This is a genomic window from Kaistia nematophila (assembly GCF_026343855.1).
Classification (GTDB): domain Bacteria; phylum Pseudomonadota; class Alphaproteobacteria; order Rhizobiales; family Kaistiaceae; genus Kaistia; species Kaistia nematophila.
The window spans coordinates 798,040-854,286 of the sequence record NZ_JAPKNK010000001.1 but is presented as its reverse complement, the minus strand read 5'-3'; the positions used below and the strand labels follow the sequence as shown (position 1 = coordinate 854,286).

At 67.0% G+C, this 56,247-nt stretch carries 51 protein-coding genes and 2 riboswitches (2 of these 53 cut by a window edge); of the genes, 17 read left to right on the top strand and 34 right to left on the bottom strand.

Going from position 1 to position 56,247, the window contains the following annotated elements:
• Together scpA and OSH07_RS03855 are read right to left on the bottom strand one after the other, a co-directional pair.
• On the bottom strand, window positions 1-1,752 hold the 5' portion of the coding sequence (gene scpA / locus OSH07_RS03860; protein WP_266337271.1) for a methylmalonyl-CoA mutase. Its footprint begins 414 nt before the window's first position; the window shows 1,752 of its 2,166 coding nt (coding positions 1-1,752); the start codon lies at window positions 1,750-1,752; its stop codon lies off the left edge, out of view.
• Window positions 1,749-3,644, bottom strand: coding sequence for a methylmalonyl-CoA mutase subunit beta (locus OSH07_RS03855; protein ID WP_266337270.1), 1,896 nt, complete (start codon window positions 3,642-3,644; stop codon window positions 1,749-1,751). Before OSH07_RS03855 ends, scpA begins: the two co-directional genes overlap by 4 nt.
• Window positions 3,645-4,019: 375 nt before the next feature.
• Between OSH07_RS03855 and OSH07_RS03850 the strand changes: the two genes are divergently transcribed.
• Window positions 4,020-4,631 carry a BA14K family protein gene (locus OSH07_RS03850; protein ID WP_277614110.1) on the top strand — a complete coding sequence of 204 codons (612 nt, stop codon included), beginning with the start codon at window positions 4,020-4,022 and terminating at the stop codon, window positions 4,629-4,631.
• A 102-nt stretch (window positions 4,632-4,733) separates the two neighbouring features.
• On the opposite strand, the gene dps is transcribed toward OSH07_RS03850, so the two are convergent.
• On the bottom strand, window positions 4,734-5,216 hold the full coding sequence (gene dps, locus OSH07_RS03845) for a DNA starvation/stationary phase protection protein Dps (protein ID WP_266337269.1): 483 nt from the start codon (window positions 5,214-5,216) through the stop codon (window positions 4,734-4,736).
• A gap of 293 nt (window positions 5,217-5,509) precedes the next feature.
• On the opposite strand from dps, the gene OSH07_RS03840 reads away from it, so the two are divergent.
• On the top strand, window positions 5,510-6,520 hold the full coding sequence (locus OSH07_RS03840; protein WP_266337268.1) for a zinc-binding alcohol dehydrogenase family protein: 1,011 nt from the start codon (window positions 5,510-5,512) through the stop codon (window positions 6,518-6,520).
• A 104-nt stretch (window positions 6,521-6,624) separates the two neighbouring features.
• On the top strand, window positions 6,625-7,686 hold the full coding sequence (locus OSH07_RS03835) for an aldo/keto reductase (protein ID WP_266337267.1): 1,062 nt from the start codon (window positions 6,625-6,627) through the stop codon (window positions 7,684-7,686).
• Between the two features lie 148 nt (window positions 7,687-7,834).
• On the opposite strand, the gene OSH07_RS03830 is transcribed toward OSH07_RS03835, so the two are convergent.
• The 4 genes from OSH07_RS03830 to OSH07_RS03815 all read right to left on the bottom strand — a co-directional run bounded on the left by OSH07_RS03830 (window position 7,835) and on the right by OSH07_RS03815 (window position 11,437).
• Window positions 7,835-8,473: an outer membrane protein gene (locus tag OSH07_RS03830; RefSeq protein ID WP_266337266.1), complete on the bottom strand. Its 639-nt coding sequence runs from the start codon at window positions 8,471-8,473 to the stop codon at window positions 7,835-7,837.
• Window positions 8,474-8,702: 229 nt separating this feature from the next.
• Entirely contained in the window at window positions 8,703-9,968 is a 1,266-nt protein-coding gene (locus OSH07_RS03825) for a glycerate kinase type-2 family protein (protein WP_266337265.1), read from the bottom strand.
• A gap of 51 nt (window positions 9,969-10,019) precedes the next feature.
• On the bottom strand, window positions 10,020-10,631 hold the full coding sequence (locus OSH07_RS03820; RefSeq protein ID WP_266337264.1) for a hypothetical protein: 612 nt from the start codon (window positions 10,629-10,631) through the stop codon (window positions 10,020-10,022).
• A 20-nt stretch (window positions 10,632-10,651) separates the two neighbouring features.
• Window positions 10,652-11,437, bottom strand: a complete 786-nt coding sequence (locus tag OSH07_RS03815) for an SDR family oxidoreductase (RefSeq protein WP_266337263.1) — start codon at window positions 11,435-11,437, stop codon at window positions 10,652-10,654.
• A 196-nt stretch (window positions 11,438-11,633) separates the two neighbouring features.
• On the opposite strand from OSH07_RS03815, the gene OSH07_RS03810 reads away from it, so the two are divergent.
• Window positions 11,634-12,440 (top strand): 2-keto-4-pentenoate hydratase, encoded by an 807-nt coding sequence (locus OSH07_RS03810; protein ID WP_266337262.1) that lies wholly within the window; start codon window positions 11,634-11,636, stop codon window positions 12,438-12,440.
• 214 nt (window positions 12,441-12,654) lie between these two features.
• Here the strand turns inward: OSH07_RS03810 and OSH07_RS03805 are convergent, their stop codons facing one another.
• Complete coding sequence (locus tag OSH07_RS03805) at window positions 12,655-13,740, bottom strand: 2'-deoxycytidine 5'-triphosphate deaminase (RefSeq protein ID WP_266337261.1); 1,086 nt, start codon at window positions 13,738-13,740, stop codon at window positions 12,655-12,657.
• Window positions 13,741-13,986: 246 nt separating this feature from the next.
• Window positions 13,987-14,067: riboswitch (SAM riboswitch) on the top strand.
• A gap of 60 nt (window positions 14,068-14,127) precedes the next feature.
• Between OSH07_RS03805 and OSH07_RS03800 the strand changes: the two genes are divergently transcribed.
• A complete protein-coding gene (locus OSH07_RS03800; RefSeq protein ID WP_266337260.1) occupies window positions 14,128-15,324 on the top strand; it encodes an O-succinylhomoserine sulfhydrylase in 1,197 nt (398 codons plus the stop codon).
• Window positions 15,325-15,595: 271 nt separating this feature from the next.
• Window positions 15,596-16,885 carry a 5-aminolevulinate synthase gene (gene hemA / locus OSH07_RS03795; RefSeq protein WP_266337259.1) on the top strand — a complete coding sequence of 430 codons (1,290 nt, stop codon included), beginning with the start codon at window positions 15,596-15,598 and terminating at the stop codon, window positions 16,883-16,885.
• 210 nt (window positions 16,886-17,095) lie between these two features.
• Here hemA and OSH07_RS03790 read toward each other — a convergent pair whose 3' ends face one another.
• The gene (locus tag OSH07_RS03790; RefSeq protein WP_266337258.1) at window positions 17,096-18,043 is read right to left on the bottom strand and encodes a homoserine O-succinyltransferase; all 948 of its coding nucleotides are present in this window, start codon (window positions 18,041-18,043) and stop codon (window positions 17,096-17,098) included.
• 40 nt (window positions 18,044-18,083) lie between these two features.
• A riboswitch (SAM-I-IV-variant riboswitch) is annotated at window positions 18,084-18,190 on the bottom strand.
• A 318-nt stretch (window positions 18,191-18,508) separates the two neighbouring features.
• On the opposite strand from OSH07_RS03790, the gene OSH07_RS03785 reads away from it, so the two are divergent.
• Complete coding sequence (locus OSH07_RS03785) at window positions 18,509-19,372, top strand: nucleotidyltransferase domain-containing protein (RefSeq protein ID WP_266337257.1); 864 nt, start codon at window positions 18,509-18,511, stop codon at window positions 19,370-19,372.
• A 54-nt stretch (window positions 19,373-19,426) separates the two neighbouring features.
• Here the strand turns inward: OSH07_RS03785 and OSH07_RS03780 are convergent, their stop codons facing one another.
• Both OSH07_RS03780 and mscL read right to left on the bottom strand, forming a co-directional pair.
• A complete protein-coding gene (locus OSH07_RS03780) occupies window positions 19,427-20,599 on the bottom strand; it encodes a pyridoxal phosphate-dependent aminotransferase (protein ID WP_266337256.1) in 1,173 nt (390 codons plus the stop codon).
• Between the two features lie 145 nt (window positions 20,600-20,744).
• Entirely contained in the window at window positions 20,745-21,164 is a 420-nt protein-coding gene (gene mscL, locus OSH07_RS03775; RefSeq protein WP_266337255.1) for a large conductance mechanosensitive channel protein MscL, read from the bottom strand.
• Window positions 21,165-21,383: 219 nt separating this feature from the next.
• Here mscL and apaG point away from each other — a divergent pair, with 219 nt between their 5' ends.
• A complete protein-coding gene (gene apaG / locus OSH07_RS03770) occupies window positions 21,384-21,776 on the top strand; it encodes a Co2+/Mg2+ efflux protein ApaG (RefSeq protein WP_266337254.1) in 393 nt (130 codons plus the stop codon).
• A 224-nt stretch (window positions 21,777-22,000) separates the two neighbouring features.
• Here the strand turns inward: apaG and OSH07_RS03765 are convergent, their stop codons facing one another.
• The 3 genes from OSH07_RS03765 to OSH07_RS03755 are packed head-to-tail and all read right to left on the bottom strand — an operon-like array spanning window position 22,001 to window position 25,162.
• A complete protein-coding gene (locus OSH07_RS03765) occupies window positions 22,001-22,987 on the bottom strand; it encodes an Hsp33 family molecular chaperone (RefSeq protein ID WP_266337253.1) in 987 nt (328 codons plus the stop codon).
• On the bottom strand, window positions 22,987-23,910 hold the full coding sequence (gene argF, locus OSH07_RS03760) for an ornithine carbamoyltransferase (RefSeq protein WP_266337252.1): 924 nt from the start codon (window positions 23,908-23,910) through the stop codon (window positions 22,987-22,989). Before argF ends, OSH07_RS03765 begins: the two co-directional genes overlap by 1 nt.
• A gap of 19 nt (window positions 23,911-23,929) precedes the next feature.
• Window positions 23,930-25,162 carry an aspartate aminotransferase family protein gene (locus OSH07_RS03755; RefSeq protein ID WP_266337251.1) on the bottom strand — a complete coding sequence of 411 codons (1,233 nt, stop codon included), beginning with the start codon at window positions 25,160-25,162 and terminating at the stop codon, window positions 23,930-23,932.
• Window positions 25,163-25,572: 410 nt separating this feature from the next.
• Between OSH07_RS03755 and OSH07_RS03750 the strand changes: the two genes are divergently transcribed.
• A complete protein-coding gene (locus tag OSH07_RS03750; RefSeq protein ID WP_266337250.1) occupies window positions 25,573-26,106 on the top strand; it encodes a GcrA family cell cycle regulator in 534 nt (177 codons plus the stop codon).
• A gap of 203 nt (window positions 26,107-26,309) precedes the next feature.
• On the opposite strand, the gene phoB is transcribed toward OSH07_RS03750, so the two are convergent.
• The 7 genes from phoB to OSH07_RS03715 form a co-directional block, all read right to left on the bottom strand.
• A complete protein-coding gene (gene phoB / locus OSH07_RS03745; protein WP_266337249.1) occupies window positions 26,310-27,008 on the bottom strand; it encodes a phosphate regulon transcriptional regulator PhoB in 699 nt (232 codons plus the stop codon).
• Between the two features lie 30 nt (window positions 27,009-27,038).
• The gene (gene phoU, locus OSH07_RS03740) at window positions 27,039-27,755 is read right to left on the bottom strand and encodes a phosphate signaling complex protein PhoU (protein ID WP_266337248.1); all 717 of its coding nucleotides are present in this window, start codon (window positions 27,753-27,755) and stop codon (window positions 27,039-27,041) included.
• Between the two features lie 25 nt (window positions 27,756-27,780).
• The gene (gene pstB / locus OSH07_RS03735; RefSeq protein ID WP_266337247.1) at window positions 27,781-28,566 is read right to left on the bottom strand and encodes a phosphate ABC transporter ATP-binding protein PstB; all 786 of its coding nucleotides are present in this window, start codon (window positions 28,564-28,566) and stop codon (window positions 27,781-27,783) included.
• A complete protein-coding gene (gene pstA, locus OSH07_RS03730; RefSeq protein WP_266337246.1) occupies window positions 28,563-29,462 on the bottom strand; it encodes a phosphate ABC transporter permease PstA in 900 nt (299 codons plus the stop codon). Before pstA ends, pstB begins: the two co-directional genes overlap by 4 nt.
• A gap of 11 nt (window positions 29,463-29,473) precedes the next feature.
• A complete protein-coding gene (gene pstC / locus OSH07_RS03725; RefSeq protein ID WP_420909587.1) occupies window positions 29,474-30,466 on the bottom strand; it encodes a phosphate ABC transporter permease subunit PstC in 993 nt (330 codons plus the stop codon).
• Window positions 30,467-30,553: 87 nt separating this feature from the next.
• On the bottom strand, window positions 30,554-31,603 hold the full coding sequence (gene pstS / locus OSH07_RS03720; RefSeq protein ID WP_266337245.1) for a phosphate ABC transporter substrate-binding protein PstS: 1,050 nt from the start codon (window positions 31,601-31,603) through the stop codon (window positions 30,554-30,556).
• Between the two features lie 129 nt (window positions 31,604-31,732).
• Window positions 31,733-33,076 (bottom strand): ATP-binding protein, encoded by a 1,344-nt coding sequence (locus OSH07_RS03715; protein WP_266337244.1) that lies wholly within the window; start codon window positions 33,074-33,076, stop codon window positions 31,733-31,735.
• 370 nt (window positions 33,077-33,446) lie between these two features.
• On the opposite strand from OSH07_RS03715, the gene ppk2 reads away from it, so the two are divergent.
• Together ppk2 and OSH07_RS03705 are read left to right on the top strand one after the other, a co-directional pair.
• Window positions 33,447-34,328, top strand: coding sequence for a polyphosphate kinase 2 (gene ppk2, locus OSH07_RS03710; protein ID WP_420909596.1), 882 nt, complete (start codon window positions 33,447-33,449; stop codon window positions 34,326-34,328).
• 117 nt (window positions 34,329-34,445) lie between these two features.
• On the top strand, window positions 34,446-36,194 hold the full coding sequence (locus OSH07_RS03705) for a flagellar basal body-associated FliL family protein (RefSeq protein ID WP_266337243.1): 1,749 nt from the start codon (window positions 34,446-34,448) through the stop codon (window positions 36,192-36,194).
• A gap of 352 nt (window positions 36,195-36,546) precedes the next feature.
• Here OSH07_RS03705 and cysN read toward each other — a convergent pair whose 3' ends face one another.
• From cysN to cysQ, 3 genes are all read right to left on the bottom strand, one after another.
• Window positions 36,547-38,460, bottom strand: coding sequence for a sulfate adenylyltransferase subunit CysN (gene cysN, locus OSH07_RS03700; RefSeq protein ID WP_266337242.1), 1,914 nt, complete (start codon window positions 38,458-38,460; stop codon window positions 36,547-36,549).
• Window positions 38,460-39,383 (bottom strand): sulfate adenylyltransferase subunit CysD, encoded by a 924-nt coding sequence (gene cysD / locus OSH07_RS03695; protein ID WP_266337241.1) that lies wholly within the window; start codon window positions 39,381-39,383, stop codon window positions 38,460-38,462. Before cysD ends, cysN begins: the two co-directional genes overlap by 1 nt.
• Window positions 39,384-39,543: 160 nt before the next feature.
• Entirely contained in the window at window positions 39,544-40,350 is an 807-nt protein-coding gene (gene cysQ / locus OSH07_RS03690; RefSeq protein WP_266337240.1) for a 3'(2'),5'-bisphosphate nucleotidase CysQ, read from the bottom strand.
• Between the two features lie 150 nt (window positions 40,351-40,500).
• Between cysQ and OSH07_RS03685 the strand changes: the two genes are divergently transcribed.
• Window positions 40,501-41,250 carry an ArsR/SmtB family transcription factor gene (locus OSH07_RS03685; protein WP_266337239.1) on the top strand — a complete coding sequence of 250 codons (750 nt, stop codon included), beginning with the start codon at window positions 40,501-40,503 and terminating at the stop codon, window positions 41,248-41,250.
• Window positions 41,251-41,770: 520 nt separating this feature from the next.
• Here OSH07_RS03685 and OSH07_RS03680 read toward each other — a convergent pair.
• The 3 genes from OSH07_RS03680 to OSH07_RS03670 form a co-directional block, all read right to left on the bottom strand.
• Window positions 41,771-42,769, bottom strand: coding sequence for an ABC transporter substrate-binding protein (locus OSH07_RS03680; RefSeq protein WP_266337238.1), 999 nt, complete (start codon window positions 42,767-42,769; stop codon window positions 41,771-41,773).
• 123 nt (window positions 42,770-42,892) lie between these two features.
• Complete coding sequence (locus tag OSH07_RS03675) at window positions 42,893-44,017, bottom strand: ABC transporter permease (protein WP_266337237.1); 1,125 nt, start codon at window positions 44,015-44,017, stop codon at window positions 42,893-42,895.
• Window positions 44,014-44,949, bottom strand: coding sequence for an ABC transporter permease (locus OSH07_RS03670; protein ID WP_266337236.1), 936 nt, complete (start codon window positions 44,947-44,949; stop codon window positions 44,014-44,016). The genes OSH07_RS03675 and OSH07_RS03670 overlap by 4 nt, the downstream gene beginning before the upstream one ends.
• 62 nt (window positions 44,950-45,011) lie before the next feature.
• On the opposite strand from OSH07_RS03670, the gene OSH07_RS03665 reads away from it, so the two are divergent.
• Complete coding sequence (locus tag OSH07_RS03665) at window positions 45,012-45,437, top strand: cupin domain-containing protein (RefSeq protein ID WP_266337235.1); 426 nt, start codon at window positions 45,012-45,014, stop codon at window positions 45,435-45,437.
• A gap of 67 nt (window positions 45,438-45,504) precedes the next feature.
• Here the strand turns inward: OSH07_RS03665 and OSH07_RS03660 are convergent, their stop codons facing one another.
• From OSH07_RS03660 to aptA, 5 genes are all read right to left on the bottom strand, one after another.
• Entirely contained in the window at window positions 45,505-46,344 is an 840-nt protein-coding gene (locus OSH07_RS03660) for an ABC transporter ATP-binding protein (RefSeq protein WP_266337234.1), read from the bottom strand.
• Between the two features lie 7 nt (window positions 46,345-46,351).
• On the bottom strand, window positions 46,352-47,809 hold the full coding sequence (gene hydA, locus OSH07_RS03655; RefSeq protein WP_266337233.1) for a dihydropyrimidinase: 1,458 nt from the start codon (window positions 47,807-47,809) through the stop codon (window positions 46,352-46,354).
• Between the two features lie 59 nt (window positions 47,810-47,868).
• Window positions 47,869-49,119 carry a Zn-dependent hydrolase gene (locus OSH07_RS03650; protein WP_266337232.1) on the bottom strand — a complete coding sequence of 417 codons (1,251 nt, stop codon included), beginning with the start codon at window positions 49,117-49,119 and terminating at the stop codon, window positions 47,869-47,871.
• A 158-nt stretch (window positions 49,120-49,277) separates the two neighbouring features.
• A complete protein-coding gene (locus OSH07_RS03645; RefSeq protein ID WP_277614109.1) occupies window positions 49,278-50,786 on the bottom strand; it encodes a CoA-acylating methylmalonate-semialdehyde dehydrogenase in 1,509 nt (502 codons plus the stop codon).
• 18 nt (window positions 50,787-50,804) lie between these two features.
• Window positions 50,805-52,127 carry an omega-aminotransferase AptA gene (aptA, locus tag OSH07_RS03640; protein WP_266337231.1) on the bottom strand — a complete coding sequence of 441 codons (1,323 nt, stop codon included), beginning with the start codon at window positions 52,125-52,127 and terminating at the stop codon, window positions 50,805-50,807.
• Window positions 52,128-52,249: 122 nt separating this feature from the next.
• On the opposite strand from aptA, the gene OSH07_RS03635 reads away from it, so the two are divergent.
• On the top strand, window positions 52,250-52,813 hold the full coding sequence (locus OSH07_RS03635) for a cupin domain-containing protein (RefSeq protein ID WP_266337230.1): 564 nt from the start codon (window positions 52,250-52,252) through the stop codon (window positions 52,811-52,813).
• A 123-nt stretch (window positions 52,814-52,936) separates the two neighbouring features.
• Window positions 52,937-53,587: a TetR family transcriptional regulator C-terminal domain-containing protein gene (locus tag OSH07_RS03630; protein WP_266337229.1), complete on the top strand. Its 651-nt coding sequence runs from the start codon at window positions 52,937-52,939 to the stop codon at window positions 53,585-53,587.
• Between the two features lie 10 nt (window positions 53,588-53,597).
• On the opposite strand, the gene OSH07_RS03625 is transcribed toward OSH07_RS03630, so the two are convergent.
• Complete coding sequence (locus OSH07_RS03625) at window positions 53,598-54,251, bottom strand: alpha/beta hydrolase family protein (RefSeq protein ID WP_266337228.1); 654 nt, start codon at window positions 54,249-54,251, stop codon at window positions 53,598-53,600.
• A 60-nt stretch (window positions 54,252-54,311) separates the two neighbouring features.
• A complete protein-coding gene (locus tag OSH07_RS03620) occupies window positions 54,312-54,869 on the bottom strand; it encodes an ester cyclase (protein ID WP_266337227.1) in 558 nt (185 codons plus the stop codon).
• Window positions 54,870-54,993: 124 nt separating this feature from the next.
• Between OSH07_RS03620 and OSH07_RS03615 the strand changes: the two genes are divergently transcribed.
• Both OSH07_RS03615 and glsA read left to right on the top strand, forming a co-directional pair.
• On the top strand, window positions 54,994-55,887 hold the full coding sequence (locus OSH07_RS03615) for a LysR family transcriptional regulator (protein ID WP_266337226.1): 894 nt from the start codon (window positions 54,994-54,996) through the stop codon (window positions 55,885-55,887).
• A gap of 130 nt (window positions 55,888-56,017) precedes the next feature.
• Window positions 56,018-56,247, top strand: partial view of a glutaminase A gene (glsA, locus tag OSH07_RS03610; RefSeq protein ID WP_266337225.1) — the beginning only. It continues 1,639 nt past the right edge of the window; the window shows 230 of its 1,869 coding nt (coding positions 1-230); it begins with the start codon at window positions 56,018-56,020; its stop codon lies off the right edge, out of view.

The following is a 56,247-nucleotide window of genomic DNA, read 5'->3' as shown; positions in this document are numbered from 1 at the left end:
GATGCGCGGCGGCCGGCCCTCGTCATGGGTGAACTCCGAGACCAGCGACGACAGCCGCTCGATCGGCGCGTCCTGCGCGCCGAAGCCCTCGCGATAGACGCCCGTATTGACCTTGATCACCGCCTTATGGCGCTTCCAGGCCTTTTCCAGCGCCGTCGAGATCTCGCCGACGGTCGCCTTGGCGCGGGCGGCGTCGACCGCGAGCGCCAGCAGATTGCCCTCGCCCGAGCGCGCCGAGGCGGCCAGCGCCGCGAGGCTCGCCTCGACCGCGGCCGGATCGCGCTCGGCCCGCAACTGGCGCAGCTTCTCGATCTGGCGAGCGCGGACGGCGGAATTGTCGACCTTCAGCACGTCGACCGCCGGCTCGTCGTCGAGGCGGTACTTGTTGACGCCGACCACGGTCTGCTTGCCCGAGTCGATGCGCGCCTGCGTCTTCGCCGCCGCTTCCTCGATGTGGAGTTTCGGGATGCCGGCCTCGATCGCCTTCGCCATGCCGCCGAGCTTTTCGACTTCCTCGATATGCGCCATCGCCCGCTCGGCGAGCTCTGCCGTCAGCGCCTCGACATAATAGGAGCCGCCCCAGGGATCGATGATCCGCGTCGTACCGCTCTCCTGCTGCAGGAAGAGCTGGGTGTTGCGGGCGATGCGGGCGGAGAAATCGGTCGGCAGCGCCAGCGCCTCGTCGAGCGCATTGGTGTGCAGCGACTGGGTGTGGCCCTGCGTCGCCGCCATCGCCTCGACCGTGGTGCGGACGACATTGTTGAAGACGTCCTGCGCCGCGAGCGACCAGCCGGAGGTCTGGCAATGCGTCCGGAGTGCCAGCGACTTGTCGTTCTTCGGATGGAACTCCTTCACCAGCTTCGCCCAGATCAGCCGGGCGGCGCGCATCTTGGCGACTTCCATGAAGAAGTTCATGCCGATCGCCCAGAAGAACGACAGCCGCGGCGCGAACTGGTCGATGTCGAGCCCCGCCTTCAGCCCGGCGCGGATATATTCGACGCCGTCGGCGAGCGTATAGGCGAGCTCCAGGTCCTGCGTCGCGCCCGCTTCCTGCATGTGATAGCCGGAAATCGAGATCGAATTGAACTTCGGCATGTGCTGCGACGTGTAGGCGAAGATGTCGGAGATGATCCGCATCGATGGTTCCGGCGGGTAGATATAGGTGTTGCGGACCATGAACTCCTTCAGGATGTCGTTCTGGATGGTCCCGGAGAGCTTGTCCGGGCTGACGCCCTGCTCTTCCGCCGCGACGATATAGAGCGCCAGGATCGGCAGCACCGCGCCATTCATCGTCATCGACACGCTCATCCGGTCGAGCGGGATGCCGGAGAACAGCGTGCGCATGTCGTAGATCGAGTCGATCGCCACCCCCGCCATGCCGACATCGCCGGCGACGCGCGGATGGTCGCTGTCATAGCCGCGATGGGTGGCGAGGTCGAAGGCGACCGAAAGCCCCTTCTGGCCGGCGGCGAGGTTGCGCCGGTAGAAGGCGTTCGAGTCCTCCGCCGTGGAGAACCCGGCATATTGGCGGATCGTCCAGGGCTGGTTCACATACATGGTCGGATAGGGACCGCGCAGGAATGGCGCGGTGCCCGGGAAGCTGTCGACCGCCTCCAGCCCCTCGCGGTCGGCGGCGGTGTAGACCGGCCTGACCGCGATCGCCTCCGGCGTCTGCCAGGAAGCCCCTTCCGTCGGGACCATCAGCGGCGCGTCGGCGAAGGGAACGGTCGAAAAATCGGGAATGCGGGTCATGTCATCGCCTCGATCCGGTCGAGCAGCCGCCCCGGATAGTCCAGCACATCGGCGCCGGCGTAAAGAAAAGCCTCGATGCCGGCATGGCGATAGGCCGCCTCGCGCTCGCCCGGCCGGCCGGCGAGCACGACATGCGAAAACCCGGCCTCGACCAGCCGCCGCGCCGCTTCCTCGGCCAGCGTCTCGCCCTCATAGCTCGCATGGCCGGTCTCGCACTCATAGACCTCGTCGGAAGAGCAGAGGCAGGCCGCTGCAGCCCCTGAAGCGCGCGCCGCCTCGATCATCGCGTCGAGCGAGGCGAAGCCGTCATTCATCGCCGCCACGATGCCGGACGCCTCGAACACGCCCCTGGCGAAGCCGGCGCGGGCGCTGAACGAGGCCGGCTTGCCGAGCGTCGCCAGGAAGACTGCCGGGCGGCGGCCCGTCACCTCGGCCAGGGCGTCGGCGCGGCCGCGCAATTGCTCGAATGGCTCGGCGGTGCGGTGCGCGACGAGCCGGGCCGGATCGTCGCCGCCATGCGGTGCGGCGGGGGCCGGCTGGAGCACCAGGATCGGCGCCTCGGCCAGGTCGGGGAATTCGCTGGTGCCGGTGATCGGCAGCTTGCGGCGGCGGATGTCGCGCTCGCGTTTCTCGGCGACGGCGCGGATTTCCGCCGCGACCCAGCCGGAGGCAAGGGCCGCCGCGAGGCCGCCCTCGCGCTCGATCTGCTGGAAGAGGGCCCAGGCCTTTTCGCAGAGCGCGTCGGTCAGCGCCTCGAAGCCGCCGGCGCCGGCGGCCGGGTCGAAGACATGGCCGAGGCCGGATTCCTCCAGCAGGATCGTCTGCGTGTTGCGGGCGATCCGCCGCGCGCCGGCGTCGGGCAGGCCGAGCGGCAGCGTGAAGGGCAGCACCGCGACGCTGTCGGCGCCGCCAAGCCCGGCGGAAAATGCTGCAGCCGTTCCGCGCAGCATGTTCACATAGGCGTCGTGCCGGGTCGTCATGCGGAAGCTGGTTTCGGCCGCGAGCTGGACGGGCTCCGGCGTCAGGCCACAGGCGACCTCGACCCGCGCCCAGAGCCGTCGCAGCGCGCGGAATTTCGCGATCGACAGATATTCGTCTGCATCGGCGACGAGCAGGAAGGAAATCCGCTTCCGCCCGACCTCAAGCGGCAGGCCGCGCGCATCCAGCCCACGCAGGCCGGCCAGCGCGGCGGAAATCGTCAGCGCCAATTCCTGCGCCTCGGAGGCGCCGGCATCATGGAAGACGCGGCCGTCAGCGCGGAGGACGCGGGCCTTCGCCTCGGGACCGAAGGAAACCGCCAGCGCCGCCGCCGCGTCGAGTGCCGCGTCGACCGCGCCGCCTTCCGCCGCCAGCACCGAAAACGGGTCGATGCCGAGATCGAGGCGGAGGCTGTCGAGATCGAGGCCCTGGCCGCGCGCCAGCGCCAGCACGGAGCGCGCCGCCTCGGCCGCCGAACGCCCCGCCTCGATGCGCAGCGACACAAGGTCGAGCATGACGCCGTCGAGCGCCGCCGCGACGGTGCGCTCGTCGGCGGCAGCAAGGCCGAAGCCTCGCGCGGAAACCGCATCGGAAAAGACCAGCGCCAGGCCGCTCGCGCCATTGTTCAGGTCTTCGAGCGCCTGCACGCTCGCGGCATCGGCGTCCGGAAGATCGATGCGCTGGACAACGCGCCAGTCGCCGAGCGCGGCGCGGACCGGCCGGGCATGAAGCCCCGGCGCCTTCGGATAGAGCGGCTCGATGCGAATGCCGTCGGCGGTGCGCGACACCAGCTTCGCCTCGAAATCGGCGCCCTTGATCGCCTTCACCGCCAGTTCGCGCCAGGCGGCTTCGCTCGAAGCGCGAAACGCGTGGGAAGACTGTGGCTCGGTCATTGCCGCCTTGATGCTCGCCATATCGCGTCTCGTGGTGTCGTTCCAGGTCGTGCCGGACTGCCGCACCCGACGTGGCGTCGCAAGGGGCCGCCGGCCCGCCATGGATAGGCCGTGGCGCGTCCCGGTTCAACGGGCGAAACAGAGTCGCCCGTGCCGCCATGCCGCCCTCGCCACGCCACTCTGCGCATGGAGGGATGTTGTCGCCCGGCGCGAGCGCAATCGATTTCGGTTCCCTCCGGCAATAGACGCAAGGGACGGGACGCGTTGCACTGCAACAGCACCATCGATCGACAGTTGCGATTTTTATCGGTGGTGGCTTGACCATCGATCAGCCAAGTCTAATTTTCGCTGGAGAGTTTAAGACGATCAATTGTCTCAAGAAGAGGATTCATCGCTTTGACCAAGATTCTCGGCAAACTGTGCGGTGGCGCCTTGGCCATTGCCTTCTTCGCCTCGGCATCCGCGCCGATCCAGGCGGCACCGCTGGTCGTCCCCGACCTCGGCGTGAGCGCGCAGCCCAACGAAGACCTGATCCAGGTTCGTCACGGCGGCGGCCACAAGGAAATCAAGCGCGGTCGGCGGCCGTCGGGCCACCATGGCCGTCCGCCCAACGCGGGCCACCGCCCCGGCGGACCGGGCTGGAACGGAAACCATCCCGGCTATCGTCCGGGCCACCCGGGTTATCGTCCGGGCCACCCGGGCTATCGTCCTGGCCACCCGGGCTATCGTCCTGGCTATCGCCCCGGCTATTGGAACGGCTATCACGGCTACAATTACTACCGGCCGGGATATCGCTACTATAATGGCTGGTGGTATCCGCTTGCGGCGTTCGGCGTCGGCGCGGCCGTCGGATCCGCGGTCACGCAGCCGAGCTACAACTACAGCAGCGGCGGCTACAGTTCGGCCCATTACGAGTGGTGCGCCAACCGGTATCGGTCCTATCGCGCCTCGGACAACACCTTCCAGCCGAACAGCGGCCCGCGCCGCCAGTGCGTCTCGCCCTACTAGGCCGGGACCAAAGGCTCAAGACGACAAAGCCCGCCAGCTGGCGGGCTTTGTTTTTGGGCGGCCGGCGACGGCGTGGCGAACATCGCGCGGCCGCGCCGCCGGCTAGACCTCGCGGTGCGATTCCAGGAACCAGAGCGACTTGTCGAGGCTGCGCGAGAAGGCAGTCAGGATATCTGCGGTGTCGGCGTCGCCGATATCGGCGGCCTTGTCGATGCCCTTGCGGACCTCGTTCGCGACCTGCGCATAGTGATCGATCAGCTGCGCCAGGTGATCCTTGATCGCCGAGATATCGGTCGGATAGGGCTTCAGCTTCGTTGCCGAGGCGACCGCCTGGACGGTGCCGAGCGCGAAGCCGCCGAGCTGCGCCACGCGTTCGGCCACCGTGTCGACATGGTCGTCGAGATCGGCGCGGAACGTGTCGAGCATCTCGTGAATGGCGATGAACTGCAGACCCTTCAGGTTCCAGTGCGCCTGCTTGGTCACCAGGGCGAGATCGATGCCTTCCGCCAGCACGGCATTCAGCAGCTCGATCGAGGCGGTCTTGGTGTTGGACTTCAGGTCAATCGAGGATTTCAGGGGCGCCATCGCTTTTTCCTTTTCAAATCGACGAAACTAACTTCGGACAATGCTTTCGTGTCGATATCGATCCCTCGAGCGGCCCGGCTCGCCGTCCGGCCCGGGAGATCGCGTTGCGGACGATACGCGCGAACAACGCAGGCGGGAAGCGCAGTGGTTGCAATCCCACCATTCGTTCCGGGCAAGCGGTGCAAGCGCGGAAAAATGCGGCCGGAAGCGATGCCGGCGCGTTTCCCCGTTTCCCTGCGGCCCGGAAAAGCTCTAGGACCATCGTGACTGGGGACGATGTCGAAGAGGACTTCATGAAAAGCGTGATCTGCGTGGAACCGGGGCGGCTGGAATTCGTCGAGCGGCCCGACCCGGAAGCGCCTGCCGCCGGCTGGGCCACGGTCGACATCAAGCATGTCGGCATCTGCGGCACCGACTATCACATCTTCGAAGGCAAGCACCCCTTCCTCGAATATCCGCGCGTCATGGGCCATGAGCTCTCGGGCGTCGTCTCGGCCGTCGGCCCCGGCGTCGCGCTCCAGGTCGGCACCCCGGTCGTCGTCAATCCCTACATCGCCTGCGGCCATTGCGTCGCCTGCCGCAAGGGCAAGCCGAACTGCTGCACCTCGATCCAGGTGCTCGGCGTCCACACCGATGGCGGCATGGCCGAGAAGATCGTGATGCCGGAAGGCAATCTCTACCCGGCCGAGGGCCTGTCGCTGCGCGACGCGGCGATGGTCGAGTTCCTGGCGATCGGCGCGCATGCCGTCCGCCGCTCGCAGCCGGAAGGCGGCCGCGCGCTCGTCGTCGGCGTCGGCCCGATCGGCCTCGGCGTGGCGATCTTCGCCCGCATCGCCGGGCTCGAGGTGACGCTGCTCGATTCGAGCGAGGAGCGCCTCGCCTTCGCCCGCGACACGCTCGGCTTCCCGAACACGGCGCTGACCGGCCCGGACGCGCAGAAGACCCTGATGGACGCGACCGGCGGCGACGGCTTCGACGTCGTCTACGACGCCACCGGCAACGCGCAGGCGATCGAGGCGGGCTTCGCCCTCGTCGCGCATGGCGGCGCCTACGTCCTCGTCTCGATCGTCAAGGACCGGATCTCGTTCTCGGATCCGGAGTTCCACAAGCGCGAGATGATGCTGATCGGCAGCCGCAACGCCACCAAGGTCGATTTCGAGCATGTCGTCGCCTCGATCAAGGCGGGCAAGGTGCCGCTCGACGCGCTGGCGACGCACAGCACGACGCTCGACAGGCTCGTGACCGACATGCCGGTCTGGAGCCACGACAAGCGCGGCCTGATCAAGGCGCTTATCGCCGTCTGACGCGCCGCCGCGATCGTCCTTTCCCGCTTTGACAGCGCTGTCCGAATGCAGGACGGTGCTGTCAAACTTCAGCGGAATCACCGCAACGACAATGGGAGCGGACGATGGAATATCGGCAACTCGGCAATTCGGGACTAAAGGTCTCGGTGCTCACCATGGGCACCATGACCTTCGGCGCCAAGGGTGACTTCTCCAAGGTCGGCAACATCACCGATGTCGGCGAGGCACGCCGCCAGATCGACATGGTGATCGACGCCGGCGTTAACCTGCTCGACACCGCCAATGTCTATTCGGCCGGCGATTGCGAGGCGATCATCGGCGACGCGCTCGGCGGCAAGCGCAAGAACGACGTCCTGATCGCCACCAAGGCGCGCTTCCCGACCGGCGACGGCCCCAACAATCGCGGCTTGTCGCGCTATCACCTGATCCGCGAATGCGAGGCGAGCCTCAAGCGGCTGAAGACCGACGTCATCGACCTCTACCAGGTGCACCAGTGGGACGGCGTGACGCCGCTGGAGGAGACGCTGGAAGCGCTCGACAGCCTCGTCCGCCAGGGCAAGGTGCGCTACATCGGCTGCTCCAACTATTCCGGCTGGCACATCATGAAGGCGATGGAGATCGCCCGCCGCGACAACCGCATCCCCTTCATCTCGCAGCAGATCCACTACACGCTGCAGGCGCGCGAGGCCGAGCAGGAGCTGGTGCCGATCACCATCGACCAGAAGCTCGGCATCCTGGTCTGGAGCCCGATCGCCGGCGGCCTGCTCTCGGGCAAGCATCGCCGCAACAAGGAAACCCCGAAGGACAGCCGCCTGTCGCAGGGCTGGACCGAGCCGCCGATCCACGACTGGGATCGCCTCTGGGACATCGTCGACGAGCTGGTTTCGATCGCGGACGCGCGCGGCGTCTCCGGCGCGCAGGTGGCGCTCGCCTGGCTGCTCGGCCGGCCCGGCGTCACCTCGGTGATCATCGGCGGCCGCACCGACGCGCAGTTCAAGGACAACCTCGCCGCCGCCGATCTGAAGCTTTCGGCCGAAGAGCGCGCCCGGCTCGACAAGGTCAGCCAGCTGCCGCTGAACTATCCCTACTGGCACCAGGTCGCCGCCGCCAAGGACCGCCTCGGCGCCGCCGACCTCGCCTTCCTGCAGCCCTATGTGAACGGCTGAGGCAACGGCCCGACATGACAAAGGCCCGGCATGACCGGGCCTTTTTTTCTCGCCAGAGGACCAGAAGGTGGGTTGCCAGGTGCTCACCTCTCCCAGGGGGGAGAGGTCAAGGTCAGGCCCCCCAGGCAAGCCCCGTACGGCGAACCGCCTAGAACTTGTAGTTCAGGCCCGCCTTGACCGCGTTGCTGGTCGCGCCGACCTCGGACTGGGCCGGGGTGCCTTCGAAGACCGTCTTCTTGCCGAGATCGACATAGTCATATTCGAGGCGGCCCGTCAGGTTCTTGGTGAAGCCATATTCGACGCCGGCGCCGGCCGTCCAGCCGATCGCCCACTGGCTGTCATTGCCGAGCCCGGCCTGCTTGGCCTCCAGATTGCCATAGGCGACGCCGCCCTTGCCGTAGAACAGCCACTTGTCATAGGTGAAGCCGATCCGGCCGGTGGTCGAGCCGATCCAGTTCAGGTCGAGCGCGGTGTCGCCGACACTGTCGCTGAGCCCGCTATAGGCGATATCCGTCTCGAAGCCGACCAGCCAGGGATTGCTCACCTGGTAGTTGTAGCCGGCCTGCACGCCGAACAGGCCGCCGCTCAGGCTGTCGAGGAAATCGGCGTCCTTGGTGCCGCTGCCCCAGCCATAGCCGCCATGCACGCCGGCATAGAATCCGTTCCAGTCGAAGCCGGTCGGCGCCGCGGGGGCGACCGGTGCCGGAGGCTCATAGGAGATGTCCGCGGCGAAGGCCACGCTCGAAAGCGCCAGCAGGGCAGCGCCCGCCAGGATCAGATGCCTCATCACGTACCCTCTCGACCGGAACGCCGTCGAACTGCCACCCGCGCCGAGAGTGCCGCCCAAACAAGGCGTCATCTTGGCCCAATGATGGCCCATCTCGACCAGAAATCGGTATTGGGGGCCATTCCGTCAAGACGGACGGGGGCTCCGGCTGCGAAGACTCTGCCGGGGCGGCCCGCCTGCAACACGAATTGCATCGAATTCCGAACGATCGCGGGCGGCAAAAAGGCTTTCAGCGCACCAGGATCGCGCGGAAATCATTGACGTTTGTCAGCGTCGGGCCGGTGACGACCAGCCGGCCGAGCGCCTCGAAGAAGCCATAGCCGTCATTGTCGGCGAGGCGCGCGACTGGATCGATGCCGCTTGCCTTCGCCTCGGCCAGGATGCCGGCGTCGATCCAGGCGCCGGCATTGTCCTCGGAGCCGTCGATGCCGTCGGTATCGCACGCGATCGCCGCGATGCCCTCGTGCCCGCCGAGCGCCACGGCGAGCGCCAGCAGGAACTCGGCGTTGCGGCCGCCCCTGCCATGCCCCCGCACGGTGACAGTGGTTTCGCCGCCGGAGAGGATCACGCAGGGTTTTGCCACCGGCTGGTCGTGCGCGGCCGCGTAGGTCGCGATCGCCGCCAGCACGCGGGCGACGTCGCGCGCCTCGCCTTCCAGCGCATCGCCGAGCACCAGCGGCGTCAGGCCGATGGCGCGGGCCGCTTCCGCCGCCGCGTCGAGCGCCATCTTCGGGGTCGCCAGCATCTCGACCGTCCCGCCTGCGCCGGCCTCGACCGCATTGGCGCGGATCGCCTCTTCGATGCGCGGCTCGATGGCGATGCCGTATTCGGCGAGGATCGAAAGCGCCCCCTCGGGATCGGAAGCCTCGGGGATGGTCGGGCCGGAGCCGATCGCGCCGGGATCATCGCCCGGCACGTCGGAGATGAGATAGGTCACCCTCCGCGCCTTCGCGGCGGCGGCGGCGAGACGGCCGCCCTTGATGGCGGACAGCGCCTTGCGGACGCGGTTCATGGCGCCGATCGGCGCGCCGCTCTTCAACAGCGCGCGGTTCAGCGCCTGCTTGTCTTCCAGCGTAAGCCCGGGCGCCGGCAGCGCCAGCAGCGACGAGGCGCCGCCCGACATCAGGAAGACGACGAGATCATCCGGCCCCGCCGTGCCGGCATAATCGAGAATGCGCTGCGCCGCCGCCATGCCAGCGACATCGGGAACCGGATGCGCCGCCTCGACGACCTCGACGAAGCGGGTCGGCGTGCCATGGCCATAGCGTGTGACGGCGAGCCCTTCCGGCGCCGGATTGCCGGCCGCCTCCCAGGCGTCCTCGAACGCCCGCACCATCCGCGCCGCGCCCTTGCCGGCGCCGAGCACGATCGTCCGTCCCTTTGGCGCGATGGGGAGCCTGCCCGCGAAACGGCCATCCGGCAGCGATGCCGCCAGCGCCGCGTCGAAAAGGGCGCGGAGGATGGCTTCGTCGGGCGAGGTCTTGTCGAGCGTCATGTCAAATGCCTGTCTGCCGGGGCGCCGAACGACGCCGGCGCCTCGGCCCGTTCACCGGGAACCCTCGATGCGGAGCGTCCCGACCAGCGCGTCGAACAGCGGGCGCGCCCTGTCGATCGCCGCCGCGGTGGTGGCACAGGAAAGGCTGATTCGATAGGCCGGCGTCTCGGCGATGGCGATGTACTGGCGGACATTGGCGTGATCCGGCCCAAGGTGTGGCGTCGTCACCGCCGCGACACCGCGCGCGCCGCCGCCGAAATCGACCGGCCGGATATCGACGACGCTGCCCATAAAGCCGAGCGTGGTGCGCATCGATTCCAGCGTTTCCGCGACCATCTCCGGCGAGGACAGCGCTTCCTGCGACAACGCCTGGACCTCTTCCGGCTGCGTCTTCACGCCCACGGCGCAGAGGCTCTTCGACGTGCCGGCGCGCGGCAGCGACGGATCAGATGTGTCGACCTCGATGACGAAATCATGCCCACGATGGTCGCGCTGCCCGCCAACGACGAGCGGCGGCGGGGCGGAAAAGGCGAGCCCGGTCTCCGCGTCTTGGAAATCCGCCCGGGCTGGCGGCGCAGCCGTCTCGGCCGCCCATGCGTCCGCGCCGACAAGAAGCGCCGCGGCAAGGACGGCGACATGGCTCGAAGAACTCAAGAACCGCATTCGAAGATCCACCCGCCCGCTCAGTCGCGCACGCCGACGACATAGTCCTGGATCTGGTCGACGATCGCGCCCGTCATCGGCAGCGAGGCGTCGCTCAGCAGGAACAGGGCCAGGCGGGCGACGTCGTCCGGCTTGATCAGCCGGCCCCAGGGCATCATCGCCTCGGCATCGGCCAGCCAGCCTTCCCCCTTGCCGAGCTTGACCGCCTGCATCTCGCGCTCGCCCGGCGTATCGGCCCAGCCGAGATTGATGCCGTTGACGCTGATGCGGTCGAAGCGGTGCGAGTGGGCGGCGTTCTTGGTGAGCGTCAGCAGCGCCGCCTTGGACGAGGCATAGACGCCGAGCTCCGGCGTGCCGCCATAGGCGTTGACCGAGAGGACGTTGACGATCGCGCCGGGCGCCTCGCGGCTGCGCAGGTGCTGGATCACGCCCTGCATCAGGAACATCGGCGTGCGCACATTGGTGGCGAAGACCGTATCGAAGAAGTCGATGTCGGCCTCGGCGATCGAGCCGCGATCGGTGCTGGCGGCGGCGTTGACAAGGGCGTCGATGTGATCGAAGCGATCGAGCGCCGCGTCGAGGACGATGGCCGCCGCATCGGCGGCGGCCAGATCGACCGACACGAAGCCACCGCCGACGCCGAGCGCCTCCAGCTCGGCCACGACGGCGGCGCCGCGCTGCGGATTGCGCCCGACCAGCATCACGCCTTCCGCGCCCGAACGCGCCGCCTCCAGCGCCACGGCCCGGCCCACGCCCTGCGTGCCGCCGGTCACCAGAAGGATCTTGCCGTCTACGCGCGCTTCCATCGTCTCTTCCCTGCCCGTTTCGCTGTTCGCCAGCGGATTTCGTTAAGTGCCCTTGTCCCCGGCGCCACGGCGCGGCACGTTGCCGTCGCGAGGCGGGACATGCCCTCGCGCGATCCTAGCCGGGCTCCGTTCGGCGATGCAACTCGCGCGCGACCCGACCGCCGACCTAAATGCCTGTCCCGAAAACGAGATTGTCATGCCGCCGACCACCGCCGCGCCGATCGAGGATGCCGCCGACCGGATCGTCATGGCGCGGATCGCTCTTGCGCCGCTGCCGCTTCTGCCGGAGCCGATCCGTCCAGCCGACGAGGCGGCGGCCTATGCCGTGCAGCGCAAGGTGCATGAACGGCTGGCCGGCGCCCGATACGGCCGCCGGATCGGCTGGAAGATCGGCTGCACGACGCCGGTGATGCAGACCTATCTCGGCATTCCGAACCCCTGCGGCGCCGGCCTGTTCGAAGGCACGAAGCACCGCTCCGGCGCGACGATCGCGGCGGCGGATTTCCGCCATGTCGGCATCGAGTGCGAGATCGCCGTCCGGCTCGGCCGCGACCTGCCGGCGCGCTCCGCCCCCTACCGGGCCGAAGAGGTCGCCGGCGCGGTCGAGAGCGTGATGGCGGCGATCGAGCTGGTCGACGACCGCTATGCCGACTGGCGTCAGACCGACACGCCGACGCTGATCGCCGACGATTTCTTCGCCGCCGGCTGCGTGCTCGGCGAAGCGCGGGCGATCGGCGCGGTGCCGGATCTCGCCGAACTCGTCGGGGTGACGACGATCAACGGTGTCGAAGCCGGACGCGGCCGCGGCGCCGACGTGCTCGGCCATCCGCTGAACGCGCTCGCCTGGCTCGCCAGCAGCCTCTCGGCGCGGGGCGACGGCCTGAAGGCGGGCGAGATCGTGCTGACCGGCAGCCTGGTCGAGACGCGCTGGCTCAACGCCGGCGACCGGGCCGAGATCGAGATTTCGGGCCTTGGCGCGGTGCGGGTGACGGTTTCGGAGTGAGGCCGCCCTCACCTCTCCCTGAGGGAGAGGTCGGAGCGAAGCTCCGGGTGAGGGGTTGCGATTTCTCCGGTAAGGCCTGCCCCCCTCACCCGCCGGCCTTCGGCCGTCGACCTCTCCCCATGGGAGAAGTGAAAGAGCGAGCCCGGACAACCGCCATCGCCCCCTCCCGCTCGCGGGAGAGGGTTGGGGCGAGGGTCTTTCGACCGTCCTTCGCCTACCGAAAATGCTTCGAGAGCTTCAGGCCCTGGGCCTGGTAGTTGGAGCCGAGGTCGCTGCCATAGAGCTTGGCCGGGCGCTCCGACATCCGCTCATAGACGAGGCGGCCGACGGTCTGGCCATGCTCGAGGATGAACGGCACCTCGTGGCTGCGCACCTCCAGCACGGCGCGGCTGCCGGCGCCGCCGGCGGCCTGGTGACCGAAGCCCGGATCGAAGAAGCCGGCATAATGGACGCGGAACTCGCCGACCAGCGGATCGAAGGCGACCATCTCGGCGGCGTAGTCCGGCGGCACATGCACCGCCTCGCGCGAGACGAGGATGTAGAACTGGTCGGGATCGAGGATCAGCTCGGCCTTGCCGCGCACCGGGATCGGCTCCCAGTAGTCGAGCACATCGCAGGCGGCGCGGCGGTCGACGTCGACGACGCCGGTGTGGCGCTTGGCGCGATAGCCGATGATGCCGTTCGAGCCTTCGAGATCGATCGACAGCAGCAGGCCGCCGGAGGCGCGGAACGCGCCATCGACGAGCGGCTCGCGCGCATTGAGCGCGGCGAGATCGGTATCGGAAAGCCGCGTATCGCCGCGACGAAAGCGGATCTGCGACAGGCGCGAGCCGGTGCGCGCGACGATCGGGAAGGTGCGCGGGGAGACTTCCAGATAGAGCGGGCCCTGGTAGCCGGCGGGAATGGTGTCGAAGGACTGCGCCCGGTCGGTGATGACGCGGGTGAAGATATCGAGCCGGCCGGTCGAGGATTTCGGATTGGCCGAGGCCTGCACATCGGCGGGCAACGCCAGGCCCTCGAGCAGCGGCACGATGTAGACGCAGCCGGTCTCCAGCACCGAGCCCCCCGTCAGGTCGATCTCGTGCAGGGTGAGCTCGGCGAGGCGGTCCTTCACCAGCACGTTCGGACCCGGCAGGAAGCTGGCGCGCACGCGGTAGGCGACGGTGCCGAGGCGCAGGTCGAGGCTCGCCGGCTGCACCTGGTCGACGTCGAGCGGGCGGTCGATCACGATCTGGCCGGCCGCGAGGCTCGCGCGGATCTGCTCGGCCGAGAGAATTCCGATTGCTGCCTTATCCGTCATCTCACCCGTTCCCCAACTCTCTCAGCAATCCGTATGTCTTCGCCCCTCCCGGAGAGAGATCGAAGGCGAAGCCGGCGGGTGAGGGTTTAGGAAACTCTCCGGTGAGGCCGTAAACCCTCACCGCGGCCTTCCGGCCCGACCTCTCCATGGGGAGAGGCGAACAAACCTGCGACACTCGGCTCCGAGCGGTCGCCCTCCTTATCCGAACTCACCGTTGACGCCAAGCCGCCAGAGGCATATCAGAAAACGGCCTACCGTGGTCTATTTGAGCCGACCGGCTTGCCGCCACGTTAAACAATGTCGCTAAAAGGTCGGTTGCCGGAAATCCGACATCCGATTTTTGCCCGACTTCGCGTCGGGTTTTTTCGTATCCGGGATCAGAACACAATGTCCGAAGACAAAGCCAAGCGCCCCCGCCGCCCCGCCACGGAACTCGTGCATGGCGGCACCCTCCGATCGCAGTTCGGCGAGATGTCGGAGGCGATGTTCCTGACGCAGGGCTTTGCCTATGACAGCGCCGAGGCGGCCGAAGCGCGCTTCAAGGGCGAGGATCCCGGCTTCATCTATTCGCGCTTCTCCAACCCGACCGTGTTCATGTTCGAGGAGCGCATCCGCCAGCTCGAAGGTGCCGCGGCGGCGCGCGCGACGGCGAGCGGCATGGCGGCCGTGACGGCGGCGCTGATGTGCATGCTGAAGGCGGGCGACCACGTCGTCGCCGCCAAGGCGCTGTTCTCGTCCTGTCTCTATGTCGTCGAGGACCTGCTGCCGCGCTTCGGCGTGCAGTCGACGCTGGTCGACGGCACCGACCTGAACCAGTGGCGCGACGCGGTGCGGCCGAACACCAAGGCCTTCTTCCTGGAAAGCCCGACCAATCCGACGCTCGAAGTGATCGACATCGCCGAGGTCGCCAGGATCGCGCATGAGGCCGGCGCGCTGCTCATCGTCGACAACGTGTTCGCGACGCCGATCTGGCAGCAGCCGATCAAGCTCGGCGCCGACGTCGTCGTCTATTCCGCCACCAAGCACATCGACGGCCAGGGCCGCGTGCTCGGCGGCGTCATCCTGTCGGCGGATGAAGCCTATGTGAACGACCACCTGCACAATTTCCTGCGCCAGACCGGCCCGACGCTGTCGGCCTTCAACGCCTGGGTGCTGCTGAAGGGGCTGGAGACGCTCGATATCCGCGTCCGCCGCCAGACCGAAAGCGCGGCGAAGATCGCCGACGCGATCGCCAGCCACCCGAAGATCGCCAAGCTGATCTATCCCGGCCGCCCGGACCATCCGCAGGCCGACGTGGTCAAGAAGCAGATGGGCGCCGGCTCGACGATGATGGCGTTCGAGATCGACGGCGGCAAGGACGCGGCGTTCCGCGTTGCCACCGCGCTGGAGATCATCACCATCTCCAACAATCTCGGCGACGCCAAGAGCCTGATCACCCATCCCTCGACCACGACTCACCAGCGCCTTTCCGAAGAGGCGCGGCTCGGTTTCGGCATCACGCCGGGCATGCTGCGCCTCTCGATCGGCCTCGAGGATCCCGACGACCTGATCGAGGACCTCCGACTGGCGCTCGACAAGGCCTGAGTCCTTTCGCCGCCACGAACCGCCGAAAGCCGCCGGAATGCGCCCGTTCCGGCGGCTTTTTCCTGTCCCGAGCCGCGTCACGGCGCCCGGCTGCGACGGCATGGACAGAAGATGCGCTGAATTGCGCAGTGGCGGCCCGCGCGTCGTCATGATTACTGGCGCCAAGCTGAAATCAACGGCGCGAATTTGACTTGCCGCAAGGCCAAACAGCATTGGACTCGCTAGGGTTCCTCGGCTAGTTTGGAACCCATCCAAGAAGCGGACTCTGCTGATGGACTATCAATCGTTTTTCGTGGACGCGATCGACGCTCTCCATGCCGAGAAGCGCTACCGCGTCTTCGCCGACCTCGAGCGGATCGTGGGCCGCTTCCCGCACGCGATCTGGCGCTCGGAGCGCGGCGCGCGCGAAATCACCGTCTGGTGCTCTAACGACTATCTCGGCATGGGCCAGCATCCCGACGTCGTCCGCGCCATGGTCGAGACGGCGCAGGGCATGGGAACCGGCGCCGGCGGCACGCGCAACATCTCCGGCAACAACCATCCGCTGGTCGAGCTGGAGCATGAGCTCGCCGACCTGCACGGCAAGGAAGCCGGCCTTGTCTTCTCCTCCGGCTTCGTCTCCAACGACGCGGCGCTGTCGACGCTCGGCAAGCTCCTGCCCGACTGCCTGATCCTGTCGGACGAGCTGAACCATGCCTCGATGATCGAGGGTATCCGCCGCTCGGGCGCGCAGAAGCGCATCTTCCGCCACAACGACCTCGAGCATCTCGAAGAGCTGCTCAAGGAAGCCGGCCCCGGCCGCGCCAAGCTGATCGCCTTCGAGAGCGTCTACTCGATGGATGGCGACGTCGCGCCGATCGCCGGCATCTGCGATCTCGCCGAGAAATACGGCGCCATGACCTATATCGACGAGGTCCATGCGGTCGGCATGTATGGTCCGCGCGGCGCCGGCATCGCCGAGCGCGAGGGCCTGATGCATCGCATCGACGTCATCGAGGGCACGCTCGCCAAGGCGTTCGGCACCTTCGGCGGCTACATCACCGCCAGCCGCGCCATCATCGACGCCGTCCGCTCCTATGCGCCGGGCTTCATCTTCACCACCGCGCTGCCGCCCTCGCTCGCGGCCGCCACCACGGCCTCGATCCGCCACCTGAAGACCTCGCAGGTCGAGCGCGACCTGCAGCAGCAGCACGCGCAGCGCACCAAGGAAGTGCTGATCGCCGCCGGCCTGCCGGTGATGCCGTCGGAAACCCATATCGTGCCGCTCTTCGTCGGCAATCCGGACCTCTGCAAGAAGGCCTCGGACATGCTGCTCGACGAGCACGGCATCTACATCCAGCCGATCAACTACCCGACGGTGCCGCGCGGCACCGAGCGGCTGCGCATCACGCCGACGCCCTGCCACGACGAGAAGCTGATCCTCGGCCTGCGCGACGCGCTGATCGACGTCTGGCAGCGCCTGTGGCTGCCGATGGGCCGCACCGCCCCGGCGAAGACCGCTCGCCTGGTCGCGAACGGCGGTGCCTCGCATTTCGACGTGTTCCCGCCCGCCGGCGGCTGAACGGTCCCTATGGAATGAAAAGGGCCCGCCGAGCGATCGGCGGGCCTTTTTTGTTTCAGCAAGCAAGCCCCTCACCCAACCCTCTCCCGCAAGCGGGCGAGGGTTTTTGGGCCGGCGACCTTCATCGTATTGGCGCACTGCCGGCAACGAGCACAGGCGCGCGCCTTCTCCCGCACCGGGGTGAGGGTCTTCCTCCCCCACCCCCGCAGCCTACGCCGCGACTTCCGTCGCCTCTTCCTGGCCGATCTTCGAGATGTCGAACGGCACGGTCTGGTAGATCTCGTTGATCCAGTTGCCGAACAGCAAATGGGCGTTGCCGCGCCAGCTGTTGACCGGCGGCCGGGCCGGGTCGTTCTTCTGGAAATAATCGGCCGGCAGCGCCACGTCGATCTTGGCGTTGATATCGCGGAAATACTCGTCGCCGAGCGAGTTGGTGTCGTATTCGAGATGGTTGAACATGTGCAGGGCGCGATGGCGAGTGTCGTCGAGCAGGCACAGGCCCGTCTCCTCGCTCTCGGCCAGCACGATCACGCCGCTGCCCTGCGGGATCTCGCTCTTGCGCACCTCCGACCAGCGCGACACCGGCACGGCGAACTCGTCGGCAAGGCCGCGCAGATAATGCGACGCCGAGGCGGCAGCCGGGATCTGGTGCCGGTAGATGCCGAACGCCTTGCCGGGCAGGTCGTATTTCTGCATGCCGTGGAAATGGTGCACGGCCGCCTGCGCCGCCCAGCAGATGTTGAGCGAGCGATGCACATGCGTCTGCGTCCAGTCGAAGATCCGGCGCAGCTCGTCCCAGTAGGTCACGTCCTCGAACGGCATGCGCTCGACCGGCGCGCCGGTGACGATGAAGCCGTCGAAGCGCTCGTCCTTAACCTCTTCCCAGGGCCGGTAGAAGGAGAGCATGTGCTCGGCCGGGGTGTTGCGCGGCGCATGGTCGGTGATCTGCACCAGCGACAGCTCGATCTGCAGCGGCGTCGCGCCGAGCAGCCGCGCGATCTGCGTCTCGGTGGTGATCTTGTTCGGCATCAGGTTGAGCAGGCCGATCCGGAGCGGGCGAATGTCCTGACGCACGGCGTCGGCCGCGCGCATGACCACGACGCCTTCCGCTTCGAGCTTGCGGCGGGCAGGCAGGTCATCGGGGATCTTGATCGGCATGGCGGCGTCGTCCTGTACTGGAAGAACCGACGCTGTGTGACTGGGTCCGTTTGGTTGCCGGATCGGCCACATCCTCCCTGAGGGAGTGCCACCTTGCCCGGAAAGGCAGGTTGGCGTCGGGCGTCGGCCCAACTCTTGATGTATGGGCATGATCTACCCGAGCCAAGGACCGTTGGCAATAGAATCTGCGGGCGTGGACCGGCAGGCCCTCGCCCCAACCCTCTCCCTGAGGGAGAGGGAGCGCGCGGCGCCCGATCGCGATGTCGAAGGAGCCTCGGCGGAAAGCCCTCGCCCGCTTGCGGGAGAGGGTTGGGTGAGGGGCTTGCTTGCCTGCTGGCTTCACCAGCCAGGCGACGGGTCTCCTCGTGGATCCGGTCGGCATCGCTCCGGCAGCAGAGCCGCGGAAGGCGGCCGGATTGAACATTCGCCGCCGCCTGCTAGGCTCCTGCCCGGGGGAAACACACCATGTCCCATGCCGCCGAACGCGACAGGCCGCAGGCGCCCGCCTTCGATGTCGATCCCGCCATCCGCGCCATCGCGGAACGGCTTGAAGCCGAGCCCCGCATCCGAGCGCTGGCGCTGGGCGGCAGCCACGGCGCAGGCCTCGCCGATGCCTATAGCGACCTTGATTTTCTCGTCGTCGCCGACAGCGGCGCCAGCGACCAGACCGCCGCGCTCTGGCGCGACGCGCTTGGCAGGGTCGGCGAGATCGTGCTTTGGCGAGACCGGCAGGTGAAGCCGACGCTGATCAACGCCATCACCGCGGCCTGGCTTCGCGTCGACGTCGACATCGTGACGCCGCAGCAGATCGCCGAGCGGACGAAGGCCGGGCTCAGGATCCTGTTCGATCCGGACGAGCTGCTCGAAGCCCTGCCGGCCAAGGCGGAGAAGCCGCGACCGAGCCCGGGACGGCTGCAGTGGCAGGTCGAGGAGTTCTTCCGCGTCCTGGGATTGCTGCCGCTCGCCATGGGACGGGCGGAATACTTCAATTCCGTCACCGGCCTGTTCTTCCTGCGCAATCTGATCACCGATCTCCTGATCGAGGAGACCGGCGCGCCCAATCGCGGCGGCGTGCTGCATCTGAACCGCCTGATCACGGCGGAGCAGAAAAAGGCCCTCGCCGCACTGCCGCCGCTGGTGGCGGAGCGCGACGCGCTGATCGCCAACTATCTGGCGCATGCCGCGCTCTATCTTCCGCGCGCGAGAAAGATGGCAGCACGATTGGGCGCCCGCTGGCCGGAACGGTTCGAGGCAGTGACCTGGGAGCATCTGCACGACACGCTCGGGATCGAGCCGCCACCAGTCGTTCGCGCGAGCCGCCGCCCATGAAAAAAGCCCGCCGACGGATCGGCGGGCCCAGTCATGAAAGTCAGCAGGCTGCGGCTACTTCGCCAGCCAGCCCGCCAGCCGGCTTGTCGCCTCGCGGATCTGTTCGGGATCGCGCAGGTAGCAGAGTCGCATAAAGCCGTCGCCACCGGCGCCGAAGGCGCCGCCCGGAGCGAGGCCGACGCCGGCCTCGTCAACCAGCTTCAGCGCCAGCGCCCGCGTATCCGGCTCGCCGTCGACGGCGAAGAAGGCATAGAAGGCGCCCGCCGGCCGAACCAGGCGCACCCGGCCCGTCCGCTCCAGTCCCGAGCAAACGATCTCGCGCGCCTCTGTCGCCCGCTGGCGCTGGAAGTCGATGAAGGCGTCGCCCTGCTCGAGCGCCGCAACGGCGCCGCGCTGCAGGAATTTGGGCGTGCCCGAGCTCGAATATTGCACGAGGTTCTCGATCACCTGGCCGAGCGCCGGCGGCGCCGCGATCCAGCCTACCCGCCAGCCGGTCATCGCCCAGTTCTTCGACATGGTGTTGACGAAGAGGATGCGATCGTCCGGCCCGGCGACGTCATAGAAGGACGGCGACCGGATGCCCTCATAGAAGAAGCGCGTATAGACCTCGTCGGAGACGATCCAGAGCCCGCGCGCCCGCGCGAAATCGAGAATTGCCTGCAACTCGTCCCGCGTCGCCGTCCAGCCGGTCGGGTTGCAGGGCGAGTTCAGGAACAGCGCTTTGGTGCGCGGCGTCACGGCGTCGAAATAGCGGTCGAGATCGAGCGTCCAGCCGGCATTGCCATAGGTGAGCGGCACCTCGACGACGCGGGCGGCGCCGATCTCGGCGGCGGCGGCGAAATTCGGCCAGGCCGGCGTCGGCACCACGACCTCGTCGCCCTGCCCCGCCACCATGCGGAGCGCGATCTGGATCGCCGGCATGCCGCCCGAGGTGACGAAGAAGCGCTCGGGATTGAACGGACGGCCATAGAGGCGGGCGTGATAGTCGGCCAGCGCCTGCCGCAGCTCCGGAATGCCGCGCTGGTGGGTGTAGAAGGTTTCGCCGGCCTTGAGCGCGGCCTGCGCCGCCTCGCTGATGAAGGCCGGCGTCGGCAGGTCCCCCTCGCCGACCCAGAGCGGGATCAGCCCGGCGCGGTCGCGCCCGTAGTTGAAGACCTCGACGATGCCGCTTTCGGGAGCCTCGCTCGCCTCCGGCCGCAGCGAATGCAGTGCGGAATGGTCTGACACGCAATGTTCCAATATCTGCGGGCGCCCCTGCCTTGATCGCCGGGGCGCCGGAATGGGATCGATCGCCGCTCGTAGCGGCCAACAACGACAAAACGGCGGCCAAGGGCCGCCGTCCGTCGCATTCCCGTCCAGCGAGGCTGGAGGATCAGCCGACCTTCTGCTTCGCCAGCAGGTCGCGGATCTCGCGCAGCAGGGCAACGTCTTCCGGCGTCGCGACCGGCGCCGGGGCGGCGGCCTTCTCGCGCTTCATGCGGTTCATGCCCTTGACGATCAGGAACAGGATCCAGGCGACGATCAGGAAGTTGATCAGCAGGGTGAGGAAGTTGCCATAGGCGACGGTGGCGCCGGCCTTGCGCGCGGCGTCGAGGGTGGTCTGCGGCTCGCCGGCGAGCTGGATGAACTTGTTGGTGTAGTCGATGCCGCCGGTGATCACACCGATGATCGGCATGATGATGTCATTGACGATCGAATTGACCAGCCCGCTGAAGGCGGCGCCGATGATGATACCGATGGCCAGGTCGACCACGTTGCCCTTGAGGGCAAACTCCTTGAATTCCTTCAGCATTGAATGTTCCCTTTCGCCCGGCTCGTCGCGAACCCTGATCTACAACCCGCGCAACTATAGCGTAGCCGATTCACTGGCGAAACGTGTCGGCTGCAAATGTCGTGCGTGTTGCCACAACGACATAGCGAGCGGGTTGCGCACGCCATGCGGCGTCGCGCGCGATTGACGCCCCACCTTGCCAGGCGCTATGTGCTCCGATCCATTTCGAGAAGAACGCCGATGTATCGAACCGTCACGCGATCGATCCAGGTGACCGTGCAGCCAAGCTTCGTCGAGGACGATTCCTCGCCGGGCGAAGACCGTTACGTCTGGGCCTATACCATCGAGATCGTCAATCTCGGGCTTGAAAACGTCCAGCTGCGCTCGCGCTTCTGGCGCATCACCGACGGCAAGGGCCGCACCGAGGAAGTGCGCGGCGTCGGCGTCGTCGGCAAGGAGCCGTCGCTGAAGCCCGGCGAGAGTTTCGAATATACCAGCGGCTGCCCGCTCTCGACGCCGTCCGGCATCATGGCCGGCACCTACCAGATGCAGACCGAGAGCGGCGAAATGTTCTCCGTCGAGATCCCGGCCTTCTCCCTCGACGTCCCCAACGCCCCCCGCGTCCTGCACTAGGCGTTCGCGGGCGTACCGCCCCTCACCTCTCCCGTGGGGAGAGGTCGACAGCCGCAGGCCGGCGGGTGAGGGCGTAGGGAACTATCCGGTAAGGCCGCATCCCCTCACCCGGAGCTTCGCTCCGACCTCTCCCACCGGGAGAGGTGAAGGAATGCGCAGCCATACCCCTCTCCCACAGGCGGGAGAGGGCTGGGGCGAGGGTCTCCCCTCAGCCCGCACTGAAATCAGCCCAGAAATTCCTGCGGGTCGAAGGCGTATTTCTGGCCGCAGAACTCGCAGGAGACGGCGATCTCGCCGTTCTCGATGCTCTCGGTGATCTCTTCCGCCGAGAAGCTCGACAGCACGCCCTGGATGCGCTCGCGCGAGCAGGAGCACTGTTCGCGCACGGGGACGGGGTCGAACACCCGCACGCCGCGCTCGTGGAACAGGCGGTAGAGCAGCCGTTCGGCCGGCACGTCGGGATCGATCAGCTCGTGATCCTCGACCGTCGAGACGAGCGAGCTCGCCTCGGCCCAGGCGTCCTCTTCCTCGGCGTGATGCTCCAGCCCTTCCGGCGCGTCGCCGCCGGAGAGGTCGCGATGCACGCCGATCGAGGCCTCTGGCAGGTACTGCATCAGCATGCCGCCACCGCGCCAGCTATGCGAGGCGCCGCCATCCTCGCGGGTCATCATCTCGGCCACCGCCAGGCGGACGATCGTCGGGATCTGCTCGGACTGCTGGAAATAGGTATGCGCCACCTCTTCCAGGCTGGCGCCGTCGAGCTGGACGATACCCTGGTAGCGGCTGGTGAACTCGCCCTGGTCGATGGTCATCGCCAGGATGCCCTTGCCAAGCAGCAGTTCCGGCTTCGACAGCCCCTCGGCCTCGATCTCCGCCACACGCTCCGCCTTGAAGCGGGCATAGGCGCGAATGTTGCCGGAGGTGCGGTAGTCGACGACCAGCATGTCGACGGGGCCATCCGTCTGCGTCTGCAGCAGGAACTGGCCGTCGAATTTCAGGGACGAGCCAAGCAGCACGGCGAGGACGACCGCCTCGCCGAGCAGTTTCGAGACCGGCAGCGGATAATCGTGCCGCGCCAGCAGGGCTGACAGAGCCGGCCCCATCTGGATGGCGCGGCCGCGCACGTCGAGGCCCTCGACCGAAAACGGCAGGACGGCGTCGTCGCCGGCCGGGTCGATCGAGGCCGGACCGAGAGTTGCGATCTCCACCATCAAAGCGCCTCCGGGCCGCCCAGGCACCAGGCAAGAATGCCCTTCTGCGCGTGCAGCCGGTTTTCGGCCTCGTCGAAGACGACGGACTGCGGCCCGTCCATCACCTCGGCCGTGACCTCCTCGCCGCGATGGGCGGGCAGGCAATGCATGAACAGCGCGTCCTTCTTGGCGCGCGCCATCAGCCGGGCGTTGACCTGGTAGGGCTTCAGCAGATTGTGCCGGCGCTCCGCCTCGTTGTCGCCCATCGACACCCAGGTGTCGGTGACGATGCAGTCGGAATCGGCGGCCGCGTCGTGGGCATCCTCGCCGGCGATCACCTCGCCGCCATTGTTGCGCGCCCAGTCGAGCAGCTTGTGCGAGGGCGCAAGCTCCGGCGGCGTCGCGATCTTCAGGCGGAAGTCGAAGCGCGCGGCGGCGTGGACCCAGGAGGCCATGACATTGTTGCTGTCGCCGAGCCACGACACCGTCTTGCCGGCGATCGAGCCGCGATGCTCCTCATAGGTGAGGATGTCGGCCATGATCTGGCAGGGATGCGAGCGGCGCGTCAGGCCGTTGATGACGGGCACAGTGGCGTTCGCCGCCAGCTCGGTCAGCTGCTCGTGGTCGAGGATACGGATCATGATGCCGTCGACATAGCGCGACATGACACGCGCCGTGTCGGCGATGGTCTCGCCGCGTCCGAGCTGCATCTCGGCGCCGGTCAGCATCAGCGTCTGGCCGCCGAGCTCGCGCATTCCGACGTCGAAGGAGACGCGGGTGCGCGTCGAGGGCTGCTCGAAGACGAGCGCCAGCACCTTGCCGGCGAGCGGGCCGACGCCGTCGCGGGCGCCGTCGCGCACCGCCTTGAGGCGCTTGGCGCCGTCCATGATCTGCCGCAGCGTGGCGGAATCGAATTCCGTCAGGTCTAGAAAATGCCGAACCATGATGTCCTGCCTTGTCCGCTCAGGCGGATTGCCGTGCCGACGTCGCGGCTTCGGCTTCGATTGCGGAAAAGGCGGCATCGAGCTTCTCGATCGCCGCGTCGACTTCTGCCTTGCCGATGTTGAGCGGCGGCAGCAGGCGCAAGACGTTGTCGCCGGCGCCGGCGGCGAGCATCTTCTGCTCGCGGAGCGCCGCGACCACTTCCGGGATCGGCTTCAGCGCATGCAGGCCGACCAGCAGGCCCTCGCCGCGGATGTCGTCGATGACGCCGGGATGGCTGTCCATCAGGCCGCCGAGGCGCTGGGTCAGGTAGCGCGCGGTCTCGCGCACATGCTCCAGGAAGCCGTCGGCAAGCACGACGTCGAGCACGGCGTTGCCGACCGCCATCGCCAGCGGATTGCCGCCGAAGGTGGTGCCGTGCGTGCCGGGGGTCATGCCCTTGGCAGCTTCATTGGTGGCCAGGCACGCGCCGAGCGGGAAACCGCCGCCAAGGCCCTTGGCCGAGGTGAGGATATCCGGCGTGATGCCGGTCCACTCATAGGCGAACAGCTTGCCGGTGCGGCCGATGCCGGTCTGGACCTCGTCCAGGATCAGCAGCATGCCCTCGGCGTCGCAGAGCGCCCGGATCTCGCGCAGGAACGCGTTCGGGAAGGCGCGCACGCCGCCCTCGCCCTGGATCGGCTCGAGCATGATGGCGGCCGTCTGCGGCGTCACCGCGGCCTTGATCGCCGCCATGTCGCCGAACGGAACCTGGTCAAAACCGTCGGCCTTGGGGCCGAAACCGTCGAGATATTTCTGCTGGCCGCCGGCAGCGAGCGTCGCCAGCGTGCGGCCGTGGAAGGCGCCCTCGATGGTGAGGATGCGATAGCGTTCCGGCTGGCCATTCACATAATGATAGCGCCGCGCCGTCTTGATCGCGGCCTCGTTCGCCTCCGCGCCCGAATTGGCGAAGAAGACACGGTCGGCGAAGGAGTTCGCGACCAGCGTGTCGGCCAGTCGCTCCTGACCCGGAATGCGGAACAGGTTCGAGGTGTGCCAGAGCTTGCCGGCCTGCTCGGTCAGCGCCTGCACGAGAACCGGATTGGCATGGCCGAGCGTGTTCACCGCGATGCCGGCGGAGAAATCGAGATAAGCGTCGCCCTCTCGCGTAAAGACCCAGGCCCCCTCGCCTCGCTCGAATTCGAGCGGCGCACGCGAAAAGGTGTCGAAGAGGCTGGTCGAGGTCTTTTTAACGCTGGTATCGGGGGCGCTCATATCCCCTCCTTCGGATGAAACCACGGAAACGGATGCCTAAAAATCAAAGGTGCTGCCCGAGGCCGACGCGCCGAGCAGCACCTTTTTGCGTTGCCCTTATATCACGGTCGTGACGATTTGTGTCAATCAAATCACCGCCCGCAGCCACGTCACGACGGCTAAGCGTTTGACCGGACTCACGGATCGGGAATGCGCTGCAAGTTGGGGAAAACGGCCGGATCCTCTTTGACGAATCCCCCGGACTCTTGTCACCGAGTCACGCCATATAGTATTTTACTTTTCGTTAAGACACGAAATATCGAGCAGGTACCTCCCCCTGACCCTTGTATGGCGTCCGCAGTCGTCCGGCATCCCGGCTGAACGACCGTGACAGGATTCCGGGTATCGCTCCGACCGACAAGGACACGCTAATGACTTGGACGGACGAACGGGTTGAGTTGCTGAAGAAGCTCTGGACCGACGGCCTGAGCGCAAGCCAGATCGCTTCGGAACTCGGCGGCGTAACGCGTAACGCAGTCATCGGCAAGGTACATCGGCTGAGCCTCTCGGGTCGTGCCAAGCCGGCCGCAGCGCCGGTCGCCCGCCCGCGCAAGCCCGCGTCGACGACCAGTAGCCGCTCTGCAACGACAGGGCGTCCCAATCCCGTCAGGCCGATGGTGGCCGGCAACACGGCCCTGAAGCCTCTCGGCCAGATGGCGCCCGAGCCGCGGCGCGTGCCACGGCCTGTCAGCTCGGACGACGTCGTCGTTCCGATCAGCCTGCACGCCACGATCCTCACGCTCACCGAGCAGACCTGCAAGTGGCCGATCGGCGACCCGAGCACCGAGGATTTCCACTTCTGCGGCCAGCGCTCGAATTCGGGCATTCCCTATTGCGAATATCATTCGCGGGTAGCCTACCAGCCGGTGCATGACCGCCGCCAGAAGAAGGCCGTCGGCGCCTGATCGCGCCAGCCTGACGACGACGGCGTCCGCGCCTTCGTCCCGAAATGCCATTCCGGCCGTGCCGCCCTCCCCCCGAGGCGCACGGCCGTTTCTTTTTGTAGCACTCCCATCCGGGCAGCAAAAAGCCGCGCCGGGAGATACCCGAACGCGGCTTTGCTTGTCTTCAGGCCGCCTCCCGGGGGAAAGGCGGCGATGAAAGGGATTCAGGCGGCGGCGAACTGGTCGTCGAAGGAATAGCCGGAGCCCCGCACGGTGCGGATCGGATCCTTGACGCGGCCGCGGTTCACCGCCTTGCGCAGGCGGCCGATATGGACGTCGACGGTGCGCTCGTCGACATAGACGTCACGGCCCCAAACGCCGTCGAGCAGCTGCTCGCGGGAAAATACGCGGCCGGGGCTCTTCATCAGATATTCGAGCAGGCGGAACTCGGTCGGGCCGAGATGCAGCTCGCGACCCGAACGGCGGACGCGATGCGTCTCGCGGTCGAGCTCGATGTCGCCGGCGCGCAGCAGCGAGGCGATCACCTCCGGGCGCGAACGGCGAAGGATGGCGCGGACGCGCGCCATAAGCTCCGGCACGGAGAACGGCTTGACGACATAGTCGTCGGCGCCGGTGGCGAGGCCGCGGATGCGCTCCTGCTCCTCGCCGCGGGCGGTGAGCATGATCACCGGCAACGTGCGGGTGGCATCGCGGGCACGGAGGCGGCGGCAGAGTTCGATGCCCGAGATCCCGGGCAGCATCCAGTCGAGCAGCAGCAGGTCGGGCACGGTCTCGAGCAGGCGCATCTCGGCATCGTCGCCACGCGGCACCACTTCGACGGCATAACCCTCGGCTTCGAGGTTGTAGCGGAGGAGGAGGCTCAGCGCCTCCTCATCCTCGACGATCATAACGCGCGGCGTCATTCACGAAGATCCTAGCATTCAGGCGTTTGGTCAGTTCTGCTCATAGGCAACGGCGGTCGTGCTGGAATCGTCCTGCTTCGGACGATCCTCGGCCAGAACCTGGCCGGTGACGACATAGTGCACCGTTTCGGCGATGTTGGTGGCGTGGTCGCCGATGCGCTCGATGTTCTTGGCGCAGAACAGGAGATGCGTGCAGAAGGTGATGTTGCGCGGATCTTCCATCATGTAGGTCAGCAGTTCGCGGAAGAGCGACGTGTACATCGCGTCGATCTCTTCGTCGCGCTTCCAGACCTGGTAGGCCTGCTCGACGTCACGCGTGGCGTAGGAGTCGAGCACGTCCTTGAGCTGGGCGAGCGACAGCTGCGCCATGTGCTCGACACCGGTGTTGAAGCGCTTCGACTGGAACTGGCCGTCGAGCGCGATGACGCGCTTGGCGATGTTCTTGGCGAGGTCGCCGATGCGCTCGAGGTCGCTGGCGATGCGCTGGGCGGCGATGACTTCGCGCAGGTCCATCGCCATCGGCTGACGACGCGCAATAATCATGATCGCGCGCTCTTCACATTCGCGCTGCAGCACGTCGAGCTTCTTGTCGTCGGCGATGACGGCGCGCGCCGTATCAGTGTCGAGCCGCATCAGCGAGCCGACGGCGACGTCGACGAGACGCTCCGCCATGCCGCCCATCTCGGCGATCCGGCGGGCAACGTCGTTCAGCTCTTCGTCGTACTTGGAAACGATGTGTTCGGACATGTCGTGCTCCTACCCGTGGCCCGGCTTAGCCGAAGCGACCGGTGATATAGTCCTGGGTGCGCTTGTCGGACGGCGAGGTGAAGATCTTCGTGGTCTCGTCGAATTCGATCAGCTCGCCGAGATACATGAAGGCCGTGTAGTCGGAGACGCGCGCCGCCTGCTGCATGTTGTGGGTGACGATGGCGATCGTGTAGTCGGTCGTCAGCTCGTCGATCAGTTCCTCGATCTTGGCGGTCGAGATCGGATCGAGCGCCGAGCACGGCTCGTCGAACAGCACGACTTCCGGCCGTACCGCGATGGTGCGGGCGATGCAGAGGCGCTGCTGCTGGCCGCCGGAGAGGCTGAGGCCGCTGGAGTGCAGCTTGTCCTTGACCTCGTTCCAGAGGGCGCCGCGCGTCAGCGCCGCCTCGACGCGTCCGTCCATCTCGGAGCGCGAGATGTTCTCGTAGAGGCGGATGCCGAAGGCGATGTTGTCGTAGATCGACATCGGGAACGGCGTCGGCTTCTGGAACACCATGCCGACGCGGGCGCGCAGCATGTTGCGGTCCTGGTCGGGATCGAGGACGTTCTTGCCGTCGAAGATCACCTCGCCCTCGGCGCGCTGGCGCGGATAGAGGTCGTACATGCGGTTCAGCACGCGCAGCAGGGTCGACTTGCCGCAACCCGACGGGCCGATGAAGGCGGTGACCTTCTTCTCGAAGAGCGGCAGGTTGATGGTCTTCAGCGCCAGGCTGTCGCCGTAGAAGAACTTCAGATTGCGGATCGAAATCTTCTCGGCCATGCCGGCCGTGTTCAACGCGGTCTGGGTCATTTGGAAGCCTTGGGGCTGAGGAAGGCGCGGGCGACGATGTTGAGCGCCAGCACGGTAAAGGTGATGAGCAGGGCGCCGGACCAGGCCAGCTTCTGCCAGTCCGGATAGGGCGACAGGGCAAACTGGAAGATGGTGACCGGCAGCGACGACATCGGCGCGTTCAGGTCGGTGCTCCAGAACTGGTTGTTCAGCGCCGTGAAGAGCAGCGGGGCGGTTTCGCCGCTGACGCGGGCGATCGCCAGCAGCACGCCGGTGACGATGCCGGAGAGCGCCGCCTTGTAGGCGACGTGACGGATCATGATCGAGCGCGGCAGGCCGAGCGCGGCGGCGGCTTCACGCAGCTGGTTCGGCACCAGGTTCAGCATGTCCTCGGTGGTGCGGACGACGACCGGGATCACCAGGATCGCAAGCGCCACCATGCCGGCGAAGGCCGAGAAATGGCCCATCTGGACGACGATCACCTCGTAGACGAACAGGCCGATGACGATCGAAGGGGCCGCCAGCAGGATGTCGTTGATGAAGCGGACCACCGTCGTCAGCTTGTTGTGACGGCCGTATTCCGACATGTAGGTGCCGGCCAGGATGCCGATCGGCGTGCCGATGACGACGCCGCCGACGGTCATGACCAGACTGCCCCAGATGGCGTTGAGCAGGCCACCGGCAGAGCCGGGCGGCGGGGTCATCTCGGTGAAGACCGCCAGCGAGAGGCCGCTGAAGCCCTGGTAGAGCAGCGCCAGCAGGATCAGCACGAGGCAGATCAGGCCGAAGCCCGTCGCGGCGAAGGAGAGCGCCAGCAGGATCGCGTTGCCACGACGGCGGCGGCGATAGAGCGCCTGCGCGGCGGGCGTTGTCGCGGCGGAATAGCCGGCCGCGGCGGTGCTGAGAGAGCTTGCCATGGTCGCGCGCCTCAGTTGCCGGCCTTGACGTTCATGCGCATCAGGAGAAGACGCGCCGCCGCCAGGACGATGAAGGTGATGACGAAGAGGATGAGGCCGAGGGCGATCAGCGACGAGGTGTAGAGGTCGCCGACGGCCTCGGTGAATTCATTGGCGATCGAGGCCGAGATGGTCGTGCCCGGCGCCATGATCGAGGCGGAGATCTTGTGCGCGTTGCCGATCACGAAGGTGACCGCCATCGTCTCGCCGAGCGCGCGGCCGAGGCCGAGCATGACGCCGCCGATGACACCGACGCGGGTGTAGGGCAGCACCACCTTGCGCACCACTTCCGAGGTCGTGCAGCCGAGGCCGTAGGTCGCTTCCTTGAGGACCGGCGGCACGGTGTCGAACACGTCGCGGGTGATCGAGGTGATGAAGGGCAGCACCATGATCGCCAGGATGAAGCCGGCGGTCAGCACGCCGATGCCGTAAGGCGGGCCGGCGAACAGGCTGTTCAGCACCGGGATCGGCGCGAAGACGTCGATCAGGAAGGGCTGGATCGTCGTCTGGAAGAAGGGCGCGAAGACGAACAGACCCCAGATGCCGTAGATGATCGAGGGGATGCCGGCGAGCAGTTCGATGGCGACGCCGATCGGACGCTTCAGCCAGGGCGGGCACAGCTCGGTCAGGAAGATGGCGATGCCGATGCCGACGGGAACGGCGATGAGCAGCGCGATGAAGGAGGTGACGATCGTGCCGTAGATGGGCGCGAGCGCGCCGAACTTCTCGGTGACCGGGTTCCAAGACTGGCTGGCGAGGAAGCCGAACCCGAAGGTGGAGAGAGCCGGGATCGACCCGTGGATCAGCGACAGGATCACGCCGCCGAGGAGAAGCAGCACCAGCAGCGCGGCGCCAAGGGTCAGGCCCCGGAACGTCGCGTCCCCGGCCTTGAACCGTCGCATGCGTTTCAGCTTGGCACTATCCATGCCGGCGCTGATCGCGCCTGTCATCGCAGCATCGACCATGTTGTTTTCCCGGTTCCGCATTGGGAGCCAATGTGACTGGAGAAGGTGAAAGAGGGGCCGTGCGCCCCTCCTTCGTACTGTTCAGGCTTAGTTGCCCGCGTAGACCGGCTTGCCGTCGGCGCCGAGGATTTCCTTGGCCCAGGTCGCCTTGACGTTGGCGACGACCGCGTCCGGCAGCGGGATGTAGTGCAGCGCTTCGGCCGCAGCGTCACCCTTGTCGTAAGCCCAGCTGAAGAACTTGAGGGCTTCGGCGACGTCGGCCGGCTTGTCCGGCTTGGCGTAGACGAGGATGAAGGTGGTGGCGGTGATCGGCCAGGAGGTCTCGCCCGGCTCGTTCGTCATGGTGACGTAGTAGCCCGGAGCGTTGTTCCAGTCGACGTTCGAGGCGGCGGCGGCGAAGTTGGCCGCATCCGGAGCGACGGTCTTGCCGTCCTTGTTGACCAGCTTGGCGTAGGTCATGTTGTTCTGGGCGGCGTAGGCGTACTCGACGTAGCCGATCGAGCCCTGGGTCTGGCCGACATTGGCGGCGATGCCCTCGTTGCCCTTGGCGCCGATGCCGACCGGCCATTCGACGGCCGAAGCGGCGCCGATCTCGTCGGCCCAGGTCTTCGAGACCTGCGACAGATAGGTCGTGAACACGAAGCTGGTGCCCGAACCGTCCGAACGGCGGACGACGGCGATCGCCATGTCCGGCAGCTCGACCGAGGGGTTCAGCTTCTTGATGGCTTCATCGTTCCACTTGGCGATCTTGCCCTGGAAGATGTCGGCCAGCGTCTGGCCGTCGAGGGTCAGGTCGCCCGCCTTCAGGCCGGGAACGTTGATGATCGGCACGATGCCGCCGATGACGGTCGGGAACTGGACCAGGCCGGCCTTCTGCAGCTCTTCCGGCTTCAGGGGGGCGTCGGAGGCGCCGAAGGTGACGGTCTTGGCCTTGATCTGCTTGATGCCGCCGCCGGAGCCGATCGACTGGTAGTTCAGGCCGGTACCGGTTTCCTTCTTATAGGTGTCCGCCCACTTGGCGTAGACCGGGTACGGGAAGGTCGCGCCGGCGCCGGAAATGTCCGCTGCCTGGGCCGCGTTGAGGCCGATGGTGGCGGCGAAAAGGCCGGCCGCGAGTGCGATATTCTTGAGTTTCACCTGACGTCTCCCTGACGAGGGTTCCGGGACTTGCGGTTGCTTGCCCCAGCCGTGCGACCGGGACGCGAGCGGACCGTAGTGACCACAGGCGATGGTTCTATGACGATAGCATAACTCTTTTATGACAGTCTAACTGTATGAAATATCTTGCGGAATGCGCCGAGCCGGCGGCTCGTTTCCTGTGAAGGCGACATTGAAGGTGACTGTGAAGGTCGAGCCTTCGCCCGAGCGGCTCTCGATTCCGAGCTTGGCGCGGTGGCGGTTCAGGATGTGCTTGACGATGGCAAGCCCGAGCCCGGTGCCGCGCTGCGCGTGGCTCGCCTGGATGTCGGCGCGGTAGAAGCGCTCGGTCAGGCGCGGCAGATGTTCGGCCGGAATGCCGGCGCCAAAATCGCGCACGGTGACGACCGGGCCGCCGCGGCCGCCCGGCGGCGGCGTCGCCGTCACCAGCACGCGCTCGCCCGATCTTCCGTATTTGCAGCCGTTTTCGATCAAATTCTGGAATACCTGCACCAGCTCGTCGCGATCGCCCGGCACGACCAGCGGCGTCTCCGGCAGGTCGGTCTCGATGGTGACGCCGAGGTCGCGCGCCAGCGGCTCCAGCGCGTCGACGACGCCGCGGATGACGCCGGTCAGGTCGACGGGCGCTTCCGGCCGCATATGCGCCTTCATCTCGATGCGCGACAGCGACAGAAGGTCGTCGATCAGCCGGCTCATGCGCGTCGCCTGGTCGTGCATGATGCCGAGAAAGCGCTCGCGCGCCACCGCGTCGTCGCGCGCCGGGCCCTGCATGGTCTCGATGAAGCCGGAGAGCGAGGCGAGCGGCGTGCGCAGCTCATGGCTGGCATTGGCGACGAAATCGACGCGGATCTTCTCGCTCACCCGCTGCTCCGTCTGGTCGGAGAAGATCAGCACGATGAAGCCGGACTTGTCGTTGCCGCCGGGCTCCAGCGCCGAGAACCAGGCGAGATACCAGCGCTCGGTCGGCCCGCGCTCGAGGAACTGCACCTTCTCGGCCGGGCCGCCGGCGGCGACACGGTCGAAGGCGCCGACAAAATCGGGATTGCGCAGGCGGAAGGTCAAGGGATCGCCGGGGCGCAGGGGAAAGGTCGCCTCTGCGCGCCGGTTGGCATAGCGCACGACGCCGCGACGATCGAGGATGACACAGGGATCCGGCAGCGCATCGGCCATGCGCTTGATGCCGGTTTCCGGCCAGATCGACGGCGGAGGCCGGCTGGTCAGCCGGACGGGGAGCTCGTCGCGGCCGCGAATGAAGATGGCGAAGAAGCCGATGGCGGCGGCGAGCAATATGCCGGCGGCGACCGGACTGATCTCGTTGATCAGCACCAGGAACAGGAGCAGCGCGGTCATGGTCAGGAAGAAGCCGCGCGCCTCGATCAGCCGGGCGACGACGCCGTACCTTGCCTCGCCCGCCGCCTCGGGATCCCCCGCGGTCCGTTCCTTGTCGCTCATTCCGTCTTCCATCCCCAACTCGGCAGGCCACGATAACCATGCCGGCTCAGTATCACATGTCGTACAGGACAAGCTGATGACAGCGTGGCACTGTCAGCACGAAGCGGCTCCTATGTAAGAGATCGGAATCGACATGGCGAATTCAGAGAAGAAGAAGTCCAAGGCAGACGACGCCAAGGCGGATCCGAATCTCCCGGCCGAGCCGAAGAACGGTAAGAAGGCCGACAAGCAGACGGGCAAGAACGGCGACGACAAGGACAAGTCCGGCAAGGATCCGGACGGCGCCGCGAAGGCCGATGGCGGCAAGAACGGCAATGGCAAGGACGGCAACGGCAAGAAGGAGGAGAGCAAGCCGGCGGCGCCGCTGCCGATACAGCTCCAGCCGACCGTCGACGCCGCGCCGATCGAGACCAAGCTCGGCAGCTTCGACCTCGACGATCCCCAGTTGCCGGCCTGGGTCGACGAGAGCGCCTTCCGGTCCGGCGGCTATCCCTATGACAAGTCGCTGAAATCCGACAAATACGAGGAAGAGCTGACGGCGCTGCAGATCGAGCTGGTCAAGCTGCAGCACCACGTCATCGAGAAGGGCCTCAAGGTCGTCATGCTGTTCGAGGGCCGTGACGCCGCCGGCAAGGGCGGCGCCATCTTCGCGCTGCGGCAATATCTCAATCCGCGCAACGCGCGCGACGTCGCCCTGCCGAAGCCCTCCGACACCGAGCGCGGCCAGTGGTATTTCCAGCGCTATGTCGCCGAGCTGCCGACCGCCGGCGAGATCGTCACCTTCGACCGCTCCTGGTACAACCGCGCCGGCGTCGAGACGGTGATGGGCTTCTGTACCCCGGACGAGCGCAAGGTCTTCCTGCAGCAGGCGCCGGTGCTGGAGGCCGGGCTGATCGATTCCGGCACGATCCTGTTCAAGTTCTGGCTCGACATCGGCCAGGAAATGCAGCTGAAGCGGTTCCACGAGCGCCGGCATAACCCGCTCAAGATCTGGAAGCTGTCGCCGATGGACTATGCGGCGCTGGGCAAGTGGAAGGACTATTCGAAGGCGCGCGACTCCATGCTGGAGGCGACGCATACCGACAAGTCGCCCTGGATCATCGCGCTCGCCAACGACAAGCGCCGCGCGCGGCTGAACATCATCCGCTACGTGCTCGGCAAGATCGACTATCCCGGCCGCGACAAGGACATCGTGCGCGAGCCGGATCCGCTGATCCTCGGCAGCGGCCCGCGCTTCCTCAAGAAGGGGTAACCGCCGCGCCGCCCCCCCCGGTCGCGCCGCCACCGCGGCCGGGCGCGCTTGCCGAAGTTTTGCCTTCAGGCGGTGCTATCAACCGTTCGTTCACCCTTTTTCGGTCATCCCGAGCGAATGAGCCAACTTCAAACGGTCCTGCGCCGCTCCGTCGCGCATCTCGACCCGTCGGATCACGACGGTCGGGAACGTACGTTCACCAATGCGCGCGAAGCCATGATCCGGCTGCTGTGGTCCTACGACCCGCCGCTGACGCCCAAGGAAATCGACAGCAAGATCGACGAGTTCGACGCCGTCGTCGCCTCGATCGCGCGCGAAGGCGAGTCCCCGGAAGCCGCCGACGCGGATGGCGACGAGGACGCGGACGAGGCCGGCGCGCCGGCGACGAAAGTCAGTCCAGCCGCCGCGGAAGCGAAGGCGTCGTCCGAGCCGGGCCGCCTTGCCGTGCCAAAATCCGAGATCGTCGCCGCGCCGGCGGCGACCTCCTTCGCGACCAGCCTGGTGCTGCCGCCGCGCGAGCCGGTGCGCAAGCTGGCGCGGTTCGAGCCGCTGTCGCAGATCGGCTCGCCCACGCCCGGCGACGCGGCCCGAGCGAGGGCTACGACGTCGTCGGAAGCGGGACCGCCGAGCCCCGACGCGGCGGTGATCGCCGCGCTCGCCGCGCTCGACAAGGCAGCCGTGACCGACAAGAAGCCGGCCGCGAAGGCGGAACCGGCGAAGATGGCCGATCCGCGCGGCCGCGAGGCGGACGACGAGGTCGGCCTCCTCGACGAGGAAATCGATCCCGCCGAGATTGACGCGCCCGACCTCGACGCGGAGATCGACGACGAGCCCCACGACGACGAGGGCCCGGAAGCGAGCGACGAACCGGACCTCGACGAGCGGGACGACGAGGAAGACGACGCGGACCAGGACCGGCCGGAAACGGCCGAGGAAGTGCTGCGCCTGCACCGCGAACGCTTCGACCGGCGCGATACCGAAGCGGTGGAGGACGAGCACGACACGATCGATGAGGAAGCCGTCGATGACGAGCCGCTCGACGCGGACGAAGCCGATCCCGACGACCGGGACGCGGCCGCCGACGAAGCGGACGAGGATCCGTTCGACGAGGAAGAGCCGCGTCCGACGCTCGGCGAACGCCTGCGCAACCTCACCGACGCGGTCAGCGGCCGGATGGTCGCCATCGTCGCCGGCGTGGTGCTGCTGCTCGTCGCCGGCCTCGGCGGAGCCGCCTTCTTCCTGAACCGCACTCCGGCGCCCGCCGCCACCGCCGAGGGCGCCGGCCCAGCCGCGACGCCGGCGAAGCCAACCGATATCGCCGGCATGATCGCCGCCTCGGAGGACGATCCGAAGAGCCCGGCGCCCGCCACCGCCGAAGCGCGGCCAGCGCCGCAACCGGCGGCCGAGCCCGCCGGCACGCTGGCGCTTGAAACGCTCAACCTGTTCGACGGCCGCGATCCCAGCGTGTTCCAGTCGATGCCGGACAATCCCGTCCGCTTCGAGGGCGACACGCAGGGCGGCTTCGCCCGCGTCTCCTCGTCGATCAACTCGACGGGGTCGCGGATTACCGTTGGTCGCGGCGTCTATGAGCGGCTCTCCGGGCGGACGATCCGCATCGTCGTCGTGGCACGCGCCGCCTCCGGGGCCCCGTCCCATTCGCTACGCTTCGCCTATCAGAACGGCCGCAGCCTGAGCCCCTGGAAGGACGGCGTCATCGGCGCCGACTACGCGCCGCTTTCGACCACCTGGACGGTGCCGAAGGATCGCGGCGGCCCGGAAACCGACGCCGTGCTGATCGAGCCGGGCATCCCCGGCGACGGCACCGCCGCCGACATCAAGTCGGTGCGGATCGAAGTGCTGAAATAGGCAGCCTCACCCCACCCCTCTCCCGCAAGCGGGCGAGGGAGCCGGCCGAGGCCTGACACCGGGACCCGGTCTTTTTGGGATGGCAGACTGCCCCGCCCACCGTCCCATCCTCGCCGTCATGGCTCCAACAGCCCCCCTCGCCGGCATCCCGGCCGGAGACCCGGGATCCATGCGGCGGCGTTGCGAGCCGCTTCCCTGCGAGCGACAGGCCCCTTGTCACCTCTCCCTGAGAGAGGTCGGAGCGAAGCTCCGGGTGAAGGGTTGCGGCCCTGCCGGAGAGTTCCCTACGCCCTCACCCGCCGGCCTGCGGCCGTCGACCTCTCCCCACGGGAGAGGTAAGTTTCGGCGCGCCCTACCCCGCCGAATAGCCCTTCGCCACCAGATAGGCGACGATCTGGTCGGCAAGCGCCTCACTGTCGCCCGACTTCGTATCGAGATGGATGTCGGGCGAAAGCGGCGCCTCATACGGGCTGTCGATGCCGGTGAAGTTCTTGATCAGCCCTTCGCGCGCCTTCTTGTACAGGCCCTTCACGTCGCGCTCCTCGGCAACCGAAAGCGGCGTGTCGACGAAGATCTCGATGAACTCGCCTTCCTGCACCAGGTCGCGCGCCAGCTGGCGCTCGGAGCGGAACGGCGAGATGAACGAGACCAGCACGATCAGGCCGGCATCGACGAAGAGCTTGGCCGTCTCGGCGACGCGGCGGATGTTCTCCACCCGGTCGGCATCGGTGAAGCCGAGGTCGCGGTTCAGACCATGGCGGACATTGTCGCCGTCCAGCAGATAGGTGTGCCGCCCCATCAGGTGCAGCTTCTTCTCGACCAGGTTGGCGATGGTCGATTTTCCCGCGCCCGAAAGGCCGGTGAACCAGAGGATGCCGGGCTTCTGGCCCTTGGCGGCGGAACGGGCCGCCTTGTCGATATCGAGCGCCTGACGGTGGATGTTGGTGGCGCGGCGCAGGCCGAAGCGGATCATGCCCGCCGCCACCGTCTGGTTGGTGAAGCGGTCGATCAGGATGAAGGCGCCGGTGGCGCGATTGTCCTCGTAGGGGTCGAAGGCGATCGGCTCGGCGAGCGACAGATTGGCGAAGCCGATGTCGTTCAGCGCCAGCGTCTTTGCGGCGAGCGGCTTCAGCGTCTCGGCCTCGACGCGGTGCTTCAGCTCGGTGACGGCGGCGCCGACCGTACGGGTGCCGATCTTCATGAGGTAAGGCCGGCCGGGCAGCATCGGCTCCTCGGCCATCCAGATCAGATGGGCGGCGAGCTGGTCGGAAACCTCCGGCCGCGCCTCGGCGGCGACAAGGACGTCGCCGCGCGAAACGTCGATCTCGCGGTCGAGGGTCAGCGTGACGGCTTCGTCGGTGCCGGCGGCGTCGAGATCGCCGTCATGGGTGACGATGCGCTCGACCTTTGCCAGCTGGCCCGAGCGCGCGACCACCAGTTCGTCGCCGGGACGGACCGTGCCGCCGGCGACCGTGCCGGCATAGCCGCGGAAGGTCAGGTCGGGGCGGTTGACCCACTGCACCGGGAAACGGAAAGGCCGGTCGATGCCGGGCTCGAGCTCGACGTTTTCGAGATGCTCGATCAGCGTCGGGCCGCGATACCATTCCATGTTGGGGCTCAGGCCGCTGACATTGTCACCATGGCGGGCCGAGAGCGGAATGGCGACGCGGCTGGCGAAATTGTAGTGCGCGGCGTCCGCGTCAAAGGCGGCGACGATCTTCTCATAGACACCGCGGTCATAGCCGACGAGGTCGATCTTGTTGATCGCCAGCACGACATGGCGGATGCCGAGCAGCGAGGCGATGGTGGCGTGGCGGCGCGTCTGGGTCAGGATCCCCTTGCGCGCATCGATCAGCAGGACGGCGAGGTCCGCCGTCGAGGCGCCGGTCGCCATGTTGCGGGTGTACTGTTCGTGGCCGGGCGTGTCGGCGACGATGAACTTGCGCTTCTCGGTCGCGAAGAAACGGTAGGCGACGTCGATGGTGATGCCCTGCTCGCGCTCGGCCTCGAGGCCGTCGACGAGGAGCGCCAGGTCGATGTCGTCGCCGACCGTGCCGAACTTCTTCGAGTCCTTCTCCAGCGTGACCAGCTGGTCCTCGAACAGCTTCTTGGTGTCGAACAGCAGCCGGCCGATCAGGGTGGACTTGCCGTCGTCGACGCTGCCGCAGGTCAGGAAGCGCAGGATGCCCTTGTCGTCCGACTGCGCGAGGATGCTGGCGGCGCCGTCGTCATTGGCGACCGCCTGGGCGGAAAAAATCTCGGCCATTAGAAATATCCCTCGCGCTTCTTCTTCTCCATCGAACCGGATTCGTCATGGTCGATCAGGCGACCCTGGCGCTCGGATGTGGTGGCGAGGAACATCTCGCGGACGATTTCGGGGAGCGTGTCGGCGTCGGATTCGACCGCCGCCGTCAGCGGGTAGCAGCCGAGCGTGCGGAAGCGGACGCGGCGCCTCTCGGGCACCTCGCCGGGCAGCAGGCGCATGCGCGCGTCGTCTGCCATGATCAGCTGGCCGTTGCGCTCGACCACCGGCCGCTCGGCCGAGAAATAGAGCGGCACGATCGGGATCTGTTCGGCGAGGATGTATTGCCAGATGTCGAGCTCGGTCCAGTTCGACAGCGGGAAGACGCGGATCGTCTCGCCGGGCTGGATGCGGGTGTTGTAGAGCGACCAGAGCTCCGGCCGCTGGTTCTTCGGGTCCCAGCCGTGGTTGGCCGAGCGGAACGAGAAGATGCGCTCCTTGGCGCGGCTCTTCTCCTCGTCGCGGCGGGCGCCGCCGAAGGCCGCGTCATAGCCGCCGGCGTCGAGCGCCTGCTTCAGCGCCTCGGTCTTCATGATCTGGGTGTAGTTGGACGAGCCATGGTCGAACGGATTGATGCCGGCCGCCTTGCCTTCCTGATTGGTGTGGACGCGGAGTTCGAGCCCGAGCCGCTTCACCGTCTCGTCGCGGAACGAGATCATCTCGCGGAACTTCCATGTCGTGTCGACATGCAGCAGCGCGAAGGGCGGCTTGGCGGGATAGAAGGCCTTCATCGCCAGATGCAGCATGACCGACGAATCCTTGCCGATCGAATAGAGCATCACGGGATTTTCGAAATTCGCCACGACCTCGCGCATGATGAAGATCGCCTCGGCTTCGAGGCGGCGGAGATGCGAGGGGGCATGCGGCGATGGGGGGCGTGGCGACATGGTGAACTCCGAACTTGAGCCCGAAACCTAGTCCGCGCCCGCCCCTCGCCTCAAGCACAGCCGTGCCGTAAATCGCCCGCCTTTACCACCATCCGTGCCGTGTTCCGGCGAAATCCCGCAACCTGATTTCAGCCAAGTCGATGGATTTAGTCGTGTTTGGCTAGAGGATTTCCAGGGCGCCGCGCGCCACGAACCACGGATTGGCATAGGCGGAAACGCCCTCGCCGGGTCCCGGACCGTAGCCGAGCGGCGCGCCGTCGATCGTCTCGACGCTGCCGCCGGCGGCGCGCAGCACGGCGTCGCCCGCCGCCGTATCCCACTGCATGGTCGGCCCCATGCGCGGATAGAGATCGGCCTCGCCCGCCGCCATCAGGCAGAATTTCAGAGACGATCCGGCCGAGACCAGCGATGCGCCGGGGAAGCGGGCGATGAAGTCGTCCGTCTCGGGCGTGCGATGCGAGCGGCTGGCGAGAATGCGCGGCGGCGAAGCGGCCGGGTCTGAGACGCGGATAACGCGGCGGCTGGCGATCTCGAAATCGACGACGGAGAAATGCTCGGCGCCCCGGCCGGCGCGGCCGGCATAGAGATCGCCGCGCGCCGGCGCATAGACGAGGCCGAGCACCGGCTCGCCGTCCTGCACGAGGCCGATATTGACGGTGAAATCGCCGTTGCGGCTGATGAACTCGCGCGTGCCGTCGACCGGATCGACCAGGAAGAAGGTGCCGCCCACGGTCGGGATCCGTCCCTCGGCGCAGGATTCTTCCGCCACGACAGGGATCTCCGGCATGAGGCGCGCGAGATCGGCGAGGATGACCATCTCGGCCTCGCGGTCCGCCTCGGTCACCGGCGAGGCGTCGCCCTTCACCGCCACCGCGAAGGCCCCGTCATAAACCTGCATGACGACGCGTCCGGCGGCGAGCGTCGTCGCGATCAGGGCTTCGTAGAGGGCGTCGTCGAGAAGGGGCATCGGGCCTCATGCGGCTTGCGGGATGGATGGCGGGCTGGACCGGCCGCCGCGGCTCTACCCCGCCACGGCCCCGACGACAAGCGCCAATGCGCGTCAAGGTGCGGGAGGCTTCGGCGCGGAATGCTTCGGCGACGGACGAAAGGTTCGTCCATGACCGCGCCGGCGCGAGGCGGTATCCTCGCCGCCATGAGCAATCTCGTCTCCGGCACCACTCTCGCCGAAATCGCCGCGCTGATCGGCGACGTCGCCCGCGCCAACATGCTGTCGGCCCTGATGGACGGCCGGGCGCTTTCGGCCGGCGAACTCGCCTTCCATGCCGGCGTCGGCGCCCCGACCACCAGCGGCCATCTCGCCAAGCTGACCGAGGCGAAGATCCTCGCCGTCGAGAAACAGGGCCGCCATCGCTACTACCGGCTGGCGACGCCCGCCGTGGCTGAAGCTCTGGAGGCGCTGATGTCGCTTGTCGCCGAGGGGCCGAAGCGGTACCGGCCGACCGGGCCGCGCGACGAGGCGATGCGGGCGGCGCGGACCTGCTACGACCATCTCGCCGGCCGGCTCGGCGTCGCCATCGCCGACGGCCTGGTGGCGCGCGACCTCGTGCGTCTCTCCGACGGCGCCGGGCTGGTGACGCCCGAGGGCGACCGCTTCCTGTGCGATTTCGGCATCGACCTGAGCCGCCGCCCCGGCAGGGGGCGGGAAGCCGGGGGCCGGCCGCTCTGCCGAACCTGCCTCGACTGGAGCGAGCGCCGTCCCCATCTCGCCGGCCGCCTCGGCGCGGCGCTCTGCGACCACCTGCTGCGGAAGGGTTGGATCGAGCGGGTGAAGGACAGCCGCGCCATCGCCGTCACGCCGACGGGCTCGGCCGGCTTCGCCGCGGTGTTCGGCTTCGTGCCGGAATGATTTCTCTCGTCTGCGCGCATCTGGCGTGGGCCGGGCGGAAGCCGGGCGTCGCGGGGCCTTCACCTCTCCCGGAGGGAGGTGAAGAGGGCAACCGGCCCGCGCTCCTCGACATCCTCATAGGAGTTCTCCGCGCTGACCCCACCCTCGCCGTCATCCCGGGCGGAGACCCGGGATCCATTCAGCCGGGTTGCCTCTCCAGCGAAGGCCCCGAGCACCCCGGATGCATGGATCCCTGCTTTCGCAGGGATGACGGAGCCGGGACTCCCGCCGGCAACGCCGCGGCGATCCGCAAGGCGACCACGGCGGCGATCCCGGCCGGGCGCTACGGCAAGCCCGAGGAAGTCGCGGCGCTCGCCGCTTCCTCGCCTCCGACGACGCCAGCACCATCCATGGCGGCATCCTCACCGTCGATGTTGGCTTGTCCGGAGCCCGATCGCGGCGCAGGCGAGCCCTGAAATGGCAAACGGGCGCCCAGGGGGCGCCCGTTCCTTTTCTCGATTCGCGGCTCGCAGAAGCCGGCTTACTTCAGGCCGGCCGCGTCGGTGACGGCATGGGTCCAGGCGCCGGTCGGCTCCTTGGTGATGACGGGCGCTTCGCCGCCGGCCGACAGCAGCGTCTTCACCGTACGGGTGTAGTCGGCCTCGTCGAGCTTGCCGTTGCTGCCCTCGGTCAGCTTGTTGACCTCGCCCATCATGAACTTCTGGTGGGCTTCGGTCTGCGCGCCGGTCTCGTCGTTCTCGAGCACGATCTTGGCGGCCTCGTCGGTGTTGGCGCGGGCATAGTCCCAGCCCTTCATCGAGGCGCGGACGAACTTCGCCATCTTCTCGACGAAGGCCGGATCCTTCAGCTTGTCTTCCATGACATAGAGGCCATCTTCCAGCGTCGCGACGCCCTGGTCCTCATACTTGAAGACGATCAGCTCGCTCTCCGGAATACCGGCGTCCAGCACCTGGCCGAACTCGTTGTAGGTCATGGTCGAGATGCAGTCGGCCTGCTTCTGGATCAGCGGGTCGACGTTGAAGCCCTGCTTCAGCACGGTGACGCCGTTCGGACCGCCCTCGGTCGAAAGGCCGAGCTTCGCCATCCAGGCGAGGAACGGATATTCGTTGCCGTAGAACCAGACGCCGAGCGTCTTGCCCTTGAAGTCGTCCGGCGACTTGATGCCGGTATCCTTGCGGCAGGTCAGCATCATGCCCGACTTCTTGTAGGGCTGGGCGATGTTGACGAGCGGCACGCCCTTTTCACGCGAAGCCAGCGCCGCCGGCATCCAGGTGGTGATGATGTCGGCGCCGCCGCCGGCGATCACCTGCTCGGGGGCGATGTCGGGGCCGCCCGGCTTGATCGTGACGTCGAGGCCTTCCGCCTCGTAGAAGCCCTTCTCCTTGGCGACGTAATAGCCGGCGAACTGGGCCTGCGTGACCCACTTCAGCTGCAGCGTCACCGGATCGGCCGCATGGGCCGAGACGCTGGTCATGAGCCCCGCGGCGATGGCGAGCGCTCCAATCATAAGCTTCTTCATTGACCCCTCCAGGTTCTGTTCGTTGTCGTCCTTCGAGGATGTCGCCCTTTCCCTGGCGAGATCCCCCAACCTTGCCCGTCCGCGCCCTTTGACGCGGACGGTAGATACAGATCTCGCCCGTCCTCAGGCGCGGAAGGACGGATGCCAGAACGTCGAGGCGCGCTCGATGAGCGCGATCACCCCGTAGAAGACGGAGCCGGCGAGCGCCGCCACCGCGATTTCCGCCCACACCATGTCGATGTTCATGCGCCCGACTTCGGTGGAGATACGGAAGCCCATGCCCACGATCGGCGTGCCGAAGAACTCGGCGACGATGGCTGCGATCAGGGCCAGTGTAGAATTGATCTTGAGTGCATTGAATATGAACGGCAGCGCCTCGGGAAGCCGGAGCTTGAAGAGAGACTGCCAATAATTCGCGGCATAGGTGCGCATCAGGTCGCGCTGCATCGGCTGCGAGGCGGCGAGACCGGTGACGGTGTTGACCAGCATCGGGAAGAAGGTGGCGACCACCACCACCGCCGCCTTGGACGGCCAGTCGAAGCCGAACCACATCACCATGATCGGGGCGATGCCGATGATCGGCAGCGCCGAGACCAGATTGCCGACCGGCAGCAGGCCGCGCTGCAGGAAGGGAATGCGGTCGACCAGGATGGCGACGAGGAAGCCGGAGCCGCAGCCGATGACATAGCCGGCGATCACCGCCTTCAGGAAGGTCTGGCGGAAATCGGCGGCGAGGATCGGGATCGACGAGACGAGCTTCGCCCAGATCGCCGAGGGCGGCGGGATCAGCACGCTCGGCACCTGGAAGGCGACGACGATCACCTGCCAGAAGATCAGCAGCCAGGCGCCGAAGAGGAGCGGCACCAGAAGCTTCAGCCCGAAACCGGCCGGACCGGCGCGCGGCTTGATGGCGGCGAGCTGCGACACCAGCGCCCAGGCGAGCAGCCAGGACGTGAAGAGCAGCGCCCAGAAACCGGGGCCGGTGTGGCCGGCAAGGCCGGGCAGCAGGTCGAGCGCCGCCCAAGCGCCGGCGCTGGAGGCGAAGGCGAGCAGGATGGCGGTGAGCGCGCTCTTCTCCGCCCGGACGGAGGCATAGGCGGCGACCGCGAGCGCCAGGATGACGATCCAGCCCGGGACGCCCTCGCGCGGCAGCAGCCGCCAGGCATCGGCGGCATCGAGCGGCAGGGCGACGGCGGCGAACAGGCCGAGGAAGGCGATCCAGGGCTGCAGATGTCCACGCGAACTCATCTTGCCATCCCCATCCGCTTGAGGACGATGCGGTTGGCGAAGCCGACGATCGCGACCAGCACGGCCGCGAGGATCGACGCCGCCAGCAGCGCCGCCCAGATCTGTACCGTCTGCCCGTAATAGGAGCCGGCCAGAAGGCGGGCGCCAAGCCCGGCCGAAGCGCCGGTCGGCAGTTCGCCGACGATGGCGCCGACGAGGCTGATGGCGATGGCGATCTGCATCGAGGTGAAGAGAAAAGGCAGCGACGCCGGGAAGCGCAGCTTCCAGAACGCCTGCCAGCCGGAGGCCGAATAGGTCCGCATCAGGTCGAGATGCATCAGTTCGGGCGAGCGCAGCCCCTTCACCATGCCGACCGTGACCGGGAAGAACGACAGGTAGGTCGAGATCATCGCCTTGGCGAGGAAGCGCGACGTGTCGGTCGAGAGACCGAGCTTGCCGTTCATCAAATTGTAGCCGACGACGACGATCATCGGCGCGATGGCGACGATCGGGATCGTCTGCGAGGCGACGACCCAGGGCATCAGGCTCTTGTCGAGGCTCGAGACATGCACGATGCCGATGGCGAGCAGCAGGCCGAGCAGCGTGCCGATGCCGAAGCCGGCGAGCGTCGCCGAGAGCGTCACCCAGCCGTGATAGACGAGGCTGCGCTTCGAGGTGACCGGCTGGTCGACCGTGCTCTTCCAGAGCTCGGTCGCAACCTGGTGCGGCGCCGGCAGCAGCGGCCGGTCCATCGAGAAGGTCGCCTCGGCGAGCTGGCTGATGGTCGGCTCGACCTTCTGACGGGCGAAGGCGTCGCGCGCGAGCTGGGCGTTCAGGAAGAAGGCGCCGACATACCAGATGACGAGGATGGCAAGGACGACCACCGTCACCGGAAAGATCTGACCCGGCTTCTTCAGCGAGCGCGGTCGGGCGGGAATGGCGAGCGTGGTCATGCTGCCCTCCCCGTGCCATATCTTCCGCAGGCGGAAGGCGACGCCAGTGGAGGGGAAACGAAATGAGCGCGACGACCAAAGAGACGAGCAGGCCGACATGCCGGATCATCCGGCCGAACGAGAGCTACGCCGGCAAGCAGGGCTTCGACTACATCGAGGGGATCACGGCGGAGTCGGTCGGCTCGACCGGCATCTGCATGAACCTCCTGACCATCCCGCCCGGCGGCCGCGCCAGCGCCCACAAGCATGAGCATCACGAGACGGCGATCTACATGATCGCCGGCGAGGCCGACACCTGGTATGGGGAGCGGCTGGAGCACCATGTCGTCGTCAAGGCCGGCGAGATGTTCTACATCCCCGCCGACATGCCGCATCTGCCCGCCAATCGCGGCACAGAACCCTGCGTCGCGATCATCGCCCGCACCGATCCGAACGAGCAGGAAAGCGTCGTCCTGCTGCCGGAGCTCGAAAGCCTGGTGCCGCGCTGACGCAAGGCTAACGGAGGGTTTACACGCAAGAGGCGTGTTAACCCTCGCACGGCGACGGCGGCGCGCTTCAGTCCTCATAGGAGTGTCCCGCCCTCAGGCCGTTGCGGACGCGGGCGGCGACCTCCAGGAATTCCGGCGTCTCGCGGATGTCGAGCGTGCGGTCGCGCGGAAAGCCGCAATCGATCACGTCGGTGACGCGGCCCGGCCGCGGCGACATCACGACGATCTTGGTCGAGAGGAAGACGGCCTCCGGGATCGAATGGGTGACGAAGACGACGGTCTTCTGCGTCTTGGCCCAGAGCTTCAGGAGCTGTTCGTTCAGGTGGTCGCGGACGATTTCGTCAAGCGCGCCAAAGGGTTCGTCCATGAGCAGCAGCTCGGGCTCGACCGCAAGCGCACGGGCGATCGAGGCACGCTGCTGCATGCCGCCGGAAAGCTGCCAAGGATATTTCTTCTCGAAGCCGGCGAGATTGACCAGCGCCAGATTGTCGGCGATCCGCCGCTCGCGCTCGGCCTTGGGCAATCCCATGATCTCGAGCGGCAGCGCGACGTTCCTGGCGATCGTCCGCCAGGGATAAAGCGCTGCAGCCTGAAACACATAGCCATAGGCGCGGGCGAGCCGCGCCTCCTCCGGCGAGACGCGGTTGACGGTGATCGACCCGCCGGTCGGCTGCTCGAGATCGGCGATGACCCGGAGCAGCGTGGTCTTGCCGCAACCCGAAGGACCGATGAAGGAGACGAAATCGCCCCGCTTCACGTCCAGGTCGATGTTGGACAGCGCCTGAACCGGCCCGTCATTCGTCTCGAAAGTGAGCGAAAGCCCACGAATATCGATGACGGATGCGGCGTTCGCGGCGTTTTGCTGACCGTCGGCTCTTTCCTCGAAAGGCTTGAACACGGCGCTCATCCCGCCCTCAAACGCCGATCGGCATATGCTCGGGCGAGCGGTTGACCGCGCGCGGCGCCGTCACTTCCTTCCACTTCGACAGCGCCGCGTTGACGGCCGGGAACGGCTTGCGCCGGATGAACTTGCCGCGGCCGGGCTGCGGCTGCGAGTTCTGGCCATCGGCCCAGACGATCTCGCCGCGCGACAGCGTGTAACGCGGCAGTCCGTTGACCTGGAATCCCTCGAAGACATTGTAATCGATGATGGATTTCTGGTTGGCGGCGGAAATCGTCTTCGAGAGCTTCGGATCCCAGACGACGAGGTCGGCATCCGATCCTGGCAGGATCGCGCCCTTCTGCGGGTAGATGTTGAGGATCTGCGCGATGTTGGTCGAGGTCGCGGCGACGAACTCGTTCGGCGTCAGCCGGCCGGTCTCGACTCCCTTGGTCCAGAGCACGGAGAGCCGGTCCTCGACACCGCCGGTGCCGTTCGGGATCTTGGCGAAATTGCCGAGGCCGAAGCGCTTCTGCTCGGTGGTGAAGGCGCAATGGTCGGTGGCGACCACCTGCAGCGAACCGGCCGCGAGACCGGCCCAGAGGCTGTCCTGGTGCAGCTTGTTGCGGAAGGGCGGCGACATCACGCGCCTCGCCGCATAATCCCAGTCGCGGTTGAAATATTCGCTCTCGTCCAGCGTCAGGTGCTGGATCAGCGGCTCGCCATAGACGCGCATGCCCTTCTGCCGGGCCCGGCGGATCGCCTCGTGGCTCTGCTCGCAGGAGACATGGACGATATAGACCGGCACGCCGGCGGCGTCGGCGATCATGATGGCGCGGTTGGTCGCCTCGCCCTCGACTTCCGGCGGCCGCGAGAAGGCGTGGCCCTCCGGCCCGGTCGTGCCTTCGGCGAGATATTTCTGCTGCAGGGCCGCGACGATGTCGCCGTTCTCGGCGTGCACCAGCGGCAGCGCACCGAGCGCGGCGCAGCGCTGGAACGACGCGAACATCTCGTCGTCGTTCACCATCAGCGCGCCCTTGTAGGCCATGAAGTGCTTGAAGGTGTTGATGCCGCGGTCGACCACCTTGGCCATGTCGTCGAAATGCTTCTCCGACCAGCCGGTGACGCACATGTGGTAGGAATAGTCGGACGAGGCTTGGCGCGTGGCGCGGCCTTCCCATTCCTCCAGCGCGGCCAGCATACCGGCCTCGCCGGGAATGACGAAATCGACCACAGTCGTGGTGCCGCCGGAAAGGGCGGCGAAAGTGCCGCTTTCCCAGGTCTCGGCCGCCGTCGTGCCCATGAAGGGCATTTCCAGATGGGTGTGCGGGTCGATGCCGCCGGGGATGATGTAGGCGCCCGACGCATCGACGACCGTGTCGCCGGCGAGGTCCGGCCCGATCGCCTTGATGGTCTCGCCTTCGATGAGGATGTCAGCCTCGTAGCTGCGGTCCGCCGCTACGATGGTTCCGCCCTTGATTACCGTCGACATGGTGAAATTCCCTCTGGTCTCGTGGCCGGCTTTGCCAGCCCATTGTTTTTAGGTCCGGCTCAGCCGGCGATTTCCGCGGTCTCCAGCACGGCGTGCAGCAGCACGTCGGCTCCGGCCGCCGCCCATTCCGGGCTGATCTCCTCTGCCTCATTATGCGACAATCCGCCGACGCATGGGCACATGATCATCGTCGTCGGCGCCACCTTGGCCGTCCAGCAGGCATCATGGCCCGCGCCGGAGATGATATCCATGTGGCTGTAGCCGAGCCGCTCGGCCGCGCCGCGCACGCGGCCGACCAGGGTCGGGTCGAAGGTGACGGGATCGAAATGGCCGACCGCCTCGATCGCAGAGCCGACGCCGAGCGCCTCGGCGATCGCGGCGGCTTCCTTCTCGATCCGTGCGCGCATGGCGTTCAGCTTGGCAAGCTCGGGCGTCCGGATGTCGATCGTGAAGACGACCTTGCCCGGGAGCACGTTGCGCGAATTGGGGGTGAAGAACACCTGGCCGACGCCGCCGACGGCACCCGGCTGGTTCTCCATCGCGACCTGCTGCACCATCTCGAAGATGCGCGCCATGGCGAAGCCGGCATTGACGCGCAGGTTCATCGGCGTCGAGCCGGTATGCGCCTCGCGGCCGGTCAGCGTCACCTCGAGCCACCACAGGCCCTGGCAATGCGTGACGACGCCGATCTGCTTCTGCTCGGCCTCGAGGATCGGGCCCTGCTCGATGTGATACTCGAAATAGGCGTGCATCTTGCGGGCGCCGACTTCCTCGTCGCCGACCCAGCCGATCCGCTTCAGTTCATCGCCGAAGGCGAGGCCCTCGGGATCCCTACGGGAATAGGCGTAGTCGATCGGAATGGCGCCGGCGAAGACGCCGGAAGCGAGCATGGCCGGGGCGAAGCGGGCGCCCTCTTCATTGGTCCAGTTGGTGACGACGACCGGATGCTTCGTCTTGATGCCGAGGTCATTCAGGCTTCGGATCACCTCGAGACCCGCCAGCACGCCGAGAACGCCGTCATACTTGCCGCCGGTCGGCTGGGTATCGAGATGGCTGCCGATATAGACGGGCAGCGCCTCCGGGTCGGTGCCCGGCCGCGTCGCGAACATGGTGCCCATCTTGTCGACGCCGAGCGTCATGCCCGCCGCCTCGCACCATGCCTGGAACAGCTTGCGTCCCTCGGCGTCGGCATCGGTCAGCGTCTGGCGGTTGTTGCCGCCCGCGATGCCCGGCCCGACCTTGGCCATCTCCATCAAGCTGTCCCAGAGGCGTTCGCCATTGATGCGGAGATTATCGGTCGGGGCCGTCATGCATGTCGTCTTTCGTCGTTAGGGCTCCCGGCCGTTTCTTCCGGCCGGGGCGGGAGAAAACTCGCAGTCATCCGCGGCGCCGAGGCGCGACGCGGCCGAAAGCATCGCCGCCGAAGCGGCGATGCGAACTCGTGAGAACCGTCCCGACGACACCTTAGTCACATCGTCGGGAAGTTGAAGACCGCGCCGGACTTGATCCCGTCCGGCCAGCGGGTCGTCACCGTCTTCAGGCGCGTATAGAAATGCACGCCCTCCGGTCCGTAGATGGCGTGATCGCCAAAGATCGACCGCTTCCAGCCGCCGAACGAATGATAGGCGACCGGAACCGGAATCGGCACGTTGACGCCCACCATGCCCGCCTCGACCTTGTCGGCGAAGGAGCGCGCGGCGTCGCCGTCGCGGGTGAAGATCGCGGTGCCGTTGCCATATTCGTGGGCATTGATGAGTTCGAGGGCATCGGCATAGGAGTTGGCGCGGAGCACGGAGAGCACGGGACCGAAGATCTCCTCGCGGTAGATCGTCATATCCTTGTCCACATGATCAAAAAGCGTGCCACCGACGAAGTAGCCGTTTTCGTAGCCCTGCAGCTTGAAGCCGCGGCCGTCGACCACGAGCCTGGCTCCCTCGGCGACGCCCTTGTCGATATAACCGAGTACCTTCTCCATGTGCTGCTTCGTGACCAGCGGCCCCATCTCGGCGTCGCGATCCGTCGCCGGGCCGATCTTCAGCGCGCGGACGCGCGGCGCCAGCGTTTCGATCAGCGCGTCGGCCGTCTTCTGGCCGACAGGCACCGCCACCGAGACCGCCATGCAGCGCTCGCCGGCCGAACCGTAGCCCGCACCCATCAGCGCATCGGCGACCTTGTCCATATCGGCATCCGGCATCACCACCAGATGGTTCTTGGCGCCGCCGAGCGCCTGAACCCGCTTTCCGGCCGCCGTTCCCGTCGCATAGACATATTGCGCGATCGGCGTCGAACCGACGAAGGAAACCGCCTTGATGTCGGGATGATGCAGGATCGCGTCGACGACCTCCTTGTCGCCATGCACGACATTCAGCACGCCCGGCGGCAGGCCGGCCTCGTGCAGCAGCTCGGCCGTCAGCATCGCCGCGCCGGGATCACGCTCCGACGGCTTCAGGATGAAGGTGTTGCCGCAGGCGATCGCCACCGGATACATCCAGAGCGGCACCATGCAGGGGAAGTTGAACGGCGTGATGCCGGCGACGACGCCGAGCGCCTGGCGGTCGGAATAGGTGTCAATCGCCGGGCCGACATTCTTCGAATATTCGCCCTTCAGCAGATGCGGGATTCCGCAGGCGAACTCGACGACCTCGAGGCCGCGCTGCACTTCGCCGAGCGCGTCGTCATGGGTCTTGCCGTGCTCGGCCGAGATGGCGCGGGCGATGCGGTCGGCGTTCTGTTCCAGCAGGTCCTTGAACTTGAACATCACGCGGGCGCGCTTCATCGGCGGCGTATCGGCCCAGGCCGGGAACGCCGCCTTGGCCGAGGCGACGGCGGCATCGAGCTCGGCCGAGGTCGAGAGCGGCAGCGTCGCCACCGGCTCGCCGGTGGCGGGGTTGTAGACCGGCTGGCTGCGCGTCGACGCCGAAAGCGACGGCTTGCCGTCAACCAGATTGGGGATGGTGTTCAGACTGATCGCGTCCATGGTTTCCTCCCGCGCTTCTCAGTCGATTTCCTTCAGCACGCCCGAAAGCGTGTCGAAGATTTCGTCGATCTGGCTCTTCTCGATGACCAGCGGCGGCGACAGCGCGATGATGTCGCCGGTCGTGCGGATCAATAGATTGCGCTCATAGGCCTTCAGGAAAGCCTGGAAGGCGCGTTTCGTCGGGGCGCCGGGGATCGATTCCAGCTCGATCGCGCCGATCAGGCCGAGATTACGGATGTCGATGACGTGCGGCAGGCCCTTCAGGCTGTGCAGCGCGTCTTCCCAATATTGGGCAATCTCGGAAACACGCGTCAGCAGGCCTTCCTCGGCATAGACGTCGAGGGTGGCGAGCGAGGCGGCGCAGGCAACCGGATGGGCCGAATAGGTGTAGCCGTGGAACAGCTCGATCGTGTTCTCCGGCGCATCCATGAACGCGTCGTAGATCTTGGACGAGCAGAACACGGCGCCCATCGGCACGACGCCGCTGGTCAGGCCCTTGGCGGTGGTGACGAGATCGGGGATGACGTCGAAATAATCGACGGCGAACGGCGTGCCGAGACGGCCGAAGCCGGTGATGACCTCGTCGAAGATCAGCAGGATGTCATGCTTGTCGCAGATCTCGCGCAGGCGCTTCAGATAGCCCTTCGGCGGCACCAGCACGCCGGTCGAGCAGGCGACCGGCTCGACGATCAGTGCGGCGATATTGGAGGCGTCATGCAGCGCGATGACCTTTTCCAGGTCGTCGGCGAATTCGGCGCCGAACTCCGGCTGGCCGCGCGAGAAGGCGTTGCGGGCGGGGTCATGCGTATGGCGGATGTGGTCGACGCCGGTCAGCATGGTGCCGAAGGTCTTGCGGTTGCCGGAGATGCCGCCGACCGAGATACCGCCGAAGCCGACGCCGTGATAGCCGCGCTCACGCCCGAGCAGGCGGTACTTGGTGCCGTTGCCCTTGGCGCGGTGATAGGCGAGCGCGATCTTCAGCGCCGTATCGACCGATTCCGAGCCCGAATTGGTGAAGAAGACGTGGTCGAGCGGCTTCGGCATCATCGCCGCGAGACGCGCGGCCAGTTCGAACGCCTTCGGATGGCCCATCTGGAAGGCCGGCGCATAGTCGAGCTCGGCAACCTGCTTCGACACCGCCTCGACGATCTTGGTCCGGCCGTGGCCGGCATTGACGCACCAAAGGCCGGCCGTGCCGTCGAGGATCTGGCGACCGTCCGCCGAGGTGTAGTGCATGTCCTTGGCGCCGACCAGCATGCGCGGGTTCTGCTTGAACTGGCGGTTCGCCGTGAACGGCATCCAGAAGGCTTCGAGGTTGTTCGAATACTGCGCGCTTGTCATTTTTTCGGGGGTCCTCATGCGGCCGTCTTCCTGGCGGGGCCGGTCATTTTTATGAACGTAGCCGCAGGGTCTAGGCCGGTCAATTCGTTGCAACCGTTAATACTGTTCTTTATATTGAACACATGAACGCCTCGAATTTCGATATCGACGTCGGCGCGCGACTGCGCGAACTGCGGATCCGCCACGGCCTGTCGCAGCGCGCGCTCGCCAAGCGCGCGGGCGTGTCGAACGCGACCGTGTCGATGATCGAGGCGAACCGGATCAGCCCCTCCGTCTCGGGACTGCGGCAGATCCTGGCCGGCATCCCGCTCAGCCTTTCCGAGTTCTTCGCCGAGGCGAAGCCGGCGGTGGAGCCGGTGGTGTTCCGCGCCTCGGAACTCAAGGAGATCGCCGGCGGCAAGATCTCGTTCCGCCAGGTCGGCGGCAATCTCGAGGGACGTTCGCTGCAGATGCTGCATGAGCGCTACAAGCCGGGCGCGGTCTCCGGCAAGGCGATGCTGTCGCACCAGGGCGAGGAAGCGGGCCTGATCATCCGCGGCCGCATGCTGCTGGAAGTCGACGGCCGGCGCTACGAGCTCAACCCCGGCGACGCCTACTTCTTCGACAGCCGCAAACCGCACGCCTTCAAGAATATCGGCGAGGACGACCTGGAGCTCGTCTCCGCCTGCACGCCGCCGAGCTTCTGAGCCGCCGACGCGCGGCGAAGCCATTGAAATCGAGCCGGAATCGACCGAAAGTCCCACTCGAATGGCAGAGGGACCGGATGACAGGCGCGCCATGGGGAACGAACGGGAGACTCGACCACCGTCATGACACCTGCGAACACCGCGCGCGCCAGCCAGACCAAGAAGCGGACGCGCATCCAGGAAGAGAACGAGGAGCGCATTCTCGACGCGGCTCTGGAGATCTTCTCGACCTACGGCCTGCGCGGCGCCACCGTCGACCAGATCGCCGAGCTCGCCGGCATGACCAAGCCGAACCTGCTCTACTATTTCCGCCGCAAGGACGACATCTACCTCGCCATCCTGAGCCGCACGCTGGAACTATGGCTGCAGCCGCTGGAGACGCTGGGCGAAGGCGACGACCCGATCACCGAGATCCGCGCCTATATCGACCGCAAGCTGGAGATCTCGCGCGACAATCCCAAGGCCTCGCGGCTCTACGCGATCGAGGTGCTGCAGGGCGCGCCCGTCATCGGCACGCTGCTGAACAACCGCCTGAAGACTCTGGTCGACAGCAAGGCGGCGGTGATCCGGCGCTGGGTCGACGAGGGACGCCTCGCCCCGATCGACCCCTATCACCTGATCTTCATGATCTGGGCGACGACGCAGCACTATGCCGATTTCGAGGTGCAGGTGCGGGCGATGCTGGGCGAGGCCGCCGACGATAACCGCCATTTCGACACGGCGACGCGAACGCTGGAGGATATCTTCCTGAGCGGCCTGCTGCCGAAAGCCTGAGGCGACAACCTCAGGCGGCCGCCTCGCGCGCCAGGAAGGCGACCGCCGCGTCGACCTGCTCGCGCGCGATGCTGTGGCCGAGCCCACCGAGAGGAAGAAAGGCCGTATCGAATCCGGCCGCCTGGAACCGCGCCGCGGCGTCCCTGCCCTCGGCGATCGGGATCACCCGGTCGTCGGCGCCATGGCTCAGCAGCAGGCGCGGCGATTGCGCCGTCGCGGCGCCGACCGGCCCGCCAAAACGTCCGGCAAGCGCGATGCCGTGACCGAAGGCTTGGCCGGCCGCCGCCATCGCCAGTGTCAGGATGGCGCCCTGGCTGAAGCCGAGCAGCGCCAGGTCGGCCGGCGCTATTCCCTCGGCAGCGGCGAGCGCCGCGAGGCGCGGCGTCAACGACGACAGGGCCTCGGCGACGCGCGGCCCGCGATTGGCCTCGGTAATACCAACGATCGAGAACCACTGGCGGCCGGGTCCGCCACCGCTGAACGGGTCCGGCCCGCCCAGGAGGATGCAGGCGCGGCTTTCGTCGGTCGCGCAGAGCATCTGCGCGACCGGGAGCAGCTCGTCCGCCATCGCGCCGACCCCGTGCAGCAGCACGACGAGATGGCGCGGCGCCGCGGCGCCGATCCGGAGCGCGAGCGGATCGAGGGGGTGACGCGTGACGGACATGTTCTGGCCTCCAGCGGGACGGGCCGATTGTCGGAATGGAATTCAGCGGACCGGCCGGCGCTACTTCGCGAGACCGAGCTGCGTCATGTAGGTCTGGTTGTCCCAGAACAGGTACTCTTCGTCCATCGTGCCGTTCTTCCAGTGGCTGACGGTCGCCATCGGCAGCTTGAAGCTCTTTCCGGTCGGCGCGATCTCGCCATTGGGCGTCGGCATCGGCTTGGTGAAGGTGCCCTCCATGATGCCTGTGACGGCCGTCCATTCGCCGTCGCCAACCCGCACGGGATGCTCCTTGATGCGGGTGTCGGGAGCATAGACGAACATCGCCTTGAGATCGGCGATGTGCCGGTCGATTCCCTTGGTGGTGTGACCGTCCGGCCAATGGACCAGCACGTCGGCGCTATGGCTTTCCTTGAGCCGGTCCCATTCCTGGTTCGAGAACACGTCGAAATCGAGCGTGTCGAACGTCGCCAGATGGGCCTTGGCGATCTTCTCTGCCGTGCGGTAGCGCGCGAGCGCCTCTCCATCATCCGAAGCCGCAATGGCGGGAGCGGCGGCGCCGAGGGCGAGGCCGAGGCCAAGCACGAGGGCAGCCATGCGGCGGTTGGTCGTGAGGGTCATCATCGATCTCCTGTTGGGCGGCGGCCGTACTGGCCAGGCCACGGCAGGAGGTTGCACCCGGACGGACCTCTGCGATATTGCCAATTGAAGCAGATCGATCCTGCAAAAACGTTGAGGCATCCGCATGGACTGGGAAGACCTGAAGACCTTTCTCGCCATAGCGAGGGAAGGCAATCTCTCCGCCGGCGCTCGCGCGCTCGGGGTCAGCCAGACCACGATGGGCCGACGGCTCGAGGCCTTGCATGAGCGGATCGGCGCCAAGCTGCTGCAGCGCACGCCGGCCGGCTTCGTGCTGACATCCGCCGGCGAGGCCATCCTCCCGACCGTCGAACGCATGGAGGCCGAGGCGCTGGCGATCGAGCGGACGATCGGCGGCGAGGACATCCGCCTCGAGGGACTGGTGCGCATCACGACGGTCGAGGCCTTCGGCTCGGAGATGATCGCGCCGGCGCTCGCGCAGTTGCAGGAGCGCTTTCCCGGCATCGCGGTCGAACTGATCACCGACAACCGGGCGCTGAGCCTGGCGCGGCGCGAAGCGGACATCGCCATCCGCCTGGCGACGTTCGAACAGCACCGGGCCGTGGTGCAGCGGGTCGCCGACATGGCGTTCGGGCTCTATGCCTCGACTCGCTATCTGGCGGAGCGGGCGATGCCCGACTGGTCCGACGGCGCGGCGGGGCATCGGCTGATCACCTTGCAGGACGACCTAGCGAACGTGCCGGAGGCGCTCTGGTTGCGCGCGACGGCGAATGCCGCGACGCCGGGGCTGCTGGCCGACAGCCGCTATGTCCAGCTGCAGGCCTGCTGCGCCGGATTGGGCCTCGCCTGCCTGCCGCGCTATCTTGCCGACCGCCACGCCAATCTGAAGCGGCTGCGTCCCCCGACGCCGCCACCGGCGCGGGGGATCTGGCTTGGCGTGCACGAGGACCTGCGCCGCACCCCGCGCATCCGCGCGACGCTGGATGTCCTGGTCGCCGCGATCCGGGCCGGAAGCAAAAGCCTGTCGCCCGCGGACTGAGACTCTCCGTCTGGTTTCCATCAGCCTCGTCCGGGCCGAGGCGCCTGCCAAAGTGTCCGCCAATTCGCCCCCAAGTACTGGCGCACGAATTGCATGATCCAGCGGCGACATTATCGCGGGGAGAGTGCTGATGCTTCGTACGTTTGTGTCCGGTGAAGGCGAAATACCCTCCAGCGGCCTCGTATCCGACTATCTCGCCGAACTTCATTTCCGCATCAGCCATCTCTCCGGCGGCGCCGTGGCGTCCTACATACCGGAACTTGCCAAGGCCGATCCGAAACTCTGCGGCATCGCCATCGCGACGATTGACGGCAAGACCTATTCGGCTGGCGATGCGGATGTCGAGTTCACGATCCAGTC

Coding starts and splice junctions, on each gene's coding strand:
- OSH07_RS03855 (WP_266337270.1), bottom strand. CDS start 3,644: ATGGCGAGCATCAAGGCGGCAATGACCGAGCCACAGTCTTCCCACGCG.
- dps (WP_266337269.1), bottom strand. CDS start 5,216: ATGGCGCCCCTGAAATCCTCGATTGACCTGAAGTCCAACACCAAGACC.
- OSH07_RS03840 (WP_266337268.1), top strand. CDS start 5,510: ATGAAAAGCGTGATCTGCGTGGAACCGGGGCGGCTGGAATTCGTCGAG.
- OSH07_RS03835 (WP_266337267.1), top strand. CDS start 6,625: ATGGAATATCGGCAACTCGGCAATTCGGGACTAAAGGTCTCGGTGCTC.
- OSH07_RS03830 (WP_266337266.1), bottom strand. CDS start 8,473: ATGAGGCATCTGATCCTGGCGGGCGCTGCCCTGCTGGCGCTTTCGAGC.
- OSH07_RS03825 (WP_266337265.1), bottom strand. CDS start 9,968: ATGACGCTCGACAAGACCTCGCCCGACGAAGCCATCCTCCGCGCCCTT.
- OSH07_RS03820 (WP_266337264.1), bottom strand. CDS start 10,631: ATGCGGTTCTTGAGTTCTTCGAGCCATGTCGCCGTCCTTGCCGCGGCG.
- OSH07_RS03815 (WP_266337263.1), bottom strand. CDS start 11,437: ATGGAAGCGCGCGTAGACGGCAAGATCCTTCTGGTGACCGGCGGCACG.
- OSH07_RS03810 (WP_266337262.1), top strand. CDS start 11,634: ATGCCGCCGACCACCGCCGCGCCGATCGAGGATGCCGCCGACCGGATC.
- OSH07_RS03805 (WP_266337261.1), bottom strand. CDS start 13,740: ATGACGGATAAGGCAGCAATCGGAATTCTCTCGGCCGAGCAGATCCGC.
- OSH07_RS03800 (WP_266337260.1), top strand. CDS start 14,128: ATGTCCGAAGACAAAGCCAAGCGCCCCCGCCGCCCCGCCACGGAACTC.
- hemA (WP_266337259.1), top strand. CDS start 15,596: ATGGACTATCAATCGTTTTTCGTGGACGCGATCGACGCTCTCCATGCC.
- OSH07_RS03790 (WP_266337258.1), bottom strand. CDS start 18,043: ATGCCGATCAAGATCCCCGATGACCTGCCTGCCCGCCGCAAGCTCGAA.
- OSH07_RS03785 (WP_266337257.1), top strand. CDS start 18,509: ATGTCCCATGCCGCCGAACGCGACAGGCCGCAGGCGCCCGCCTTCGAT.
- mscL (WP_266337255.1), bottom strand. CDS start 21,164: ATGCTGAAGGAATTCAAGGAGTTTGCCCTCAAGGGCAACGTGGTCGAC.
- apaG (WP_266337254.1), top strand. CDS start 21,384: ATGTATCGAACCGTCACGCGATCGATCCAGGTGACCGTGCAGCCAAGC.
- OSH07_RS03765 (WP_266337253.1), bottom strand. CDS start 22,987: ATGGTGGAGATCGCAACTCTCGGTCCGGCCTCGATCGACCCGGCCGGC.
- argF (WP_266337252.1), bottom strand. CDS start 23,910: ATGGTTCGGCATTTTCTAGACCTGACGGAATTCGATTCCGCCACGCTG.
- OSH07_RS03755 (WP_266337251.1), bottom strand. CDS start 25,162: ATGAGCGCCCCCGATACCAGCGTTAAAAAGACCTCGACCAGCCTCTTC.
- OSH07_RS03750 (WP_266337250.1), top strand. CDS start 25,573: ATGACTTGGACGGACGAACGGGTTGAGTTGCTGAAGAAGCTCTGGACC.
- phoB (WP_266337249.1), bottom strand. CDS start 27,008: ATGACGCCGCGCGTTATGATCGTCGAGGATGAGGAGGCGCTGAGCCTC.
- phoU (WP_266337248.1), bottom strand. CDS start 27,755: ATGTCCGAACACATCGTTTCCAAGTACGACGAAGAGCTGAACGACGTT.
- pstB (WP_266337247.1), bottom strand. CDS start 28,566: ATGACCCAGACCGCGTTGAACACGGCCGGCATGGCCGAGAAGATTTCG.
- pstA (WP_266337246.1), bottom strand. CDS start 29,462: ATGGCAAGCTCTCTCAGCACCGCCGCGGCCGGCTATTCCGCCGCGACA.
- pstC (WP_420909587.1), bottom strand. CDS start 30,466: ATGGTCGATGCTGCGATGACAGGCGCGATCAGCGCCGGCATGGATAGT.
- OSH07_RS03715 (WP_266337244.1), bottom strand. CDS start 33,076: ATGAGCGACAAGGAACGGACCGCGGGGGATCCCGAGGCGGCGGGCGAG.
- OSH07_RS03705 (WP_266337243.1), top strand. CDS start 34,446: ATGAGCCAACTTCAAACGGTCCTGCGCCGCTCCGTCGCGCATCTCGAC.
- cysN (WP_266337242.1), bottom strand. CDS start 38,460: ATGGCCGAGATTTTTTCCGCCCAGGCGGTCGCCAATGACGACGGCGCC.
- cysD (WP_266337241.1), bottom strand. CDS start 39,383: ATGTCGCCACGCCCCCCATCGCCGCATGCCCCCTCGCATCTCCGCCGC.
- cysQ (WP_266337240.1), bottom strand. CDS start 40,350: ATGCCCCTTCTCGACGACGCCCTCTACGAAGCCCTGATCGCGACGACG.
- OSH07_RS03685 (WP_266337239.1), top strand. CDS start 40,501: ATGACCGCGCCGGCGCGAGGCGGTATCCTCGCCGCCATGAGCAATCTC.
- OSH07_RS03680 (WP_266337238.1), bottom strand. CDS start 42,769: ATGAAGAAGCTTATGATTGGAGCGCTCGCCATCGCCGCGGGGCTCATG.
- OSH07_RS03675 (WP_266337237.1), bottom strand. CDS start 44,017: ATGAGTTCGCGTGGACATCTGCAGCCCTGGATCGCCTTCCTCGGCCTG.
- OSH07_RS03670 (WP_266337236.1), bottom strand. CDS start 44,949: ATGACCACGCTCGCCATTCCCGCCCGACCGCGCTCGCTGAAGAAGCCG.
- OSH07_RS03665 (WP_266337235.1), top strand. CDS start 45,012: ATGAGCGCGACGACCAAAGAGACGAGCAGGCCGACATGCCGGATCATC.
- OSH07_RS03660 (WP_266337234.1), bottom strand. CDS start 46,344: ATGAGCGCCGTGTTCAAGCCTTTCGAGGAAAGAGCCGACGGTCAGCAA.
- hydA (WP_266337233.1), bottom strand. CDS start 47,809: ATGTCGACGGTAATCAAGGGCGGAACCATCGTAGCGGCGGACCGCAGC.
- OSH07_RS03650 (WP_266337232.1), bottom strand. CDS start 49,119: ATGACGGCCCCGACCGATAATCTCCGCATCAATGGCGAACGCCTCTGG.
- OSH07_RS03645 (WP_277614109.1), bottom strand. CDS start 50,786: ATGGACGCGATCAGTCTGAACACCATCCCCAATCTGGTTGACGGCAAG.
- aptA (WP_266337231.1), bottom strand. CDS start 52,127: ATGACAAGCGCGCAGTATTCGAACAACCTCGAAGCCTTCTGGATGCCG.
- OSH07_RS03635 (WP_266337230.1), top strand. CDS start 52,250: ATGAACGCCTCGAATTTCGATATCGACGTCGGCGCGCGACTGCGCGAA.
- OSH07_RS03630 (WP_266337229.1), top strand. CDS start 52,937: ATGACACCTGCGAACACCGCGCGCGCCAGCCAGACCAAGAAGCGGACG.
- OSH07_RS03625 (WP_266337228.1), bottom strand. CDS start 54,251: ATGTCCGTCACGCGTCACCCCCTCGATCCGCTCGCGCTCCGGATCGGC.
- OSH07_RS03620 (WP_266337227.1), bottom strand. CDS start 54,869: ATGACCCTCACGACCAACCGCCGCATGGCTGCCCTCGTGCTTGGCCTC.
- OSH07_RS03615 (WP_266337226.1), top strand. CDS start 54,994: ATGGACTGGGAAGACCTGAAGACCTTTCTCGCCATAGCGAGGGAAGGC.